This window comes from Actinophytocola sp. (assembly GCF_035942955.1).
Classification (GTDB): domain Bacteria; phylum Actinomycetota; class Actinomycetes; order Mycobacteriales; family Pseudonocardiaceae; genus DASYTH01.
The window spans coordinates 1-57,671 of the sequence record NZ_DASZCQ010000030.1 but is presented as its reverse complement, the minus strand read 5'-3'; the positions used below and the strand labels follow the sequence as shown (position 1 = coordinate 57,671).

Here is a 57,671-nt window from a genome sequence, read left to right as displayed (position 1 = left end):
TCGTAGACCCTGGCCACGCTGGGCGTTTCCTCAGTCATCGGTCCTCTCAGCCGCGAAGCGCGTGACGTTGCCGACCCATGGTTGGATCCTAGTACTCCAGGCGACTTCGTGGTTGGGTCGTCCGGCGGCGACCGCGAGGTAGACGTGGGTAATCATGACCGCCACTCGTCAGTTGTTCCGGTTGGTGCGCAACACAAGTAGTAGGCCCAGCCCGTACTCGCTTTGCTGTTGCGGATCAACGTGTAGGAGCATCTGGCCGGCCAGCACGGTCTTGGAAGGAAACTGGACCATCCTGGCGACTTGGTCGAGACCCCTTTCACCATGGAATACCCAACGCATGTATCCGTGACCGGCAGATCGTGCAGATTCGCTTGCCGGACGGCTGCTCATTCCATGGATAGACCTTGCCGACCAGTGTTCGTTCGCATAGCGAAGTTGTCCCGTTCCTACTCGCATGGAGTTCGCCGGCGGGGACGAGTTCGCCCCGAACTACCCGCTGGTAGAGGTGGCCGACGAACAGGGTGATAGGATAACCGTTGATGGCGTGGCCTCCTCACTGAAGGGTGGTCAGTAGCATCAGTGGCAAGGTCTTGCACCTTGACACGTACGGCCGAGGTCATCCGACGATGTGCCAGACCTCGCGCACAACTCGACTGACCCTCGCTGCCGACCGGATCATTGTTGGCCAAGCAATGAACTCAGTCGCCGGCGTCGTGGCGACCAGCAAGTGCGCTGCCTGAGACCGCAGGCCCGGGTCTTCCGGAGGGTGTTCCATGGTTGATCGGGTTACGCCTCGCGGGTCCTTGTCGCACAATATTAGTGGTTGGTGGTGAGTTCTAGTGGATGAGGCCGGCTCGTATGGCTTGGGCGACCATTTGTACGCGGTCGCTGAGACCTAGTTTTGCGCCGATGTGTGATAGGTGTGTTTTGACTGTTAGTGGGGATAGGTTCAGGGCGCGGCCGATCTCTTTGTTGGATTGGCCGTCGGCGACGAGTTGGAGTACCTGGAGTTGTCGGGCGGTCAGCTGGTGGGCGTTGTGGTAGGGGGTGGAGACTTGGGTGGCGATGGCGATGGCCGGCATGATGGTCCGATCGGCGTAGAGGTCGCCCTCGGACACGGGGCGGGGGTTGTCGATGGTGATCGGGAGGGATCCCGGTTTGAGTAGGTAGGCTTGCGCGCCTGCTTGCAGGGCCGCGTGCGCGGTGTCGGGGTCGTCGGTAGAGGTGAGCACGACGATCCGTGGCCAGCCGCGGCGGCGCAGTTCGGTGATGAGGCCGATGCCGTCGCCGTCGGGGAGTTCGAGGTCGAGAATCGCCAGGTCACGCGGACCGGTGGCCAGTGCGCGAGCTCTGGCCCCGGCCAGCGTGGCGACCTCGTGGATGGTGCGCGCTCCCAGCTGGATGAGCCGGGCAGCTATGGCCTGCCGCCAGCGGGGATGGTTGTCGATCAGTAGTACCGAGGCCAGGGCGTCCGGCAGTGGTGGTGACGGTGAGTCAATTCTGGCTACCAGTTCTTGGAGTCCGTCCCGGATGTCGAACCAATGGGGCTCGACCTGGGTGCCGTCGGGTGGTTTACCGCGGTCATCACGTGTGGGCGAGGCAGTGGATCGGCCCTGTCGGTGATGCAGGTCCGCGGCTGTCTGGGCAGCGAGGGTGACCACGGAGCGAGCGTTGTCCCGTTGGGGTCGCGACTGCCGATCAGGCCACTGCGTGAGCATGACGGCATAGGCGTCTTGGGTGGCGCGACGCGCAATCGTGGGCTCGTCGGTCTTCTGTATGGCGGTGGTCAATGTCCTGCGCACGGTCGCGGCGTAGAACACCTCGAACGAGTGAGGAATCCCGGCAGTGGTGTGCAGTTGTGGTGTATGCCCAGGGCGCACGATCTTGTTCACCTTCAATGCTCGTCCAGACTGTGCAGGAGGTGTTGTGGCCCCCGCCCCGCCGGGGAGGGCGGAACGGGGCGGGGGCCACAACGGGTTGACCGGCCTGAGGGGGGCTTAGCCGGTCAGGTCCAGGTGGATAGGGATCGGAGTCGGCCGGGATGCCTGGCCGGGGACTGTGTTACCGCCTGATCAATTTTTGCGGTGGTGACAGTGCATAGGTCGTCGAATTGGCAAGCGGGGCCAAACACCGCTGGTCCACCGTCTGGGGTAGGTTTGCTGCGCAGCCTCGCATTCGCCGTCACACGCACCTATCAGGACCGGCACCACGAATCCGACACTTACCGGTATCCCGAAGCGCCTACTTTTGTGCATCTCACATCGTTCCTGAACTGAGACTGTCGCAGAGCGAGGTATTCTATGCGCGCCACCGGCCCGTCCGAGAAGCAATGCGGATGGAATCGCGGTATCGGCGCCCGTGCCTCACCGAGGTGACCATATGTGTAACACGCGGCAACTCGGCGTCTCAAACTGGTGGAACCGCTCTCACGCGGCGGTTACCAGCGACGATCCAGTGTTTGCCCAGGTGACACGATCGGGCCAGCTTCACCTGAATAGGTGACACAGCCCGGCAGGTGCCCAACTTTCGGTGGCATGGCGGGATCCCGTCTCGAGCAGGAGACTCGCGCGGCGACAAGGGGATCAATCACCATCCCGCCGCCTCTATCGTGACCCCCGTCCGAGCGTACCGGTGGATGGTCGAACACTGCACCGCCTTTCGCATTGGTTCCAGCGCCTGGGGCGACCATGGGGTAGAACCGCAACGACGCCCATCACGCGGGCAGACGAACGGATCGGCGGGAGACCTATACGAGGGACTGCAATCTCGACCGCGTAACTGTCCAAAGTAGGGAGTAAATCGTGACTGACGAGGGACGGGCCCAGACGCGCCGGCGGAGCCGGTGGATGAGCGGGGGTCCGGGAGTTGGCCGGGTGGGTTCGGCCGAGGGCTTGCAGATGACCGGTGAGGGCGGGTTGGTAACCGACTACCAAGTGGGTGTTCGAGTCCGCGCTCGAGGGCGAGCTGGATGAGGCTACGGCAAGCACGACCCGGCCGAACGCAACGGCGGGAACTCCCGCAAACGGCAAGCGGGCCAAGACGGTGCTGACCGAGGTCGGGCCGGTCGAGCTGGAGGTGCCGCGGGACCGGGACGGTAGTTCACCCCGCAGCCGGTCGGCAAGCGGCAGCGCCGCTTGTCCGGGGTGGATGACATGGTGCTGTCGCTTTCGGCCAAAGGGCTCACGCAAGGCGAGATCAGCGCACACCTGGCCGAGGTGAACGGGGCGCAGGTGTCCAAGCTAGCATCAGCACGATCACCGATCAGGATGTGGTGCCGTATCATGAGGCCCATCCGGGAATTCGGATTCGCCTGAACGTGGAGTATTCACCGCGACGCGCCTACCGGTGGTCTGGCTACCATTGCTGAATGTCATCGGTAGAGTGCTCGGTGAGGACTGGCAGGGGCACAATAAGAACGCCGAGGGACAGGCAGTGATCGTGACCAGAGGGAAGACCGACCCCGTCACACATCCTTTTCGAGATGAGTGCGGTGTCCTTGCGCATCCGGGGTCATGTCCGCTGTCACCTCCCTCGACGGACGAAACGAGGGCACACTGTGGTAGGCATAGAATCGGCATCCACGATTCTCTCAGTCGATGACCCTGCGTGGCCAGCGTAGTCCAACGCCGACCAAGCCCGTTTAACTCGCTGCCGGGATGCGCCGGCGGGGGAGTGGAGACGGCGTAGTCGCGTGATCAGCTCAGGTGTCGGTATCTTGTATGGCCGCGGACTCAAGGCGGCTGCCTGCTGAATTTTAGCTGGTAGAAGATTGACCAGAAGTAGCTCTGGAAAGGGTTATTGAACAAGTTCGTCACAGAAAGCTGCCCGAATCAATACCGGCCGGCATCTGAGGCGGCCGGGCGTCAGTTGTGGTGGTCGTTGTCGGGGTGTGGCGATCTGGGGTGGCGGTGGGTGGCGGCGCGGTTCGGTGATCAGGTCGATCCCGCTGCCGTCGGGGAGTCGAGGTGAAGGATCGCCAGATCGCGGGGTGCCGGTGGCCAGCGCGTGTGCTCGGGCCTGGGTGATGGTGGCGGTCTGGTGGACTGTGTCACGCCCATCTGGACGAGTTGGAGAGCTATCAACCACCGCCATCGGGAATGGTTGTCGACCAGCAACACTGAGGACAGCGTGTCCGGTAGTGGTGGCGACGGTGAATCAGTCTTGATCATCAACTCGTGGAGGCCGTCGTCGAGGTCGAACCTGTATGGCTGGGCCGTGCTGTGGCGGGTTGTCGAGAGCGGGGAAGGCAGGACAGCCGCCTTATCGGTGACACGGGTGGGTGGCTCGTCTGCGCGGCCAGGGTGATGACGCAGCGGGCGTTGTTCTATTCGGTTCGGGTTTGCCGGCCGGGCCATTGGGTGAGCAGGACGGCGTAGGCGTGCGGGGTGGTGGGGCGGGCGCTTGAAGGCTCTTGGTGTTGTGTAGGGCAGTGGTCAGTGTCTGCCGGGCTGTCACGGCGAAACAGAGCACCTCGAACGAGTGTGGAATCTCGGCGGCGGTGTGCTGTTGTGGGCGATGTCTAGGGCGCACCATATGTTGTTCGCCTTCCATGCTCGCTGAGGCCAAGCGGGAGGTGTTGTGGCCCCCGTCCGACGGGGTGACCGGTGCGAGCGGGGGCCACAACGGGTGGACCGGCAGGAGTGCGGAGCCGGTCACGTCTCTGCTGGCCGAGTACCGGGGTGGGTCGGCGCAGCCTATGCAGGCAACGCTGGTATCGCTGTCGTCGCATGTGGGTATGAAGGTTGCTGGCCTTCGCCCCTACGGGATGGCGCCCGCACGGAGGCTGAGCGATAAGCGTGCCGCCTTATCATTCCAATTCTGGTACGGATGCTATCTGTCTTCGCGTGGATCATCCGATCGTCATCGTGCCGGTTGGATCGAACCAACTGTTGCTATTGTGACAGCTGGCATTGAGCATTCTCACAGGCGTCAGCAATCCGCTACAGGATTACCGTGGTGGAATCGGAGTATTGGCACCGCCTCTCGACGATGCGGTGGTATGTGTAACACGTGAGAACTCCGCGCCTCAACTCGGCTGAATGCCCTCTATGCCGTCGACCACCAGCACCGACACAGTGTTTGCCCAGGTAGCACGATCGAGTAAATTCACCTGATTAGGTGACGCAGCCTGACGACTTGCTACCGTCAGTGGCACAAAAAGATCATCTCTCGACCAGCAGCCCCGATCCGGGCGGGTCGCCTGCCAGCCTGATGGGACCATCGGTTTGCCATGAGCATGGGACCGGGTTGTATCCGGTCGCGGGCCGGGTGTTGATCGTGGCCGACGACCGGGCTGGTGGTCAATCCGGGTCGGTTGGCCGCGGCTGGCTTGCCGAGCCGTGGCTCCTGCCTCAGAGTCCTCGCTGCAGGTGAGCTGGACGCGCACCTGAGCTACGGCAAGCACGATCCGGTCGGCCGCGACGGCGGGAGCTGGCGTTCACCTACCGCCTGCTGGTCCGGAAGCACGCCCCACGTGCTCTTTGAACCGCCCGGGTTCGGTAGAGACTCGTTGCTGGGTCAGGCGACCAGACTGGTCAGGTCGCCGATGTGCGCCTACACGAGGACCACCGCAAGTCGATCTTCCTCCCGGCAGTGGGCCGTCCCCGCCACGCTCGCGGTCGGCCTGGCGATCGGCGGGGTCAACGCCGTGCTGACGGATCGTCGTATGGCGGTCCGCTTCGTTGCGAATGATGCTTAATCGTGTTGGCGCGTACTCTGTGATCCGCTCAGCTCACGTCAAGGCTCGCATTCCCGCTACGAAGGGGGCGGAGCATCATGAGGACCGCCCGACGGCTGCTCGCCACCACCATGATCGTCTGGCTGGCCGTGCTGGGACTGGTGCCCACCACGGCGCAGGCCGCGCCGGCAACCCGGTACGACGGGGTCCTGCCGAACGGCGCGACCTGGATCGCCGACGTGCCGGCGAACTGGAACGGCACGCTGCTGCTCTACAGCCATGGCTACAACCCCGGCCCGGCGAACCCGCCGGTCAACAGCCCGGATCCGGCCAATGCCGAGGCCCTGCTGGCTCGCGGCTACGCGCTGGCCGGCTCGTCGTACTCCCGCCCGGGGTGGGTCACCGACACCGCGGCCCGCGACCAGCTCGACACCCTGCAAGCGGTCACCGCGTTGATCGGCCGGCCCCGCCGCGCCGTCGCGCTCGGCACGTCGTTCGGCGGCATGATCACCGGGCAGCTCGCCGAACGCGGCGGCCGGCGGCTCGATGGCGCGGTCGCCACCTGCGGCCTGATGGGCGGCGGGATCGACCTGCACAACTACCAGCTGGACGGGTCGCACGCGCTCGCGCAACTGCTCCTGGCCGGGCAGCAGGTGAAACTGGTCCACTTCGCCGACCCCGCCGAGGCCTTCGCTACCGCGGGTCGGATGGTGGCCGCGCTCGATCAGGCGCAGGCCAGCCCGGAAGGCCGTGCTCGGATCGCGTTGATCACGGCCTTGTTCCAGGAGCCGGCGTGGGTCGCGGGGCAGCCGAAGCCGGCACCCGGCGACATCGAGGCGCAGCAGGTAGGCCGGTATCAGAACTTGCGCGCGATCCTGCCGTTCATCGTGCTCGGCCGCTTCGACATGGAGCAGAGCGCCGGCGGCAACCCCACCTGGAACACGGGCGTGAACTACCGGCGGCAACTGGCCGAGTCGGGGCTCCTTGCCCAGGTGGCGCAGCTGTACCACCGGGCAGGTGCCGATCTGCACGCGGACCTGAACCTGCTCACGCATACGGCGGACGTGACGGCCGACCCCGCGGCCTACCGCTGGATGCTCGACACCTCCACCCTGACCGGACGGTTGGACATGCCGGTCCTCACCCTGCACACCACCGACGACGGCCTTGTCCCGGTGCAGCACGAGGAGGAATACGCCGACGACGTTCACGCCAGCGGTTCCGGCGCGCTGCTGCGGCAGGCGTACGCCGACCACGCGGGACACTGCGCCTTCACGACCGCCGAGCTGGTCGCGGCGGTGGTCACCATGGACAGGCGCATCGACACCGGGCGCTGGGACGGACTGGCCGACCCGCACCGGATGCAAGCCCTCGCCGATTCGCTCGGCCTCGGCCCGGCCGCGTTCATCAGGTTCCACCCACCGGAGTTCCTCGGCGACCGCCCCGCACCGGTGCGATGAGGGACCCTTCATCCCAGGGGGCCGGGCTCGCTGTCCGCGATGGGCCTGAACTTCGGTGTGACCGGTGTGCTCTACAACAAGACGCTCGCCGAGCGGATCGGGATGACGGCTCCGCCGGCCACGCTTGCGGAGTTCGACGAGCTGCTCGCGAAGCCCAAGCAGGCCCGGCGCCACGATCGACACCCCGGCCCGGCCACCGTGCTCTCGAGGATTGGTTGCGCCGCAGCGGTTTCACCGACCTGGCCGACGACATCAGCAGCCGGTTCCGCGCTGTGGGCACACTCCGCTTCGCCGAGTACGTCGACGCGCCGCAGGACTGCGTCACCGCGCCGACACCTGGACCGCCAGCGCCAACGACCAGTCCAACGTTCTCGCCTGACGGGCATCGCGACGTGAGGAGGGTGCCGCTAGAGTACGGCCGACCGCTCGGTAGCGCCGCCGGTGGACTACCCACACAGCCGCCATGCGAATGCCTGTGGGTCCACAATGGACAGACTCGCACGGTGCGGCTGGTGCGCGCCGGCGGTTGAACGTACGCAGAAGCGCCCGTTGGCTCCGCCGGTGACGCCAAGATCATTTCCGGACATACGCCGGTCGCGACGGATCCAAGAAACCTTTCGGCGCAGGGAAGCCCCGAAAACGCTTTCGGGGCTTTGTGATCGGCATATCGCCGGAGGTCGAAAGGTCTTTCGGGAACAGCCGTCGAATCTGGAGCGCGGAGCGAGATCGCGGACCTCCTTCGCGGGTGTTGACCGTGACAACTCGCGTGGCTACCGTGAGGGGACGTCCGATCTGCCAAACGGTGTTCGGAATATCGAACCACTCTGGGAGCGCTCCCAGAAGGGTGGCTTCGACGTCGGGGGTTTGCGGTGTCTGGTCGTCACGTGCGGGGGGTCTGGGCGTCGGTCCTCAACTTCCGTCGCAGCAGCAGCACCCGCGTGGTGACCTGGCCGTGCAACGGCCGGAACAACCAGAGGTGGACCGCCAACTCCAACGGGTCGATCCGCAACGCCGGTTCAGGACTGTGCCTGGACGTCAATCAGGCGGGAACGGCGAACGGATCAACCGTGATCATCTGGGGCCTGCCACAGCCATCCAACCAGACGTGGGTCCGCGCCTGAACCGGAAGGACAACACGATGATCATCGGTCGACGATTGTTCGCCCTCGTGAGGTTCCCACTTCTGGCCGTTGGTCTGCTTGTGCTGGCACTGTTTCCGGCCGTAGCCAAGGCGGACAACCCGATCATTCAAACCATCTATACCGCCGATCCGGCGCCGCTGGTGGTCAACGGTCGGGTGTATCTCTATACGGGACATGACGAAGACGGCTCGACGTTCTTCACCATGCGGGAGTGGCGGGTGTGGTCGTCCGCCGACATGGTGAACTGGACCGACGATGGCTCCCCGCTGAACCTGGCCAGCTTCGCGTGGGCGGACGCCAACGCGTGGGCGGGCCACGTCGTCGCCAGGAACGGCCAGTTCTACTGGTACGTTCCGGTGCGGCAGCGGTCGACCGGCGCGATGGCCATCGGGGTCGCGGTGTCGAGCAGTCCCACCGGGCCCTTCCGCGACGCACTCGGCCGTCCGTTGGTGGCAAACGGTGAGATCGACCCCGCGGTCTTCATCGACGACAACGGGCAGGCCTATCTGTACTGGGGCAATCCGAACCTGTGGTTCGTGCGGTTGAACCCCGACATGATCTCCTTCTCCGGCGGCCCGACCCAGATCCCCCTCACCACCGCGGGGTTCGGCACCCGCACCGGGGATCCGAACCGTCCGACCCTCTACGAGGAGGGGCCCTGGGTCTACAAGCGCAACGGGTTGTACTACCTGGTGTTCGCGGCGAGGTGTTGCTCGGAGTTCATCGCCTATTCGACGGCCCCCGGCCCGACCGGACCATGGACCTTCCGGGGCACGATCATGCCAACGCAAGGCAGCAGCTTCACCAACCACCCGGGCGTGATCGACTTCAACGGCGGTTCCTACTTCTTCTACCACAATGGCGCGTTGCCGGGCGGCGGCGGCTTCACCCGCTCGGTCGCCGTGGAGCGGTTCACCTACAACGCCAACGGCACGTTCCCGACGATCAACATGACCACGGCCGGTCCGCCCCAGGTGGGCACCCTGAACCCGTACGTGCGCCAGGAGGCCGAAACGATCGCCTGGGCGTCCGGCGTCGAGACGGAACGTTCCAGCGAAGGCGGCATGAACGTCGGATGGATCGAGAACGGGGACTGGATCAAGGTCAAGGGGGCCGCGTTCGGCGCCGGCGCGGCGTCCTTCACCGCACGGGTGGCCTCGGCAACCAGTGGCGGAAGGATCGAGGTTCGGCTGGACAACGTCAACGGCCCGCTGGTGGGAACGTGCGCCGTCCCGGGTACCGGTGGTTGGCAGACCTGGACGACGGTCTCGTGCTCGGTGAACCGGCCAACGGGAACACACGACCTGTACCTCAGGTTCGCCGGCGGAACCGGCTTCCTACTCAATGTCAACTGGTGGCAATTCTCGGGAGTTGCGTGATGCTGAGGCATAAATCGTTCTTCGTGCCGGTCGCGGTCGCGGCCCTGCTTGTCCTGTCCACGGCTGGCCCGGCCAGCGGCAGTGGCGTCGGCACAACCCTGGGAACCCCGGATGCCCGTGCCGCCGCGGCGACTCCCGGATGCGGCAGGAGCCCGACACTGACCAGCGGTACGCACACGATTCAGAGCAGCGGCCGGAATCGGACCTTCATCCTGAGGATTCCCGACAACTACGACAACAACCGCCCGTACCGGTTGATCTTCGGGTTTCACTGGTTGAACGGCACCGCGGTCGATGTCGCCACGGGCCAGACCGTGCTGCGGGATGTGTGGGCCTATTACGGACTGCTGCGACTGTCCAACAACAGCACCATTTTCGTGGCGCCCCAGGGTCTCAACAACGGCTGGGCCAACACCGGCGGGGAGGACGTCACCTTCGTCGACGACATGCTCAGGCGGATCGAGACGGATCTCTGTGTCGACACGACCCAGCGTTTCGCCACGGGTTGGAGCTTCGGCGGCGCCATGTCCTACGCCCTCGCGTGTGCCCGGCCGACCGTTTTCCGTGCGGTCGCGGTCCTGTCCGGCGCACAGCTCAGCGGGTGCAGCGGCGGCACCACGCCCGTCCCCTACCTCGGGGTGCACGGCATCAGGGACTCGGTGCTCAATATCTCCTTGGGACGGTCGCTGCGCGACACGTTCGTCAGGAACAACGGCTGCACCGCCCAGAGCCCGCGCGAGCCGAGCCCGGGCAGCCTGACGCACATCGTGACGGCCTACTCCTGCCGAGCCGGTTTTCCGGTGGTGTGGGCGGCGTTCGATGAAGATCACAACCCCGCTCCGGCGGACGGGGTGCCCGGTATCAACGGCTCCCGGACCTGGGTCCCGGCAGAAACCTGGCGGTTCTTCACGCAGTTCGACACCACCCCGCCGCCACCACCGCCGGGGAACGGCACCTGCCGGGTCACCGACACCGTCGACGCCTGGAACACCGGCCTGACCTCGAACATCACCATCACCAACACCGGAACCACCGCGATCAGTGGCTGGTCGCTGGTCTTCACCCTGCCCGGCGGCCAGACCATCACCTCCGGCTGGAACGCCGGCTACGCCCCGACTTCCGGGCAGGTGACGGCCAGAAACGTGTCCTACAACGCCGACATCGCCCCCAACGCGTCGGTCAGCATCGGCTTCCAGGCCACCCACACCGGCAACACCGCCGAGCCCTCCTCGTTCACCCTCAACGGCGCGGCCTGCGCCACCGCCTGATCGGGATCAAGATGTCGGATCTTGACGCGACGACAAGTGATCAAGTATGGCGCAGGCAGGTGGCCCGCACGACGACAGCAACCCGCGGGGCGCGGGATCCCCGCCGGAGCTGCGGCGGCTGGTGTTCGCCGACCAGTGGGCGCAGGCGCGGAACCTGGCCAACCGATGCTCGGGAATCCGGCCGGCCCGTTGGCCTACCGGCCGGTCGGCGACCTGCGGCTCACGTTTCCGGTGCTTATCGTTGGCAGGTAACGGATGTGGGTGACTTGATGTCCGGTCGCCGTATGCAGACTCTGGCCGAATGGTACCGCCGCGGTGGTCTGCCCCGAAGACCGTGCGGATCTGCCGGCAGGTTCTGCCGTCACGGTCCTCTTGTCCTTCAGCCGTGCCGAGTCGTCAAGGGAGTACACACTTCATGTTCCCCACCGCACATCGCCTCCGTCCCAAGCTGTTGGCCGTGGCCGTCCTCCTCGGGCTGGTGCTGACGCTGTTCACCACACCCGCCGAGTCATCCCCCGGCCACCACTTGCCGGGCAGCTTCCAGTGGTCGTCCACCGGCCCGCTGATCGCGCCCAAGCCGGACGCCGGCCACGACATCGTCTCGGTCAAGGATCCCAGCGTGGTCCGGTACCACGACCGGTGGCTGGTGTTCATGACCACGGCCGACACCTCGGGGGACTGGAGCCTGGCCTACACCAGCTTCACCGACTGGTCGGCGGCCGCCGCCGCCCCGCAGGCCCACCTGGAGACCGTCTCCGCCATCGGCCCGGGCTATCGCGCCGCGCCGCACGCGTTCTACTTCGCCCCGCGCGACGAGTGGTACCTGGTCTACCAGACCGGTCTGCCCTCGTTCTCCACCACCACCGACCCCACCAACCCGCGGAGCTGGTCGGCCCCCCGCAACTTCATGGACCGGATGCCGAAGATCATCGAGGACAACATCGGCAACGGCTTCTGGCTGGACTTCTGGGTCGTCTGCGACGACCGCCGCTGCTACCTGTTCTCCGCCGACGACAACGGCCACCTCTACCGGGCCGAAACCACCGTGGCGGCCTTCCCCAACGGCTTCCACAACACCCAGATCGTGCTGCAGGACGACCGGTTCGACCTGTTCGAGGGCGAGGCCGTCTACCGCATCGCCGGCACCAACACCTACCTGCTGATCATGGAGGCCATCGGCAGCGACGGCCGGCGGTGGTACCGCTCCTTCACTGCGCAGGGCCTCACCGGCCAGTGGCGGCCATTGGCCGACACCGAGGCCAACCCCTTCGCCCGCAGCAACAACGTCACCTTCCCCGACGGCGCCTGGACCCAGGACATCAGCCACGGCGAGCTGATCCGCACCGGAATCGACCAGACCATGACCATCGACCCCTGCCACATCCAACTCCTCTACCAAGGGCTGGACCCCGCCGCCGGCGGCGAGTACTCCCAACTGCCCTGGCGCCTGGCCCTGGCCACCCACACCAACCCCGCCTGCTGAACGCGGGCTACCCGGTTCGCGGGACTCGGATCGTTTGGCCGGCGGCGCCCAGCGTCGCCCTGAACTTGCGCAGGCCGGTCCGGGCGAGGTCGTCCTGGGTCGGGGCGAGCGGCCGCCAGCTGGCGGCGGCGGCGATCGTGGCGTTGTCGCCGGTGAATGATTCGATGCTCGGTCTCGGCGCCCAGGTTGGCCCGCTTGTGGGTCTGCAGGTGCGCCGAGGCGGTGGTCAGACCGAGGTCTCCGGCGTCGTCGGCGACCTGTGGGGCCTGCGCGCCGCCGGGTGGGTCGTCGCCGCGATCACCGCAGCCTCCGGAATCGTCGTCGCCATCCGGATGTACCAAACCCACGCCCCGGCTCGGCGATAGCCCCTCTCATGCCGCCTCACCGCGTTGCCGGGCGCGGCGGATGCCGGGTAACCGGACGACCCGGCCGACCCGCAGCCAGGTCGGCCGGCGCGCGGTCGGCTCGTGGGGCTCGGCGGCTCGGCGCAGCGGGTGGCCGCGATCCACGACCATGCGCAGCCAGGCGCCGGCCATGAGCGAGGTGCACACGGCGAGCATGATCATGGAGGTGTACAGCTGCTCGTTCACGATTCCGCTGGACAGGGCCAGGCCGGCAAGGGCGATACCGGGCCCGCCCCGCGCGTTGAGTGCGATCGCCAGGTTGAGGGCCGGGCCACCGCGCTCACCACCGAGGCGGGCGCCCAGATAGACGCTGCTCACCTTCACCAGGCAGGCGATCGCGAGCAATGCGCAGGTGAACCCGAGCAGCAGGTTGCGGGACAGATCCAGGCCGAGCCCGACGGCGCCGAAGTAGACCGGCAGGAAGAACGCGAAGGAGAACGACCGGCAACCGTCGGTGAGGGAAACGCCGGACTCGGTGTCGACGTGGGCGAGCAGCACCCCGGCGAGGAACGCGCCGAACATGGGCTGCACGCCGAGGACGGCCGCGCCGGCGCCGCAGCCCAGTGTCAGCAGCACGCAGGTGATGGTGGAGCCGATGGGCGTGCCGACCTTCGGCAGCAGCCGGCGCGCGAACCGGCGGCCCACGGTGGGAGCGACCGCCAGCACGACCGCGAAGAGGGTGAGCGTCGTGAGCACGTAGTAGGCCGACAGCCACCCCGTCGAGGTGACGCCGAGCAGGTCGGGCAGCCCGGTCGCGGCGTGCCCCGGCACCTGGGCCAGGCCGAGCGCGACGGCGATCACCACGTAGAGCACGACGTCCTCGGCCACCGCCGTGGACAGCACGATCGCGGCGAACGAGGTATGGATGATGCCGAGGTCGATCATGATCCGTGAGATCACCGGAATGCTGGTGACCGCGATGGCGCTGGCGGTGACGAGCGTCAGGGCGGGCACGCTGTCGGCCGGACCGAGGAGCGCCCCCGCGCCGAGCAGGCGAACCACGAGCAGGCCGACGGCGAACGGGATCAGCAGGCCGGCCAGCACGATCCAGGTGACGACCCGCCGGTCGTCGCGCGGAAGCAGCCGGCGGACCTCGGCGCCGGCGAAGAACATCAACATCAGCAGACCGATGCCCTGCACGGCGCTCAACGTGTCGCCCACCGGCCCGCTGCCGGGAAACAGCGTCTCCTGCAGCCGGGGCGCCACGGCGCCGAGCACGGTCGGACCGAGCAGCAACCCGCCGACGAGCTCGCCTGCGACCCTGGGTTGGCGCAGCCGCACCGAAAGAGCGCCGACCAGGTGCACCGTGACGAGCAGCGTCGCCAGGGCGGTGAACAGGTGCAACAACTCGCCGTTGGTCACCGCCGCTCCCCGACTGTCTCCGCCGGCCGGGCCGAGGCCGGCACTCTTCGCTCCCACCCGAGCATGGCCAGGATGCTGAGGCAGTTGATCAGGCCGAGACCGACCCACGGCAGCGCGCGGTGGATCTCGAACAGGGTGGTGAAGTAGGCCGGCGCGATCACCTGGGCCAGCGCGAAGGAGTACTGGAACGTCGCAAGGTAGCGGCCCCGCACCGAGATCGGTGCGATCACGGCCACAAGGGCCATCGAGACCGGGGCGTGCATGACCTCGGCCACCGTGAACAGCACGGTCGCCGCGATCAGCACCGGGATGACCCAGATGTGCTCGCCGGGAAGGAGAACGGCGAACAGGAAGCTCCAGCCGGCCCACAGCGCCGCCGCGGCCATGATGACCCTGGTCCGCCGGTAGGGCGCAAGGCGTTTCACCACCGGGGTGGCCAGCACCGTGATCAACACGGTGTTTCCGACCAGCACGGCGGACGCCAGCCAGGCCGGTCCGTGCAAGCCGATCAGCACGAGCGTCGGGAGGCCGAGCGCGAGCATCATGCTGGTCATCGCGAACGCGGTGTTGATGCCGATCAGCATGAGGAAGGGGCGGTCGCGCAGCAGCGTCCGGTACCCGGCGCCGGGTTCGTCGGCGTCGGATACCGGACGCCGCGGCGCCCTGACGAACAGCGCGATCGCGGCGGCGGCCAGCCCGAAACAGCCCGCAACGCAGTACGCGATGGCGCGGTAGGCGGTGACCTCGCCGCCGGCGACGACGGCCCCGGTGATCAGCCCGCCGAGGGCGAGACCGCCGTTTCGGGCGGTGTTCGCCACGGCGAGCCAGGAATCCTTCGACATGCCCGAGGCGCTGCCGTCGGCGAAGTCGACGACCGCCGTGAAGACGGTGGACCAGAAGAACCGCATGCCGATGGTGACCAGGCAGGTGGCGAGAAAGATGCCGACCGGCTCGCCGACCCACGCGTAAGCCAGATAGCCGAGGGCTTGCATGAGTTGGGCCGCGACGACCACCGGGAATGCGCCGAAACGGTCGGCAAGAGCGCCGGCCCAAATCGGCATCGGAAACGCGACCGCGCCGGCAATGCTGATCAGGACGCCGAGCAGCCCGAGCCCGACGTCGGTGAGCCGGACGAAGTAGATCAGCGACAGGGGCAGGAACAGACCGGTGCCGACGGAATCAATGACGAGCGCGCCGACGAGAACGGCGCCGCCACTGCTGGCCTTGGCAGGCGTGGTCATTCGGGTCCCTCCAATTCGCCGACCATCATGCCACATGCCGCGCGTCATTCTGAATTTTTGACATCCACATCCGGTCGAAGACAATGTGGCTGCCACATCTCACCCGAAGGGGACACATGTTCACGAACCTGAATTCGGTATTCGTCGGCGGCCCGATGTACCAGCTTCTTGATCCGAGCACCGGCCTGATGTCCGACCGGGACAAGGCCCGCTTCACCACGCTGATCGAATACTTCGAACGGCACGGCGCCACCGTGTACAACGCGCACCGCCGCGAGGCCTGGGGAGCGCGCCTGCTGACCCCGCCGGAGGCCACCCGGCTCGACTTCACCGAGATCAGGCAGGCCGACCTGTTCGTCGCCCTGCCCGGGGTGCCGCCGTCACCGGGCACCCACGTGGAGATCGGCTGGGCCAGCGCCCTCGGCAAGCCGATGGTGCTGCTGCTCGAACACGACGCCAGCCACGCGTTTCTCGTCACCGGCCTGGAGACGGTCGCCAACGTGGAGCTCGTCTGGTTCACCGATCCGATGGACATCGTCGGCCAGCTCGAGGTCGCGGTGCCGCGGGTGCTCGCCCGGCGCGGCGGGGCCGTCAGCCCGGCCTCGGCGCACCGAGTCGCCGCCGCCGAACCGTGATCGCCAGGACCAGCAGGAGGATCAGCCCGGCCAGTGGGAAGACGGCCGCGGCCAGCTGCTGGAGCGGGTTGAGCCGCAGCTCGATCGCGGCGTCGACCGGTGCGAACCAGTGCAGCCACCGTGGGCCGAAGGCCGCGGCGAGGAGGACGACCAGGACGGCCGGGAACACCGAGCGATGGCGCACCGCCTGGGCGCCCAGCATGATCATGATGGGCAGCACCCACACCCAGTAGTGCTCCCACGAGACGGGCGAGACCAGCACGCTGGTCAGGCCGCAGGCGAGCACGGCCCACGTCCGTTCACCCGCCTGGTACAGCCGGACGGCGATCAGCAGGCCCGCCGCCACCACGAGCAGGGCCGTCACCAGCCACACCGGGCTGACCGGGCTGCCGGTGAGCCCCAACCGGGCGAGCACCCCGCGCAACGACTGGTCGAACGGAAGCTGGGGAAGGCCGATCCGGGGCAGGTTGAGCGCCGTGCCGCGGCCGAAGTACTCGACGGAGTCCCCTGGCAGGAACGCGAAACCGACGGCCACGGTGAGCAGGAACGTGCCGGCCGCGGTGATCGCCGCGCGGATCCGGCGGGTGAGCAACAGGTACAGAATGAAGATCAACGGAACGAGCTTGACTCCCGCGGCCAGGCCGATGCCCACGCCGTGCCAGCGACGACCGGCGCCGTACACGAAATCGGCCAGCACCAGCACCATCAGCATCAGGTGGGGTTGGCCGAGCCGCAGGTCGTAGTCGATCGGGTCGAGCAGGAGCGCGCCGAGCGTGATGCCGAGGGTCAGCCCGGCCCGACGGCCCGCCCGCCGAACGCCGACCACGCCGAGCATGATCCAGACGGCCAACTCGAGGAACAGCGCCTCGACCGCGTACCAGGCGATCCCGGCAAGGGTCGCCGGGACGAGGGCGAATGGGATGAACAGCAACGCCGCGAAGGGCGTGTGCGTGTAGAACAGCCCGGTTCTCGGTTCCGGCGCGTGGTACAGGGCGTCGCCGTGCAGCGCCGCGGCGGCGGCCATTCGCTGGACATCGAAGTCCTCCATCCAAAATGGCCAGGCCCCGTGTATCGCGCGCTCCACCAGCGCAATGGCGATCGCGCCGACGACGGCAAGCGGCAGCCAACGCAGTGCGCTCATCAGCGGCTTCTCCGCGGAGGTGCGCGCGATACCGTCGTCGACGTGCACCTTCGCCGATTGCTGCGGTCCTGCGGTCAATGTAGCTCTCCCGATCTTGGCCAGAAATTGATCTGAGCAATTGTATTGTGTGCCGGTCGTGCGTCGCTCGTGCCGGAGTAGGTGCGCCACGGTGTATAACCGTTTGTTCCGCACAGTTGAACACGCCGCGCGAGTATCGCCGACGTTGTCACGGCGGGGCGCGTGTGCCATTGTTGGGCGCCAGATGATCTGCGCGATACCTGTTATTGGAGCCGGCGTGGCTGTGCATCGCCTACCAGACTTGAGCCGCTCGTTGGAAACGGGCCGGCTTGTGCCGGACCCGGCTCCGCTCGCGCTGCGCGACGAGCAGGTAAAGTCCCTCGACCGGCTCGAGCGCGCATCAATTGTATCCGCGCTCGACATCTCGCGTAGCGAGCTTCTAGATCTCTTTCAGGTGGCGGCAAGCCTGCAGACGAATGTCCTCCGGGCGGGGGCGGCGCTGACCGGAAAGATCCTGCTGACCGTGTTCTTCGAGCCGAGCACACGCACCCGCCTGTCCTTCGAAAGTGCGGCGCACCGGCTCGGCGGATCGGTCGTCAGCGTCCCGGACGCCCACTTCACCGGTGTCCACAAGGGAGAGAGCCTCGCCGACACCGGCGTCATGTTCAGCTCCTACGCCGACGTCGTGGTATTGCGGCACAGCTCGGAGCGGTCCGTCGAGGAGATCCGGGCCGGCCTGGACGTGCCGTTGATCAACGGCGGCAACGGCTGCGACGAGCACCCCACCCAGGCGATGGCCGACTGGTACGCGCTGCTCAAGTGGCGCAACGAGCTCGGCGCCGCGAACCCGCGGCCGGACCGGCGGATCTCGCTGGCCATGCTCGGCACCCCGCGCCTCATGCGGTCCATGCGCAGCTTTCTGTTGCTGGGGACCGCATGCTTTCCCCACGCGGTTGGCGACCTGACGATCGTGTCGGATGCGCTCGAGCCCCTGGACGCCGGCCTGGTGGCGGCCATAGAGCGCGCCGGGTGGCCGTACCGGTGCACCCCGCTGTTCGCCGAGCACGTGTCCGATTTCGACGTCATCTACCAGAACGCGCTGGTGCCGGTCGGGCAGCGGTACGAGGTGGTGGGCTCGACGGTTCGCGTCGACCGCACGACACCGATGAAACCGGACACCGTCATCCTGCATCCGTTGGCCCGACATGACGAGCTGAGCCCGAGCCTCGACGACACCCCGCACAACCTGTATTTCGACCAGGCCAACGGAGCGGTGTTCGTGCGGCAGGCCTTGCTGCTTGCGCTCACCGGCCGGCTGCGGGGAGTCCTCCGTGGTGCGTCCCGGCTCGAGGACGCGCCGGACACGCGGAAAGCCGGATAGCGCGATGTGCGGCATGGCGGGTTTCCTGACCGGCGAACGGCTCGAGCCGGGCGCGGGTCGGCTGCTCGACCGGATGCTGAGCCGGCAGGCGCACCGCGGTCCGGACGGCCGGGGGCAGCTCGTCGACCCGGCGGCCGGTGTGGCGATGGGGCAGGTCCGGCTGGCGATCAACGATCTGAGCCCGACCGGCGCCCAACCGCTGAGCTCGGCGGACCGGCGCCAGGTGGTGACCGTCGTCGGCGAGATCTACGACTTCCAGCGCATGCGGGCGCGGCTGACCGCGCACGGCGAGCGCTTCGCGACGAAGTCGGACAGCGAGCTGGTGCTCGCGCTGTACCGGCGGCACGGGCTGGGGTTCGTCGAGCACCTGCGCGGCGAGTTCGCGATCGCGCTGTTCGACCGGACCACCAACCGGCTCGTCCTGGTGCGCGACCGGTTCGGGGTGCGCCCGCTGTACTACCACGCGACTCCCCGGCTGGTGGCCTGGGCCTCGGAGGCCAAGGCGCTGCTGTCGCATCCCGGCGTGCCGCGCCGGCTGTGCCGCCGGGCCGCGGTCAACCAGCTCGTGCAGGTGATGGTCCCCGGGACAAGCGCGTTCGAGACGGTCAACTCGGTGCCGGCCGGCCATGTCGTCGTGGTGGATCGCGGGCGGCGCGGGCTCGTCGCCCGCGGCCACCGGTATTGGGACATGCGCTTCCCGCCGGCCGATGGCCGCGGCCGCAGCGATCCGGACGAGTGCCGCGAGGCGATCCGGGACGTGGTCGTCGACGCGCTCGCCGTGCGCACCGCGGCCGACGTGCCGGTCGGGGTGTATCTGTCCGGCGGCATGGACAGCGGTGGGCTGCTCGGCCTCGCGGTGAGCCTGCGCCAGGACCGGCCCCGGGTGTTCACCCTCGGGTTCGCCGATCCCGCCTACGACGAGTCGGGAATCGCGAAGCGGGTGGCCGGGGACGCCGACGTCGAGCTGACGACGCGCCACATCACCGACGACGACCTGTACGGCGACAACTACGTCAAGGGTGTGTGGCACAGCGAACGAACCTTCTACAACACCCTGGGCATCGCGAAAATGCAGCTCAGCGCGTTCGCTCGGGCGCAGGGCACCCGGGCGGTCATCTCCGGCGAGGGGGCGGACGAGCTGTTCGCCGGATACCCCGCGTTCGCCATCGACCAGGGCTCGGCGGCCGTGCGCAACGCCGAGGCCGACAACCTGTTCGCCGGCGCGATCCTGCCCACCCGGGCCTACCGGCACCCCGCGTTCGAGCGGATCTGTGGCTTCACGCCGGGTTGGGTGCAGCCGTGGGTGTCCACTTGGGAGCGAGTGCGGCCGCTGCTGGCCGCCGGCCTGTCCGCCGAGCTCGGCGACTACGACCCGCTGGCGGCCGTCGCCGAGAGCCTGGACCGCACGATGATCGAGGGCCGGCAGCGCCTCGACGTCGCCCAGTACACCTGGATCAAGACCATGCTGGACGGCCAGATCCTGAGCTGGGGTGGCGACCGGGTCGACATGGCCAACGCGGTGGAGAGCCGGCCGGTCTTCCTTGATCACCGGGTCGCGGAGGTGGCGGCCCGGATTCCCCCGGAGTTGCGGATCCGGAACGGCCGGGAGAAATGGGTGCTGCGCGAGGCCCTTCGGTTCGTCCTGCCGGACTACCTCTACCGGCGGCGGAAGTTCGCGTTCATGGCGCCACCCGCGCACCGCACCGGCGACCGCAGCCGCGAGCTCATGCGCCTGGCCCGGCACTATCTGACGACCAGGCGCATCGAGGAGGCCGGCCTGGTCGATCCACAGCGGACACACGAGTTCCTGGACTCGGCCACACGTCCGCAGGACAACGCGAGCGGAAACGAGATCGACAAGGTGTGCAACCACCTGCTCGGTCTGCACATCCTGCACGATCTCTTCATTCGTTGAGGAAAGGGAACCAGCGACAATGGGCATGGTGGCACTTCGCGAGGCGCCCCGACTGCACGGACTTCCGTCCGCCGACGGCGCCGGGCACACCCCGGGATGGTGCGGATACGGTGGGCTGCCGCTGGTCATCGAGGGCGTGGCGAGCGAGTGGGCGGCGGTCGGCAGGTGGACCGCGGAGCACCTGGTCGAACGCTGCGGCGCCGAGCGGGTGACGGCGTTCGTCACCGACGAGTCGATGCAGGGGACCGTCCTGCAACAGGTCAACAAGTCGGTCACGGCCTCGTTCGCCGAGATCGTCCGCCATATCTTCGGAATCGAGCGGCGCGACCCCGACCTGGCCTACTACCTGCGAGTCGAGCCGGGCATGCCGGTGTACGAGGAGCTGTCGGCCGACTTCGAGATCCCCGACATCGGTCACGAGTTCAATCCACAGTGGAGCGGAATCTGGATGGGTCAGGCCGGCAACGCCACGCCGTTCCACAACGACCAGTGGCACGGGCTGCTGTTCCAGATATCCGGTCGCAAGCGGTACACGATGGTGCATCCCTTCGACGCCGTGCAGTTGCAGCGGAACTGGCGGCCGGCGGCGAAGTACGATCTCGCGCACGCCGAGGTCCTTGCCGAGGACGCGCCGGAGCTGGCCGGCCTCGAGCAGTGCTACCAGGGCATCCTGTCGCCCGGTGAGGTGCTGTACGTGCCACCGTTCTGGATGCACCAGGTGGTGACCATCGACGACGGCAACATATCGATGCCGATCCGCTTCAACACGACCCAGTCGCCGGACGTCTCGCTCTTCCAGTTCAGCCAGCGTTCGTGCCTGCGGGACCTGACCAACCAGCCCGTCTACGACACCGACACCATCGTGGAGTTCCTGCGGACGAACCGGGCGCATTTCGCGGCCAGGGAGCGGGAGTTCGTCGAGGCGTTGCTCGAGGTCCGCAAGCTCGACATCGCGCCGGCGACACTGCTCGCCGCGGTGGCGCAGTGACATGACGGCGCTGATCGACGAGTGCGTCGCCGCCGCCGGTCCGGCATGGACCCGCTACGAGCACCATCCGTGGTTCGACGCGCTGGAACGGGGAACGCTGCCGGTCGAGCGGTTCGTCAGGTTCCAGGTCGAGGACGGGCCGTTCATCCCGTACCTGCACCAGACGGTCGCGCTCGGTGTGGCCAAGGCTCCGGTCGGGTCGCCGTGGGCCAGGGCGGCCACCCGGCTGCTGTCCGACGTGTTCGTGGCCAAGGAGCTGGACACCAAACGGCAGATCATCGAGCAGCTGGGGATCCGCAACCCGCGGTTCGACCGGTGGGCCCTGTCCCCACGGCGCGAGGCCTACGCCAACCATCTACTTCGGACGGCGCTGGAAGGCACGACCGCCGAGATCGCGGCCGCGCTGTTGCCCTGCACGTTTTTCACGAAGGTGGTGGGCCGGCGGTTCGAGTCGGTCGACATCAAGGGCCCGGAGGCGTACCGGCAGTGGGCGCGGATCTACGCGGACAAGCAGATGTACAACATGTTCGAGGCGCACGTGGAGATGATGGAGTTCGCGGTCGGCCGGGAGCCCTCGACGCGGCCGCAGCTGATCCGGCTGTTCGTGCGGAGCACCCAGCACCAGGTCGCGGTGTTCGACGACGCCCTCGAACCGGGTCCGGCCTGGCGGCCGGTGGCCCACCCCGACTTCGCTCCGCAGGTGCTGACGCCGTGACCGTCCGGTACCACGCCGACGTTCAGCGCTGCCTTGCGCCCCGGTTCGGCGGGCCGGTCGAGCTCGAGCCGCCCCATGTCCAGTGGGACCGGCGGGCGGTCTGCCGGGCGACGCTGCCGGGCGGTCGCCGGGCGGTCATCAAGATCGACCAGGACCCGGCCCGGCACGCGCGGGAGGTCGCCGGACTGCGGGCGGCGTGGGAGGCCGGAGCGCCGGTGCCGCGGGTTCTGTGGAGTGGCCGGGGTGAGTACTGGGTTCTGGTGCTGGCCGAGGTGCCGACCCGGCGATCGCTGGCCGACGGCGGCCGGCTGTGGCGGGCGGCCGGCGCGGCCACCCGCCGGCTGCACTCGGCGAGAATTCCCGCGCGGCTGCCCATGTTCTGCGACGGCGGGCAGGACTGGGCCGAGCACATGGCGCACCGGGTGGAGGTCGAGGCCGGCCACGCGGTCGAGCGCGGCCTGCTCAACCGCGCCGAGGCGAACGCGACGATCCAGCACGCCGTGCGTGCCCTTGCCGCCGCCGGACCGGTGAACATGGTTCTGCTCCACGGGGATCTGCAGGCGCGGCACGTGCTCGTGCACGGGAACGCGGTGGTCCTCGTCGACTTCGGCGACGCCGGCTGGGGTGACCCGGCCCTCGACCTCGTCGTGCTCACCCACCTGGATCCGCACCGGCGCGCCGAGGTGCTCGACGGTTACGGCGCCGACCGATCGCTTCGGGACCGGATCGGCATTCTCGGCCCGACATACTCGTTGTGGCGCAACATGTTCGTGTCGAGGTGGTATTTCGAGAACTCCTTCGAGCAGCGGCGCAACACCGCGGTCGCCCGCCGGGTGCTGGAAACACAGGTGCTGGCGGGCCGGGAGAGCGGCGGCCGGCCGTGACGAACAGCCTGCGACGTCCGGTCATCGCGACCGACAGCGACACCGTGGCCGGCGCCCTCACGGCGTTGATCGGGGCGGGATCCTGGCCGCGGCCGCCGCTGGTGCGGCAGGTCGGCGCCGGGAGCCTCGCCGCACCGCCCGGCGAGGAGGCCATCCTCGCCGTCCCGACGACATCGGCGCTGCTGACCGCGCGCGCGGCACACGACCGGCTGTACGTCGTCGACGAGACCGGCGACACCGCCGGGAGCGTGCGCCGGTTGGTGGACCTGGTGACCAACGCGCGGCGGGTGACTCCGTCCCGGGCGGAGTACGGCATGCACGCGGCCTACGGCGCCGCGTTGCGGTCGGCGGCATGGCGGGGTGGCGTCGGCGCCGCCCTCACCGACGACCGCGGGGACGTGGTCGCGCTCGGCACCGCCGAGGTTCCGGCGTACGGCGGCGGTCAGTACTGGGAAGGGGATCCGGGCGATGCCCGCGACATCCGGCTCGCCGGCGATCCGGCGACGGCGGTCCGCCTCGCCACCGTCGAGACGCTGCTGGATCTGCTGGCCGCGGGCGGAGTCAGCCTGCCGGGGCCGGCCGCGACGGTGGCCGCCGACCTGCTGGCGGCCTTCGACAAGCAGCAGGGTTCGCACGGCGTCGGCCACGGCGGCGCGGCGGCGCAGACCTTCGAGTCACTTGGCCGGGTCGTGCACGCCGAGATGGCGGCCCTGCTCACCGCCGCGCGCAACCGGCTGGACATCGGCGGGTCCACGATGTACGTCACGGCCTCGTCGTGCCGGCAGTGCTTGCGGCATCTCGTGTGCGCCGGCCTGCGCCAGATCGTCTACTTCGGACCACGGCTCGACTCGGCCCCGCCGTTCCACGCCGACTCCGTCGACGTCCGCGCCGACGCGCCGGGCCGGCTGCGGCTGACGCCGTTCACCGGTGTCGGTCCGGGGGCGTACCAGGCGCTCTTCGGCGCCCAGATGCGGGAGTTCTCCGTCGCGAGGATATGAGTGAGACACGGTGAAAGATTCCACTGAGGTGACGCGCTCGGCGCCGACCCTGGACGACGTTCGGGCCGTGCTGGCCGAAGTGTGTGAAACGACGCGGGTCTACTCCGTCGCGCCGGGTCCGCGCAGCTACAGCAACCGCCTGTGGCTCGCCGAGACCGACGAGGGTCGGCTGCTGGTGCGCATTCCCGGCCGCACCGACGACGCCGAGGTCGTGCGCGCCTCGGTGGTCGCCACCCGGATGGCCGCCGAGGCGGGCATACCCACCGTGCGGTTCCGGGCGTTCGCGCCGCGGACCCTGCTCGGGCTTCCCGTCGTCGTTCAGGAGTTCCGTCCTGGCGGCAAGGCCTCCGATGCGCTGCGCCGGGGCGAGGTCGAGCTGGGGGAGCTGGCGGCCACCCTCGGCGACTGGGTCGGGCGCCTGCATCGCCTGCGGCGCACGCGGTTCGGCGCCGTCACCGATCCGCACGGCGATGAGACGTGGGCGGGCACCGTGCGTACGCGGGTCGGAACCGCGCTGGCCGGGCTCGGCGAACAGGCCCTGCCGGCGAGCCGGGCGCAGATCGAGTCGGCCTTCGACACCGCGCTGGCCGACCTGGTGGGCGCCGAGCCCGCCTCGCTCGTGCACGGCGACCTGTACCTGGACAACGTGCTCGTCGACCGCGGTCGCGCGGGTGCGTTGCTCGATTTCGAGCACGCGCACTTCTTCGATCGCTTCGCCGAGTTCGGCAAGCTGAACGAGCTGCTGTTCGAGTGGTGGCCCGGGTCCGAGCGGCCGTTCATGGAGGCGTACTCGCAGCACTTCCCGGACGCGTCCGTCGACGCACCGCGCTGGCGGGTCGGGGTCGGGATGTACGAGCTCTGGCAGCTGGCGTACTTCCAGCGGTGGCAGCCCGATCTGGTGCCGGTGTACCGGGAACGGCTGCGGCGCTGGCTCGCCGGCCGGTGTGCGGACGGGGGTGGCGACAACGGTGACTACCGCCACGTATGACACGTTCGAGGAGGCCTACCTGGCCCAGCTCGCCCGGGTCCGGCACGACCGGGAGTTCGTGAACTCGCCCCGCGGCTATCCGAGCCGGGAGATCCTCGGCGTGTCCTACCGCCTGCGGAACCCGCGCGAGCGCGTGATCCGGGCCCGGGAGCGGAAGAGCAACATCATCTTCAACTTCGCCGAGGCGCTGTGGTACCTGTCCGGAAGCAACGCGCTGGACCTGGTGCGCTTCTACGCGCCGTCGATGGAGAAGTACTCGGTCGACTCCAGGACACTGCGCGGGACGGCGTACGGGGAACGCATCTTCAACTTCGGCGGCGCCGGGTTCGACCAGTGGGAGAACGTGATCAGGACGCTGCGGGAGGATCCGGACTCCAAGCGGGCCGTGATCCAGATCTTCGCGCCGGAGGAGCTGCTGATCCGGGACAACATCGACGTGGCCTGCACGTTGGGCTTGCAGTACCTCATCAGGGACGGACGGCTGCACGCCCTGGCGTTCATGCGAGCCAACGACGCCTACCGCGGGACGGCAAGCGACGTCTTCTCGTTCACCTTCCTGCAGGAGCTGCTCGCCCACCAGCTCGGCCTCGGGCTCGGCTCCTACTTCCACGTCGCCGGTTCCTACCATCTCTACGAATCGGACCTGGCCAGCGCCGACCGGGTGCTGGCGCGCCATCCTCGTCCGGTCAACGACGATCCGTTCCCCGCGATGCCGGCCGGTGACAACTGGCCGGCGATCTACGAGATCCTCGCGCTCGAGCGGGAGATGCGGACCGGACGCCTTACGCTGAAACGGGACGACGTCGAGGGGCTCGGGCTGGCCCCGTACTGGGCGCAGGTCGTCGCGCTGCTCTCCCTCCACGCGCAGTGGCGGTTGTGCGACGGCACCGATCGCGAGCTCCTCGGCTACCTGTGGCCGCTGTACGCGAGCCTGGTCGAGAACCGTTGGCGGCGCAGGTATGCGACGCCGGCGTGAGCCGCCGGTCGGGCTGACCGTCGGGTCCTCGGACTCCGGTGGCGGGGCGGGCATCCAGGGTGACATCAAGGCGTTCGCCTCGGTCGGCTGTTTCGCGGCCACCGTCGTCGTCGGGGTCACCGCGCAGAACACGACCGGCGTGGCGAACCGGCTGACCGTGCCGGTGGGCTTCGTGCTCGAGCAGTTGGAGGCCGTGCTGTCCGATCTGCCCGTCGACGCGGTCAAGGTCGGCACGAGCTGGAGCGCGGCGCATGTCGTCGCCATCGCCGACCGCCTGTCGCGGGTCGACGTGCCGATCGTCGTGGACCCGGTGATGGTGACCGCCGCCGGCGCCGCGCTCGCCGATCCCGGGGTCGTCCCCGCCGTGGTCGAGCGCCTGTTCCCGGTGGCCGAGGTCGTCACGCCCAACCTCGCCGAGGCCCGGCTGCTGTGCGGCGCGGACGCCGGCTCACCGCGGGCGACCGCGGAGCGCCTTGTCGAGCTCGGCGCCCGGGCGGTGGTGGTGACCTGCGGGGGCGCCGGTGACCATGACTGGTTCGCCGACGCGGCCACCTCCGTGCCGATACCCCGCCCCCGGCACGACTCCGGCGCCGAGCACGGCGCGGGGTGTGCCCACTCCGCGCTGATCGCGGGATTTCGCGCCCGGGGAATTCCGCTGCGCACCAGCATCGAGCTGGCGACGGAGAAAGCGGCCAGAGCCGTGCGGAAAGGGTTGGTGTCCATTGGGCACGGAACGCATCCCGTGGACGTGATCGGTCTGGCGGAGTGGGTGGTACCTTCCGGCGCCGCGTGGTAATTTGGCTGGCCATAGGGAGTTGCTCATGTCATTTATTTTTACCGGCTTGGATTCGGCCGCTGAGGCCGCCGTGATCACCGGTGATCCGGAGCGCGTGGAATACCTGGTGAAAGCGGCCGGCTCGGTGACGAACATGTGGCGGTTGCCTCGTGGGTATGTGTGCGCCGAGGTCGTCGAAAACGATGTGCCCGTGCTGATGTGTTCCCACGGAATAGGCGGTCCGTCCGCGGCGATCGTGGTCGAGGAGCTGAGCCGGTGCGGAATATCCCGGATCGTCCGGGTGGGCACCTGCGGTTCGATGCAGCCCGCGGTGCGCTCCGGCGACCTGGTGATCTCGACCGGCTGCATACGGGACGAGGGAACCAGCCACCAGTATCTCCCCGCGGAGTTCCCGGCCGTTCCGGACTTCTCGGTGCTTGCCGCGCTCATCGCCGCGGCCGAGGAGGAAGGCATTCCGGCGCACGTGGGAATGACCCACTGCAAGGACGCCTACTACGCGGAGAAGCCGGAGGGATTTCCCCTTGCCGACACGTGGCAGAGCCGGTGGGCGGCGTACCGCGCCGCCGGTGTGCTGGCCACGGAAATGGAGGCCGCCACGTTGTTCGCGGTCGCGTCCGTCCGCCGGATCCGGGCCGGCGCGGTATTCGTTCCCGTCGACGACGTGCGTACTCCCGATCGCATGCTGGGCGCCCTGCAGGGCGCCGCCCGGGTCGCCCTGCACGCGGTGCGCTCGCTCGGATGAAACAATCGAACGAAGTGGAGAAACAGGTGTCGACCAATTCTCACCGGCCTATCATCGCGTTCATGAGCGACCTGGGCACCACGGACGATTCGGTCGCCCAGTGCAAGGGTCTGATGCTCAGCATCTGTCCCGACGTCACCATCGTCGACGTGTGCCACACGATGGAGCCGTTCAACGTGCGGGAAGGGGCCCGGTACATCGTCGACCTGCCGCGGTTCTTCCCCGAGGGGACGGTATTCGCGACGACGACCTATCCGGCCACGGGCACCGCGACCCGGTCGGTCGCGTTGCGGATCAAGCATGCCGCCAAGGGTGGCGCCCGCGGGCAGTGGGCCGGTTCGGGGAAGGGCTTCGAACGCAAGGACGAGTCGTACATCTACATCGCTCCCAACAACGGCCTGCTCACCGCCGTGATCGAGGAGCACGGCTACGTCGAGGCCTACGAGGTCAGCTCCACCGACGTGATCCCGGAGGACCCGGAGCCGACCTTCTACAGCCGGGAGATGGTGGCAATCCCGTCGGCCCACCTCGCCGCCGGCTACCCGCTCGACAAGGTCGGCCGGCGACTCGCGGACTCCGAGATCGTCCGGTTCGAACGTCCCCGCCCGGTGCTGACCGAGCGTGGGCTCCTCGAGGGCGTCGTGACGGCCATCGACCATCCCTTCGGGAACGTGTGGACCAACATCCACCGCACGGACGTCGAGCACGCGGGTATCCAGTACGGCACCAAGCTGAGGATCGTGCTGGACGGCGTGCTGCCGTTCGAGCTGTCGCTGAGCCAGACCTTCGCCGAGGCCGGCGCGATCGGCAATCCGGTCGCCTACCTGAACAGCCGCGGCTACCTGTCCCTTGCCCGCAACGCCGCCAGCCTCGCCTATCCCTACAACCTCCGAGAAGGGATCTCGGTCACGGTGGAGCGCCGGTAGTCGGCGACCGTCGCAAGCGAACGGTCGGCGAAGTCCTCGGCCACGCCGACCGCCGCCGCCGCGACGGCGGCCAGGCCGAGCGCCACGGTTGCCGCGGGGCGTGATCGCACGGCGAGCACCCGGGCCAGGATCGTGCCGAGCAGCGCGCCGGTTACGCCCAGCCGGCTCAGCACCCCGGTGAGCGCCAACGATCCGAGCGCCTCCTCGACATGACCGCGCAGCCCCAACCGCGAGACGTCGCGGTAGCTCCTGCGCTTGACGTAGGGCACCGCGCTCATCCGCAGACCGAGCGCGGCCATCACGGCGCCGACGTTGCCCTTGGTGAAGGCCAGACCGCCCAGCCGTCCGGCCACATCCCGGCGGGTCACGAAGAACGAGCCCGCCCCACGCGGGATGGGCCGGCGGCTGAGCCGGGACTGCAGAAAGTAGAACACCGCCTGGCCGACGAGAAGTCGCAGCGGGTCGTCGCGCTCGGCGGTCGACGTGACCCCGAACACGGCGGCCACCTCGGGTCCGCACCGCTCGAGCTCGGCCACGATGCGGGGCACCACCTCGGGTGGCGTCTGCAGATCGGCGTCCAGCACGACGATCAACTCGCCGCGGGCATGCCGCAGCCCCGCCTTGCACGCGGCGGGCTTGCCGCGGTTGGGGTGCAGCCGCACGCAGCGCAGGTTCGGCCGCGCCGCCCGCAGGTCCGCCAGGATCTCCGGTGTGGCGTCGACGCTGCCGTCGTCGACCGCGAGCACCTCGAACGGCCGTCCCATGCCGATCCCGACCTCGGTCACCCTGGCGATCGCCGTGCGGACGATGGCTTCCTCGTTGTACATCGGGATCACGAAGCTCAGCGCGACCGAACCGCGTGCGGTAGACATGTCCGCTCCCTCGAGTCACCTGAAGACGACGACCCTGCGCAGGATGAAGTTCCACATCATGGCGACGGCGACGGCCACCACCTTCGCGGCCATGAGCCCGACGCCGACGCGTGCGTAGAGCAGCCAGACGACTCCCTCGTGGGTCAGCAACCCGACCCCGCTGACGGCGAGGAACTCGGGAATCACCCGGTGGTGGCCGCGGTTGAGCTCGAAGATCCACCGGACGCAGCCCGCGTAGTTGACGGCGCTGCCGACGACGAAGGCGATCCCGACGGCCGGCAGGTAGTGGACGTCGAGCCGGTAGGCGAGCAGGTAGACCAGGCCGGTGTCCACGATCGCCGCGATCCCGCCAACGTACAGGTAGCGGACCAGCTGAACGCCGAAACTGTTGGTGCGCCGGCGAAACAGCGTGTCCAGAAAGCCCGCCATGCGAACTCCCCGGCTACCGGGCGTCGGTGCACGTCCGGCCGAGCGCCGAATACCGCCAGCCGGCGGCCCGCCAGCGCTCCGGATCCAACGCGTTGCGGCCGTCGATCACGTTGCGCCGGGCAACCACCTCGCCGAGCGGTTCCGGGTCCAGGGCCCCGAACTGGGGCCACTCGGTCAGCAGCAGCAGGGCATCCGCGCCGCGCGCCGCGTCGTCGACCGTGTCGCGGTAGCCGAGCTCGGGGTGCGCCGCGCGGGCGTTGTCGAGCGCGATCGGGTCGTAGACCGTGACCCGGCCGCCCTGCGCGTGGATCGCCGCGGCCACGGCCAGCGCCGGTGAGTCCCGCACGTCGTCGGAGTTCGGCTTGAACGCCGCGCCGAGCACGCCGACCGCCCGGCCCCGCAACGACCCGCCGAGGACGGTCCTGGCCACGGCCACCAGGCGCGCGCGTTGCCGGGTGTTGATCGCATCGACCTCACGCAGGAACGTCACCGCACGACCGACGCCGAGCTCCTCGGCCCTCGCCAGGAACGCCCGAATGTCCTTGGGCAGGCAGCTCCCGCCGAACCCGATGCCCGGACCCAGGTAGGCGGCGCCGATCCGGCCATCAAGGGCCAGCGCCGCGGCGAGCAGCTCGACGTCGGCGTTCGCCGCCTCGCAGACCTCGGACATCGCGTTGATGAACGAGATCTTGGTGGCCAGAAACGAGTTCGCCGCGATCTTCACCAGCTCCGCGGTCTGGTAGTCCGTCACGAGGAACGGCACCCCGTCGGCGATCAGCGGAGCGTAGATCTCGCGCAGCGTCTTCTCCGCCCGTTCGGAGCGCACGCCGGCCACCAGCCGGTCGGGGCACAGCGTGTCCTCGACGGCGAATCCCTCCCGGAGGAACTCGGGATTCCAGGCCAGCTCCGCGTCCTCGCCCACGGGCGCCAGCGCGGCCACCCGGCGCGCCAACCGGTCCGCCGTGCCCACCGGAACCGTCGACTTCCCGACGACGAGGCAACTTCGCCGCAGGCGCGGCGCGAGGGCCTCGATGGCGCCGTCGACCGCACTGAGGTCGGCCGCATGACCGCCGGCCTGCTGCGGCGTGCCGACGCACAGGAAATGAACGTCGCCGAGCTCGGCGGCCGCGTCGTAGCTGGTGGTGAACTCCAGCCGGCCGTTGGCCACATTGCGGCGTAATCGCTGCTCCAGGTCCGGCTCGTACATCCACAGCTGGCCGGCGGACAGCCGGGCGATCTTCTCGGCGTCGATGTCGACGCCGAGCACCCGGAAGCCCAGCTCGGCCATGCACACCGCGTGGGTCGTGCCGAGGTAGCCGGTGCCGATGACGGTCAGGATGGCGCGATCGCCGGCGGCGTCAAGCATTCTTCACCAGCCCCGTCTGGGTGATCAGCGAGGACTCCTGGTAGTCGTAGTCGCTGTTGATGTTCCAGAGATCCTGCTTGGGGGCGCCGTCGATGATGTTGTTGGCCGCCAGGATGCCCATGAGAATGCTGTGGTCCTGGTTGTTGTACTTGAAGGCGCCATAGCGGCCGATGACCTGAAGATTGTCGTAGCCCCGCAGGAAATCCTCGACGATGGCCAGGTCCTGCCGGTAATCGCGACGGTAGACCGGGTAGCAGCGGGGGACGCGGACGACCGCACCGTCCTTGATCTGCGCCGCCTCGACCAGCCCGGTCTTCACGATCTCCAACTTGGCCAGCTCGATATGGCGCTCGTCGGCCCAGTGCCAGCAGTCGTCGCCGTCGAAACTCCAGTACTCCATCGCCAGGATGGTTTCCTTGCGGCCCCGGTTGATGGTCGGCACCCAGTTGCGGAAGTTGGTGATCCGCCCGGTCCGCAGCTCGGTGCTGTGCACGTAGATCCAGTTGTCCGGGAATATCCGGTCCGCGTCGACCAGGAGGTAGACCAGCAGCGTGTTGCGGAACTCCAGCGACCGGCCGGCGGCGGCCACCTCAGGTGGCACGTCGGCGAAGCGGTCGACGAGCAGCGTCAGCGGCATCGAGGAGATGACCTCGTCGTATTCACAGACCTCGCCGGAGGCGAGCCTGACTCCGGTCACCGTCGTGCCGGACGTGACGAGGGAATGGACCGGAGTCCGCAGGTGCACGGTGCCGCCCTGCGCCTCGACGTGGTCGCGCATCCGCTCGTAGATCTGCCCGCTGCCGTGACTGGGGTAGGCGAACTGGTCGACCAGGGTCTTGTGGTCGTGCCGGGTCCCTGGCAGGACGGCGTGCTTGACCGCTTCCCACAGCGAAAGGCCGCCGATCCGCTGGGCCGCGAACTCCGACGACAGCTCCGATCCGGGTATGCCCCACAGCTTTTCGGTGTACGTCTTGAAGAAATGCCCGTACAGCCGCTTCCCGAAACGGGCCGTCACCCAGGACTCGAAGGTGTCGCCCAAGTCGCGACCGCCGGGCTTCAGCCGCCACCAGACGTAGCTGGCGACGCACAGCGCCGACTCGGCGACCCCGAGGTTCCGGAGGACGTTCCCGACCTGGATCGGGTATCGGTAGAACTTGTTTCGGAAGAATATCCGGGTCAGCCGGTCCACCATCTCGTAGTCTTTGCCGGCGAGCTCGAGCCACAACGCGTTCACTCTGGCGTCGCCGGTGAAGAACCGGTGCGGCCCGATATCGACGATCTGGCCCCACAGCTCAATCGACCGGGCCATGCCGCCGACCTGCGCCGACGCCTCGTAGAGGTGTACCGGGACGCCATTCTTTGCCAGTACGTACGACGCCGTCATCCCGGCCGGACCCGCGCCGATAACCGCAACTTCCGTCATATCTTGTCCCCACCCCGAGATCGATGATGCAGGTTAACTTGCGGGTCCGGATGTCGACAACACCGGCCACCTTGCGTGCGAGTCGAACGGCGCCGCATGATTGACGTATGGCAATTCCGTCGCGCTCGTTTCGCCGTGCCGTGGTGACCGGTGGCGCCGGGTTCCTCGGCTCACATCTGTGTGCGCGCCTGCTGGCCGGCGGGGTCGACGTGGTCTGTGTGGACAATCTGGTGACCGGCTCGACGGCCAACGTGCGACGGCTCGCGGAGCACTCGGGCTTTCAATTGGTCGACCAGGATGTCGTCGCTTCCATCGATATCGAAGGACCGGTCGACCTGGTCCTCCACTTCGCCTCACCGGCGTCTCCACCGGATTACCTGCGACACCCCATCGACACTCTGCTGGTCGGAAGCCAGGGCACGGTGAACGCGCTGACCCTCGCCCGGGAGAAGGCCGCCAGGTTCGTTCTGGCGTCCACGTCCGAGGTGTACGGAGATCCGCTCGAGCATCCGCAACGGGAGACCTACTGGGGAAACGTGAATCCCGTCGGTCCGCGGAGCGTCTACGACGAGGCCAAGCGCTTCGCCGAGGCGCTCACCGTCGCCAACCGGAAAACCTACGGCGTGGACACGGCCATCGTCCGGATCTTCAACACGTACGGCCCGTGGATGCGGACCGACGACGGCCGGGCGGTTCCCACGTTCATCCGCCAGGCCCTGCGCGGCGAACCGATCACGGTGACCGGCGACGGCCGGCATACCCGGTCCCTCTGCTACGTCGACGACACGGTGGCCGGCATTCTCGCCCTTGCCGAGAGCCCGCATCCGGGACCGGTGAACATCGGCAGCCCGGACGAGCTGTCCATTCTCGACCTGGCCAGCAGAATTCGCGACCTGACCGGGTCGTCGTCCGGCATCGAGTTCGTCGACCGGCCCGTCGACGATCCGAACGTGCGCCGGCCGGACATTTCCCTGGCCCATTCACTGCTGGGCTGGAAACCGGAGACGAGCCTGACCCAGGGCCTAGAGCGCACCATTTCGTGGTTCGCCGAGCGGTTGTTCAACCGTTCGAGCTGACGGGTTGCACGTTCCCGGTTCGCACGCGATCCTTCACTTTCGCGGCGAACTGCAGCCACGCCTCCCCGCATGCGCCGGCCAGATCCGCCACCACGTGCGCGCAGTGCGGGGGGATCGCGTCGAGGAAGCTCTCGCAGGCGTCCGGGCTGAGCGTGTGCAGATCGAGGCGGCGCAGCAAGGAGCGGCCCGCCTCGGTGAACCGCAGCGACGGGTCCCGCTGCAGGGTTCGCAGGGCGGACAGCCGGTCCGCGGGCGCGAGTTGCCGGTTCCGCGGGTCGGCCGGGCCTTCGGTGGGTTGCGGTCGCGGCGCCTGGCCATCCGCCTGGCGCGGCGCCACGCTGTCCGGGATCGGGCTCTGCCCGCGGCGCATCCGCTCGCGGACGTCCCGGGCGGTGCCCACCGAGATCCCGGCCGCCCTGGCCACCTCACGGAGCGAGGCGTCGGGACGTTCGGCGATCACCTCGCTGGCCCGCCGCCGCCCCTCGGCGCCGTTGAGCGGCCGGACCTTGCCGTCCTTGCCCACCCGGATGGTCGACAGCGCCAGCTGCTGCGGATGGCGCCGGCGGAGGGCGCCGATCGTGGTCGCGGCCAGACCGACGATCTCGGCGATGACCCGGTCGGCCCACTCGGGATGGACGGTGGCGATACGGATCGCGGCCGCCTCCCGATCGGCGAGCGACAGCGGCAACCCGTGCGTGGTGTTCGCCCGGACCGCCAGCAGGAACGCGTCGTGCTCGCTCCCCTCGAAATACTGCACCTCGATATCGCGGGCGCCGCGCAGGATCGCGGCCTCCAGCCGGTGCATCCCGTCGATGACGCGCATGGTCTCGCGGTGCACAAGAATGGGCGGCAGCCCGATCGCTATTTGCGCGAGCAACCCGACATGGGTGGTGTCCTGCCCGGCCAAACGGGGAGAATCGGCGGGCAGCAGCCGATCGACGGGCACTGTTTCCCGTGTTCGTACCTCATGAACCATGCTCTTCAGTCCCCCTGCTGTCGCGACCGGTACGGTGTGATCCAGGACTAATGAAGGCCGTCCGAACCGCATAATCGGACTTCTGGCATGGTTGCTCTCCCCAGACGTACGCGACCCCGGATCGCCGACAAACCGGATTCAAGGGCGCACTTTCCTGCCTAGCCGACGCAGCCTATCGCGTAAACCATCGGCGCCGCCGGCAGCTCCGGCGCATAATTGACCATTCATCGGCCAGCCCCCGACCCAACCTCGAGCGGCAGGTTTGGTCCGCATGCCCCATCATCAACCCTGTACCCCACTACAGCGTCAACAACCAGGCGCGGCATGGGGGCTTTCCGGTCAGGTGGGGTAGGTGGTGATCTCGGTGGCCTTGACGGTTGCCCACAGCGGGGTGCCGGGGACCAGGTGCAGTTCGGCGATCACGGCGGGGGTGACGTCGGCGAGGACGGGTGGGGTGCCGTCGAGGCGGACCCGGACGGTGTGGGCGTGCTGCTCGACGTGGGCGACGGTGACCGGCCAGCTGTTGCGCGGGCTGCCGGCGGGTTGCTCGGGGTGCAGGCTGACCGCGGTCGGCGGGAAGGCCAGGTAGACCGGGCCGGTGGCGGGTTCGGCGATGGTGAGCCCGCCACCGTCGCGCAGGGCGACCGCGGTGCCGGTGGCGGTGCCGCGGTAGAGGTTGAGGCCGACGAGCTGGGCGACGTAGTCGGTGCGTGGCTGCCGGGCCACCGCGGCCGGTGGTCCTTTTTGGACGATCGTGCCGTGCTCGATGATCACGAGTTGGTCGGCGAGGACCATGGCGTCGAGCGGGTCGTGGGTGACCAGCACGGTGTGGCCGGGGTAGTCGTCGAGGTGGCGGCCGAGCTCGGAGCGGATCTGCACGCGGGTGCTGGCGTCAAGGGCGGCCAGCGGCTCGTCGAGCAGCAGCGCGTCGGGATCGGTGGCCAGCGCCCTGGCCAGCGCGACGCGTTGGGCCTGGCCGCCGGACAGCGCCCCGGGTCGGGTCTGGGTGTGCTCGGCGAGGCCGACCTTGTCCAGCCACTGCCGCGCTGCGGCCCGGGCGGCCTTTCGGTCGACGCCGCGGGCCCGCAGTCCAAATGCGACATTCTCCAAGGCGGACATGTGTTGGAACAGCAGGTAGTCCTGGAACATCACGCCGGCGCTGCGGGCCTGAGCCGGCACGAACACGCCCGGCGGTTCGTCCCAGACCAGCTCGTCGAGCCGAATGTGCCCACCGGACAACGGAAGCAGCCCGGCCAGCGCACGCAGCGCCGTGGTCTTGCCGGCGCCGTTCGGGCCGAGCAGCGCGACCACCTCGCCGGGCGAGACCGACAGGTCCAACTCCACCCGGAACCCGGAGTCCCGGGCGATCATCAGCTCGGCCTTGAGGGTCATGCCGCGCCGCCGATCCACCGGTCCCGCAGGCTCACGAGCACCACGATGGACAGGATCAGCAGGACGATGGACAGCACGATCGCCGCTCCCGGATCGGTTTCCAGCGCCAGGTAGACCGCCAGCGGCATCGTGGTCGTCCTGCCCGGGAAGTTGCCGGCGAAGGTGATCGTCGCGCCGAACTCGCCGAGCGCGCGGGCCCAGCACAGCACCGTGCCGGCCACCACCCCCGGCGCGATGGCCGGCAACGTCACCCGCCGGAAGATCAACCACCGCGACGCCCCCAGCGTCGCGGCGGCCTCTTCGAACCGCGGATCGGCCCCGCGCAACGCCCCCTCCACCGCGATCACCAGAAACGGCATCGCCACGAAGGCTTCCGCCACCACCACACCCGCGGTGGTGAACGGCAGCGAGATGCCGAACCAGGCGTCGAGGTACTGCCCGACCAGGCCGCGCCGGCCCAGCACCAGCAGCAGGGCGACGCCGCCGACCACCGGCGGCAACACCAGCGGCACGGTCACCAGCGCGCGCAGCACCCCGCGGCCGGGCAGGTCGCCGCGGGCCAGCTGCCAGGCCAGCGGAACACCGAGCACCAGGCAGATCACCGTGGCCAGGCTGGCGCACACCAACGACAACGTCAGCGCCTGCCCGACCTCCTCGCTGAACAGCTGACCGAGCAGCGTGGTCCATGGGGCGCGGACCAGCAGCCCGGCCAGCGGCACCACCAGGAACGCCAACCCGAGCACCGCGGGCAACACCAGGACCACCGGCGGCCGGCCGCGTGCCCGCGTCGTGCGGCGCCGGGTCGCGGCCCGGGTCACGGACCGTCGAAGCCGGCCGCGCCGAGCACCGCACGTCCCTTGTCGGACAGCACGAAGTCGACGAACGCCTTGGCGCCGGCGGCGTTCGGGGCCTTGGCCAAGGTGGCGATCGGGTAGTCGTTGACCGCCTGGTCGGCCTCCGGGAACGCGATGCCCTCGACCTTGCCGCCGGCGGCCTTGACATCGGTGCGATACACCAGCGCGGCGTCGACCTCGCCGAGGGAAACCTTGGTCAGCACGGCCTTGACGTCCTGCTCCAAGGTGTCCGGCGCGGCGGTGACCCCGGCGGCCTGCAGCGCCTTCCTGGCCGCCGCGCCGCACGGGACCTGCTCGGCGCACAGCGCGATCTTGAGGTCCTGCTTGGCGAGGTCGGCCAGCCCGGTCACCTTGCCGGGGTTGCCCGCGGGGACGGCGATCTGCAGCTTGTTCCGCACGAACGTCTTCGGGCTGCCGGACACGCCGCCGGCGTCGCTGACCTGCTTCATGTTGGCCGGCGCGGCCGAGGCGAACACGTCGGCCGGGGCTCCGGAGTTGATCTGCTGGGCCAGCGCCGAGCTGCCACCGAAGTTGAACGTGACCTTGGCGCCCGGGTTGGCCGCCTCGAAGTCCTTGCCCAGCCGGGTGAACGTCTCGGTCAGCGACGACGCGGCAAACACGGTGATGTCGCCGGTGACCGCCGCCGGGCCGCCCGGTGTGCCGGTCCGCGAGGCTGCCGGGGCGTCGTTCGACCCGCAGGCCACCAGGGTCAGGGCAGCCGCGGCGGCCAGCGCGGACGAACGGCTCGAGCGGGACATTCACGCCTCCGGTATCTCGACGACGACGTTGGTGGACTTGATCGAGGCGACCGCGACACTGCCCACCTCCAGGCCGAGCTCATCGGCCGCCTCCCGGCTCATCAGCGACACGATCCGAAACGGCCCGGCCTGCATCTCGACCTGGGCCATCACCCGATCCTTGACCACACCGGTGACGATCCCCCGGAACCGATTGCGCGCCGAGGCGGCCACCGTGGTGCCCCGCTCCGGTGCGTCGGCCATCCGCCGGACGAACGCGGCCAGCTCGTGTCCCTCGATCGCCTTGCGCCCGTGGTCCCCCGGCACCACCGGCAGCCGTCCCTGATCGACCCATCGCCGCAGCGTGTCGTCGCTGACCCCGAGCAGCGCGGCCGCCTCGCTGATCCGCAGCTTCGGCATGACAGGCAGTCTAGCCACGCAAACACGGATCTCAATCGCCAACCGCGATCACGTGTCCAATCGTGACCCTCAACCGTAGACGAGGGATGAGATCCGGATTCGGAGGAGAGTTCGCGGATATCCGATCGCACCGTCCGTCAGCGGCTGTTGCGGCTGTGCCGCGACGGCACGCCACCGTCCGGCCCTAGGCGTCCCGGTATCGGTCGCGGACCTCGGGGAGTTGCTGGAAGCCGGCCGACGTGTAGGTGGCGACGGCGCCGGCATTGCGGCTCGGGGTGCAGACGATCGCGCTCGACGAGCCCAGCTGCTGGAGTGCGGCCGCCGCGGCGAGGGTGATCGCCGTGCCGTGGCCGTGACCGCGATGGTCGCGGTGGACGCCCATCGGCTCGAGCAACCCGGGCCTTCCCGGACCGGCCGACCACACCGTCACCGCCGCCACCGCGGTGCCCGCCTCGTCGTAGGCGACCAGGCACCGGGCGTCGGCGTAGGGCACTCCGGCCGCCATCGCCTGCCAGCGCTCGTCGGTGAACGTCGAGGAGTCGAACGATGCCCGCTGCACCGCGGTCCGCACCTGCGCCTGCCGCGGCCCGATCACCTCGATCCGCACGCCCGGGTCCGGCACCGGCTGCGTGAGGTCGCGGCGCAGCGGCGTCCACGGCTCGTCGGGTTTCCAGCCGACCTCCGACAGCAGGGTCTGGACCAGCGCGCCCTGTGGCGCCTCGACGGACACCTTCCCCGCGGGCAGTACGCCGCGCGCCGGCTCGGTCACGTCGTCGACCAGCCGCCGCGCCAGCTCCTCGTCCCGCACGGCGTCCGGCGCGATCGTCAGCCGCAACAGCTCGGGTTCATCCAGCAGCCCGACGGCCAGAATCCGCCCGCCCCGGCGCCAGGTCCGCACCGCCGCGGCCGTCGCCTGCGCACCGAACCGCCAGAACCAGCCCAGGTCCCCCGGATGCAGTTGCATCGGCGCCCCGTCGTACTGCCACTCCCGCAGCACGGCCACGGCTTCGCTCAGCCCGCCGACACCCGGCGTGTCCAACACGACCGCCATACCCCCGATCACACACCACCGCGCGGTCAGGTGGGTGGGTCGGGGTGGGGGTATTCGTGGATGAGGGCGCGGATGTCGTCGACGGGTTCGTCGGTCGCGGCCCACTTGGCGCGGATTCGGTCGAGGTAGGAGCGGACGGTGGGGATGGCGATGCCGAGGCGGCGGGCGGTGGCGGCCAGGGTGCTGCCGGTGCCGTAGAGGTAGAGGACGTGCAGCTCCTGGGGGGACAGTTCGGGTGGGTCGTCGTTGATGAGGGTCATGAGCTCGGTGGTCAGCGCCAGGTGTCCGGAGTGGACGGTGCCGATGGCGCCGGCGAGCTTGTCGGCGTCGTCGTCCTTGATGAGGTAGCCGGAGGCGCCGGCGCGGATGGTGGCGCGGACGTGGCGGCGGTCGCCGTGCACCGAGATGACCAGGACGGCGGCGCCGGTGGCGCGCAGGGCGGCGACGTTGGCGGCCGGGTGGGTGCCGTCCTCCAACCGCAGGTCGAGCAGGACGACATCGGCGGCGGGGCCGGCGGCCTGCGCGGCGAGGTAGTCGGTGACGGTGGTGGCGGTGTGGAGGAGGGTGATGTCGGTGGTACCGGCGAGCAGGGCGCGCAGGCCGGCCGGGACGAGCTTGTCGTTGTCGATGACGGCGACGCGGATCATGCCGGCCATCGCAGGTCGATGCGGGTGCCCTCGCCCGGGTGACTGTCCACTGTGGCCGCTCCGCCGATCTCGGTCATCCGCTCGATGATCGAGTGCCGGATGCCGTAGCCGAGCTCGGTGGTGGCCGGGTCGAATCCCTTGCCCTGGTCGACGATCGCCACGGTCACCGCCGTGCCACCGTCCCCACTGGTCATGGCGGTGAGCCGGGCGCGGGAGGTGCCGGCGTGCGCGGCGACGTTGCTCAACGCTTCGGCGCTGGCCCGGCACAGGGCCGTGACGACCTCGGCGGGCAGATCGTCTGGCAGGTTGGCGAAGTGGTACTCCACGCGCAACCCCAGGGCGGCGCTTTCACCGCCGGCTTCCATCAACGCCAGGGACAGATCGGTGAGGGTGCCACCGGTTTCGTCGGGCGCGGCGCCACGCAGGATGTTGACGCTGACCGCGCAGTGCCGGCGTACCACCGGGTCGGGGTGGGCGGCGGGGCCAGGACCGGCGATCACGGTCAGGATGCGCAGGGGGCCGTCGTGCAGGTCGCGGTAGCGGCGGACCTGCTCGCGGAAGTGCCGGGTGCGTTCCTCGGTGTGCGCGCGTTGGGCGGCGAGCCGTTCCCGGGCCGTGATCACCTGCGCGGTGGCGACGTCCACCTGGTGAGCCGCCCGCCGTAGTCGCTGGATGAACACCAGGCTGCAGGTGGCGGTGCCGACCTGCCAGCCGATCGTGCTGACCAGCGAGGCGATGTCCGCGCCGCCGTCGGACAGCGGCGCCTGCGCGATGACGTAGGCGACGGCCAGCGCGCTGCAGCCGGCCGCGGTGGCCCGGGCCGAACCGCTGATCAGCGCCACGGCCACCGCGACGCTGACCGTGATCGGCTCCAGGTACGAATTGGAGACATTCGACAAAATCGGGTTGGACACCGCAAGCGGCAGCACGATCATCGTGCCGGCGGTGACGATGACGTCGGCGACCAGTACCCCAGCGGGCACCGCCGGGTGGCGCAGCACCAGGGTGATCAGCACCGCGCTCCAGCCGACCAGCACCGCGTACACGGCGCCGGCCAACGGAATCCGGGTGTAGGCGTGACTGTGCACGGCGCCGACGACGCTCACCGCGACCATGGCCAAAGTAGCCAGCCGGGACAGCACCACCACCGCGGCCACGATCCCGCGTACCTGCCGATGCAGGCCCGCCGTGGCTTCAGGGACGGCTGATTCGTCGGCCGCACGCCTCGGCATCTCCCGGTCCTGCTCGAACTGCGTGCGCACCCGGTCCAGCTTGGCACCAACCCCACCAACGCGTCCATGTCGCACCTGTGCGGCATGGACCGGCCGGGACCGGTCGCGCCACGATCGAGGCGGAAGCGTCAGCCGCAACCCGGCGTCGGCCGGATCATGCGGGTCAGGCCGGGGGTTCCTGCCCGGCGCGGCGATCACCCGGTGATCCGCGGCCCTGCTCGCCTGCTGGCCGCACGAGGTCGGGGATTCCAGTGAGAGGAACATCGATGTACCTTCCCTCGCCCAGAAAGCGTGCTCCTGCCCCGGCATGTCACCGGCCTCCTCGGCTGCTGTCCGCCATGACGGTCGGCGTCGTGGCCGCGGGCGCGGCACTGGGGTTGGTGCCGTCGGCAGCGGCCGACCCGCAGGCGGGTCCGGGCACGACGCTGGTGGTCGACGTCGTCGGCGACTCGTACATGGCCGGTGCCGACATCTCCGACGCCTACTTCGACCCCGCCGATCGACGGCACCGCTCCCGGCTCGCCCCGGCGTTGCAGGCGCTCTCGCGGGTTGCGAGCGAGAAACCCGGCCTGCGGGTGGACGCCAACGTCGTGGCCGCGGCCGGCGCGGTGACCGCGGACTTCTTTACGCGCAGAAGGGTCCGGACGGGCAGGGCGGCGAGACGATCCTCAATTCCGCCCAGCACGACCAGATCCGGCGCAACGCCCAGATCGTCATCGTCGGTTTCGGCGGCAACGACGCCGACCTCGGCCGGGTGCTCACGGTCGCCAAACCGTCCAACACCACCAAGCCCGGCGATCTTGACACCGCGATCGCGAAGTTGGGCGGCCTGCTGGACGTCAACGCGCCCGACCAGGTATTCCTCGACCAGGCAACGACATCGGAGTTCGGCCGGGCGCCGACGCTGGTCGCGCGGATCCTGCAGGTGCTGGCCGGGATCGCCGAGCGGGCGCCCGGCGCGCGGATCGTCGTCACGAGCTATCCGGTGTCGATCGACGTGCGAAACCCGCACACCGCGGCCCTGATCAACCAGCGGGATCTCGCCACCCTGCAGAAGTTCCTGCTCGACCTGAACGAGGCGATCAGCCGGGCCGTGCGGATCTGCCGGTGCGCAAACCTGGTGGACATGTCCAAGGCCGTCGCCGGACACGAGGCGTACACCAGCGACTCGGTCTTCAACGAGCAGGCCACCGACAAGCCGCAGCGCGACCCGCTCCAGCCCAACCACAAGGGCGCGGCTCTGCTGGCCAACCCGATCGCGGATGATCTCGCCAAGCTGCTCGGAATCCGGCCGCCCGCGGCGAGCGACGGCACGGTCACGATTCCCCGGAACATCAACGCCCGTCCCGGGGTGACGGACCGGGATGGTGACCTCGTGCCCGACGTTCAGGACGCGGCACCCACCGACCCGACCCGCTCCGGGGAAGCGGCCAGGCAGGGCGACCCACCGAAGCCCGGAGGGGCGAAGAGCGATCACGGCAAGCACGGCCATGCCAAACCCCACCGGACGCACAAGCCCGCGGTGAGACACAAGGCATCCGGACCCACCGTGCTGGACGCGGTGGCCGCGCTCGTGCCGGCACTCCCGCCAGCCCACGAGGAGAATTCGGCACCGGCCGACGCCAAGCAGAAGCAGGGTGACCAGCAGCAGGATCACCCGAAACCGCAGGATGATCAGCAGTCGCCGCCGCCGGCTCCGAGCCCGGCCAACGAGAAGACGCCGGTTGAGGTGGGCGACGAGTCCACTGTGGATTCGGAGGGCGCCACGGAGCTGCCGTCCCGCCCGTGGCGCGGGCGGGTCTTCCGGGCGAAGGCGCCGGCGGGGGAGAAGCAACGGCCGGGCGGTGACACGCCGGTGGAGTTCATCCCGCCGCCCGCCTCGGCGCCGAAGCGGGAAGCCGGCTTCGAGCGGGCACCGGTGGACAAGAAGGTCGCCGATGCGGACGCGGCGGAACGGAAACCCGAACCCAGCGCCGATCGGAAGGTCGGGTTCGCCGAGTTCACCAAGCCCGGCCCGGCTCCCGCACCCGGTGCGGACGGTGCGGACGGTGCGGGCGGAGAACCGGAGCACGAGCTGTTCTGCATGGCGACCTACTCGCCGCCTCATGGTTGTGGCATCACCGGACAGGGAGGGAGTTCCGAATGAGTGCCGACGACAAGCCCGCCGGCAGCCCCACGAGGGTTCTGCTGACAGCGGTGCGGGACGCCATCAGGGCGTGGCGTCAGGAGGTCCGGCCGAGCCGCCGCGCTCGCCGTTCCGTTCGGCGGGGCGCGACCGCGGCGGCGGCCGTGACGCTGGCCGCGGGAATGGCGACTCCGGCCGGCGCCGCCGTCGGCCCACCCACCGACGACGAGCCGGCCGGTCCGGCACCGCAGGGAGTCCAGGTCGCCCAGGCCGGGCCGTTCCAGCCCGTGACCCCGCCGGGCCCGGGTCCGTTCCCCGGGCCGGCGCGCCCACCCCTCGACCAGGACGTCTTCAGGTCACACAGCTGGTCAAAGGTGCGGGACAGGTACGAGCAGTACCTCCGCGACCAAAACGCGTTGCGGCAGCCGGATCTCCCACCGCTCACCCCGGTGCCACCGGATCTCCCCACGCTCGATCTCTACGGACCGGTGCTCTCCGAGCGGCCGCTGTCCAAGGAGCAGCTCGACGCGCTCGACAATGCGGAGCCCCGGGGCTATGTCAACCAGTACCCGTCATGGCAGCCGGCGAACCCGGCCATCGACCTGGCGCTGGACAAGGCCAGGGTCGACGATGAGCTGGCGCGCAGCTTCCTCGGCTCCCTTGAAGACCAGGCCGCCAAGGACCGTGTGGCGACGTTCAGGGCAATGCTCCACGACGCGCTCGACGCCATCAACAACGCCAAGACGAAGCAGGAGCGCGATTTCGCCATCGGGCTGTTCAACCAGCGCGCGGATGAGTTCAACCGGGCCGAGCTCGCCGAACGGGACGCATTCGGCGGCCACCCGGTCGACGACCGCGGGCGGGTCATCTCCCGGATCGTTCCGCGGGCCATGCAGGACGAGCCCGAACCCGCTCCGCAGATGGACAGTCCCCGCAGCAAGGCCCAGCACGACCCGAACTACGACGAACCCGCGCCGGGAAACGACGATCAACAGCCAACCAGGCCCGGCCCGGTGGACCAGGGCCTGCCGCCGGAGAAGAGTCCCGGCAGCCCCCGCAGCAAGGCGCAGTTCGATCCGACCTACGATGAGCCGTCGGTTGCGCCGCAGATGGATAGCCCGCGTAGTAGGGCGCAGTTCGATCCGACCTACGATGAGCCGTCGGTTGCGCCGCAGATGGATAGTCCGCGTAGTAGGGCGCAGTTCGACCCGACCTACGATGAGCCGTCGGTTGCGCCGCAGATGGACAGCCCGCGCAGCAGGGCGCAGGACAATCCGGACTACGACGAACCGACGTCCCTCGACCCGGACCAGCCTGGCGAACCCGGACTGTCCGACGAACCGGCATCGGACGAACCCGGCCAGGATGGCAACACCGAGTCCGAGTCCGAGACACCCGAGAGCTTCGACGGGGACGGCACCGGCTCCGAGCCCGCAACCGACGACTCCATGGGTTCGGACGGCGCCGGTGGATTCGGCGACTCCGACAACGGCGGTTTCGAAGGCACGATCGGCCCGGGAGACGCCGACAGTTCCGACGGCTTCACCAGTTCCGGCTACTCGGACGGCCTCGGCGACGCCGAGGGCGCAACGGGTTTCGGTGACAGCGAAAGCGACAGCTCCGGTTTCGGGGACGGCGACGGGTCCGGTTTCGGTTCGGATAGCTCCGGTTTCGGCGGGGACGGTTCGGACAGTTCCGGTTTCGGCGGGGACGGTTCGGACAGTTCCGGCTTCGGCGGGGACGGTTCCGACAGCTCCGGCTTCGGCGGTGGGGACGGTTCGGACAGCTCCGGCTTCGGTGGCGGGGACAGCTCAAGTGGTTTCGGGGGCGGCGACAGTTCCAGCTTCGGTGGTTCGAGCGGCAGCTTCGGCAGTAGCGACAGCTCCGGCAGCGACGGCGGATCCACGGGAAGCGGGGACAGCGGCGGTTTCTGACACATGATCCGAGATTGTCCGGGGCCAGTCGAGCTGCCGGCCGCGACCAGCGGCGCCGCACCGGCAGGAGGAGATCCCGGTCAGCGGCGGCCCAGCCGCGGCGACCTGGGATGAGCCGCCTCGCTGGCACCGGACAATCCGGTCAGGTCGAGTGGCGCACGGCAGGACGTGGGAGAGTCCGGCACAAGAGACCATGGCGACACCGCGCCGCCCCCGGGGTCGGCGCGGGTCAACGGCTCGGGTATCCGCCGAGACCTGGACCATGAGCATTTCTGGACGCCCGTGACCTGGGACGATGTGGGGCATGCGAGGATCCCTCGTTCAGGTCAGAGCCGACGCGCCCGTATACCCTGAATCGACGCCCCCAAACACGCATTCAGGAATTCATTGACCAAGGATCATTCACGCGAATTGAGATCATTTTTGGATTAATGCGGCCAACTGGGGGATGTCGGCCAGAGGGAATGTGAGTAGTTTGGACCCATGAGGCGGTTGGGGCGACACATGATCGCGGATGTCAGCGGAGTAGATCGATCGCTCGAGGAGGCCGAGGCAACACTGTTGCTCACCGACATGGCGCAGGCTTGCGGGGCAACTGTGATCAAAATTGACACACATCAGTTCGGGGAAGGCCATGGTCTGACCGCCATTGCCGTACTGGCCGAGTCGCACATCAGTTTACATGAGTGGCCTGAGTACCAATTCGTTGCGTTCGACATTTTCGTCTGCGGCGCAGCCAATCCGGAGCGGGCGGTCGGACTGATCAGGTCCCGATTTCCGAGCGCGCATGTCGAGACCCGGTTCCTCGATCGTGAAAGCCGATGATCGGACTTCCAGCCGGGTAGACCGCCGGTCTCAGTTCAACAGCCGATCTTGTGGCACTATCTCCCGCCCGACCCACGACGGCGATCGTTTCCCGGCATCATTGGACGGATCGTGATGGACGAAAAGAGTATCTCGGTTGTCAAAGAATCGCGTGATGGCGACCTGCGGGTGATTGCGTTGCCGAGTGAAGTCGCGTCTTTTGCGGCGCACGGCTACGCCGTCTATGTCGAGAGCGGGGCCGGGGATGGCCAACACGTCTCCGATGACGATTACCGAGACGCCGGTGCGAAGGTCGTCGACACCGAAGAAGCTTGGACCGTGAGCGATATCGTCTTCAAATGTCGCTGCCCGTCGCCTCTTGAGTATCGCTATTTTCGGCCCGGATTACACCTCTGCGCGACATTCTACCTCGGCGACAAGCCGGAACTGGCGGCCGTGCTCACCAGCCAACGTGTCTCCGCTTACTCGTACGAGATGTTCGAGGATGACGACGGGTCCTTTCCCCTTATGACGACGGACTCCGAGGTGGCCGGACACATGGCGGTCATCTACGCCGCCTACCACTTGCAAGATCAGTTGGGTGGTTGTGGAAAGATGTTGGGTCGGCTGCCCGGTGTCGATGCGCCGCGCGTCCTCGTCATCGGTCACGGGAATGCCGGAGGCGCCGCCGCTCGAGCCGCAGCGGCGCTGGGCGCCGACGTCACCGTGGTGGGAAAGTCGCGAATGCGGCTTCGTCGATTCGCCGCCACCATGCCGCCGAACGTCTCCTGCGAGCTCAACACGCCCGAGCTTCTTGCCGAGCTCGTTCCGCAGTGCGACGTCATCATTGGCGCGATCCGCGTTTCCAACTATGGGACCGAACCGATCGTGACGGACAACATGGTGGCCGAGATGCGACCTGGCTCGGTCATCGTCGACGTAACCTGTGGTTACGGCGCCGGATACCTGCCGACCGCGGACCAGCGCACCCGCGAGCTCACCGAGGCGTACCAGCGTCACGGCGTGATTCACATCAAGAACGACTGCATGCCCAAGCTCGTCTACCTGACGGCAACGGCGGCGATGACCCAAACGGCTTTTCCTTATCTGCTCGCACTCGCTGAGTCGGTCTACACCGGGGCGCCGGATCGCATCTCCCAACGCGGCCTGGTCACCAAGGACGGCGTCGTCGTCCACCCCCACATACAACAAGAACTCCAACTCCGTGACGGCGCACTCCGATGAGCGCGCCGGTGGAATACTGGTGGGATTCGGCCCCAGAGCTCGTCGAGCCACAGTGGCAGACGGTCACCACGGCATCCAGACTCGGTCCGTTCAGCGGTGTCACGACCAATCCGATGCTTCTCCGCGAGGCCTACAAGCGACATCCACTGGCCGGCCGGAGCAGGTCAGGGTGGGATCTCTACCTGGCTTGCGGCGCTCGTTCGGCCGACTATCTGGCGTCCCGTCGACTTTCGATTCCCATCTGCATTCAACTCGATCCCCGGTCGGCGTTCGACGCACCAGCCATGCTCCGCCAGGCGGCCGAAATCCGTGATCGGATGCCGAACGCCACAATAAAGGTGCCGCTGACCCGCGCGGGAATCGACATCATTCAAGCTCTCGTGGCGGCCCGGGTCTCCGTCAACGCCACCTGGGGCTTCACGGTCGCCCAGCTCGCCACCGCGGCACGCACCATCGCCGATGCCACCGACCCGCAGCTCGAGGGCCCGCCTTCCGCGGCTCGACCACGACACGTCCTGACCCTAATGGCGGGCCGCATCGGCGAGCTGGGTCTTCGCCCACACGTCGGTCATGAGCCACGGCTGCTCCGCGGAGCGGAGTGCGTCGTGTTCGAAGCCGCCTACCATTCGCTCCGCCGCTACCGAACGGCGACCACACTCCTGGCCTCTTCTCTTCGTGGCGGCCCCGGTGCGGATTGCTGGCACTATGGGGCAATGATGGATCGCGAGGTGATCGTCACACTGCCGCCGTCATTCCTTGGCCAGCAGGGATTGCCCGCCTTGGACGTGCATTACGGTCGGATCGACAACGAAACCCGGGAACGGGTGACAAGCAACGGCGTTGTCCGGCGATACGTGGCCGAAGACGGTTACGAGCCACCCGAGTTCGACCGGCTGGCGCCGCTTGTCTCGACCCGTGACGAAGCAATCCACGCCATGGAGGACTTCGAGAACCTGGCATCCCATGGGTAGCTTCGAAGATCTGGCCAGCTTCTACGATGTCGATTACCCCGACACTTCGGATCACGTTTTTCTCCGGCGGCTCGTCTCGGCCCTCGACCCGCACCACCTGCTGGAGATTCCGTGTGGATCCGGTCGGAACATCGTGCCACTGCTTGCGGCTACTTCGCGGTACGTGACGTTCGCGGACATCGCCGAGGGAATGGTGGAAGAAGCCCGAAGACGGATTCCGGAACCCGAGCGCGGGCGTGCGCGGGCCGTCGCCGGTGATATACGGTCGTGTCACGAGATCGGCGTATTCGATCTGGTGATCTGCCCGCGAGAAGCATTTCAGTTGCTGGACCGTTCCGCTGCGGCACGGGCACTCGAATCGATGGCGGCGGCTATCTCAAGCGACGGATTCATCGTCATCGACATCTTCGGCTTCGTTCGGGAGACGGCCGCTCCGTCAGACGCGAAACCAGACTATTTTTCGCCGAATGCGCAAGACGATTGGGTCGTGGACTGGACCCGGGCGGCCGCCGATCGCGATCTCACCGTCACCCGCCACCGGCGTCAGCGTTTTACGGCCACCGGCGTCAGCTTCGAGATGCGCTACGAAATACGAAATCCAGCGGAAGTAAAGCCGCGAACCGCGCGGGTCGAGTTTGATGTGACAAACTACTCGCGCGATGAGTTCCGCCGGCTGGCCGGTGACAGCGGCCTTGATGTGCTGATGACCTTCGCCGGATATACCGCTGCCACCACCGTGGCCAACTCACTGCGTACGGTGTTCGTCCTCGGCACCGACCGCTCCGAGGAGGCGGGCAAGCGCCTGGAACGAATTCGCGACGATGTCACCGCCGATAGTCGGATCTCCGAACCCCGCGGACCGGATGCCCGCTGACCTGGCTGCCATCACGTCGGCCGGCGAATCGCCGATCATCCACGCACCGCGCGGGGACGCGTTCAACAGTCGGAGAGCCAGCAGGATCGGCTCCGGACTCGGCTTCAGGTAAGTAGTGTCCTCGCTGCCGACTACTACCGAGAAGTGATGATTCAGGCCGTGCCGCCGGAGGTACGGAACCACCAATCGCTCCCGGTACGAAGATGTGACTATCGCCTTCGGGATGTCGGAAAACTGCTCGACAAAATGCTCAAAGCCGCGCGTCGGCGGACATTCGAGGTACGCCGAGTGAATTGAACCGACCAGCTCGTTCTCGAGGGCGACCGCATCGGCATCGGACAAGGCGGGCAGGACCTCTCGCCATTCACTCACCAGAACACGGCTCAGCGTGCGGTCATCGAGCTCGAACCCCCGGGCGGCGAAGCACCGCCGGGTCACCTGACGCCAGATTTGCGCCGTGTCGGCGATGGTTCCGTCGAAGTCGAACAGTAGACCGGTTACAGCTTCTCGAACGCCCACAACACAACACCGCCGTATGTGTCGTGACCGCGAACGGCGACCTCTTCGAGATGCCGTACCAGCAGCCCCATACCGGAACCGATCGCCCGAAGGGTTTGTTCGGTCACGAACGAGTAGTCACGTTTCTGCAGGTCCGGGTGCCGGATCCAGTCAGCTCCGATGACCCGACCGCCGGCCCGGACGGCCGACGCGGCGTTCCGGAAGCAGTCCCGGTAGCCGGACTCCGAGCCGGCGATGGCAAAACAGCCGAAGGCAGTCACCAGATCGTAGTCCGAGCGGGTCAGGGTGCTCGGCCAGGGCTTGAGTGCGTCGAACACGAGGTACGAATCGATGGACCTCCGCAACCGCTCCACTCTCGTCGGTGGAACTCCGAACAAGCCGGCTGCCTGGTAGTAACACTCCGGGAGTGGTTGAGGCGCGGAGAGAAATTCTCTGAGAACGACAAGGGCCTCCGGTTCCACATCGGCGGCGGTCGTGCGAATGGTCCCACCCGTGCCGAGTATCCAGAACAAGGAGGCGGTTCCGCCACCGACATCGAGGCGACGTCCCCGACCGGAATATTTGCGTACCATGTCGAGTATTTCATAGGATCCCATGCCGTGGATGAATGGGCCTGAATACTCCCGCGCGAGGTATTGCCGGAACACGGCGATCCTGTCCTGATCAAGGACTTGCACCGAATCGAGAGCACGGCAACCCGGATCAAGATCGTCACGCCATTCGATGATCATTCGACACCAATCGGGTGCGGCAATGCTAATCGCGCCGTTGCCATTGATTCCATACTACCCGGCCGTGCGCGGCACCGCAGCCCGACACCGTACAGCGACTCGTCAAGGCCGGTTGGCACGCCGCGCCGCCGCGCCGACGATCAAGGAACGTGGAGAGATACACTCGGAAAAGAACGAGCACAGCAGCGTGCCACAAGCGAATTTCAAGACCCCTGGGTCGAGATCTTCAGGTGGCGGTTCGTGGGCATGTTCATCGGGCCGTTCGACCAGCTTGCCGCTGAACAGTCGGCGCCGGCCCGGGACCGGCAGGGAAAGCCTGAACGGAGAACACCATGCCGTGGATCCTGTTGTTCGGCGCGATCACCGCCGAGGTCGTCGCCACCTCCGCGCTCAAGCTGAGCAACGGACTCAGCCGGCTCGCCCCCACCGTCGTCGTCGCGATCGGCTACCTGCTCGCTTTCGTCCTGCTTGCCTTCGCGGTACGGCAGCTGCAGGTCAGCATCGCCTACGCGATCTGGTCCGGCGTCGGCACCGCAGCCATCTGCGTGATCGGAATGGTCGCCCTCAACGAGCCGCTGACCGCGGCCAAGGCACTCGGGGTCCTGATGATCATCGGCGGCGTGGTGACCCTGAACCTCGCCGGTGCGGAGTGAGGCTCCGACCTGGGCGACCATCAGATGTCCACATCGCACAGCGCCCACGGCCGGGTCCGGGTGTGACCGGAAGGGTGACCAGGCGGCCGGTCACACCAGCCGGGCGCGTAGGTCGCGTTTGAGGATTTTGCCGGCGGCGGAGATGGGGAGGTGGTCGACGAAGTGGATTTCGCGTAGCCGTTTGTAGGGGGGTACCTGGTCGTTGACGGCGGTGATGAGCTCGTCGGCGGTGAGGGTCGGGTGGGCTGGGACCACGAAGGCGACGGGCAGCTCGCCGACGGCGGGGTCGGGTCGGCCGACCACGGCGGCGGCGAGCACGCCGTCGTGGGCGGCGAGCAACTCTTCCAGCTCGCGAGGGTAGACGTTGTATCCCTTGTAGAGGAGCATGTCTTTCTTGCGGTCCACTATGGACAGGTAGCCGTCGTCGTCGAGGATGCCGATGTCGCCGGTGCGTAGCCAGCCGTCGACGAGCACCTCGGCGGTGTCGTGGGGGCGGTTGTGGTAGCCGGCCATGACCTGGGGGCCGCGGATGCAGACCTCGCCTCGCTCGCCGGGCGGCAGGGGCGCGCCGGGGCCGTCCGGCATGATCCGGACCTCGGTGTCGAAGATCGGCACCCCGACGGTGCCGATCTTGCGCAGCCCGCTGCGGTGGGTCGGGCCGCCGGTGGCTCCCATCGTCACCTCGGTGAGCCCGTAGCCCTCGCTGATCACCGCATGGGGCGCCAGCTCGTGCAGCCGCCTGGTCATCTCCACCGGCATCGGCGCCGCGCCCGAGCCGATGCCGCGCACCGACGTCAGGTCTCGCTTGCCGATGTCCGGGCAGGCCAGCAGCGCCGCGAACAGCGCGGGAGCGCCGCCCATCGAGGTGACCCGCAGCCGCTCGGCGTCGGCAAGGTAGGCGGCCGGGTCGAGGTGGTCGTGCAGCACCAGGGTGGTGCCGGTGAGCACGGTCGCGTTCAGCCCGGCGATCGTGCCCATGGCGTGGAACCACGGGGTGAGGTTGATGGCGATTCCGGTGCCCAGCCGGACCGGCCACTCGTCCGGCGGGCCGACCTGGTCGAGCATCAGCCCGCCGCCGGAGTCCAGCGCGGGCACCGAGCCGGTCGCCCAGCAGGCGTACTGCAGGGTGTTCACCACGACGTTGCGGTGCGGCAGCCGCACGCCCTTGGACACCCCGGTGGTGCCGCCGGTGTAGGCCAGGTGGGCGAGGTCGGTGTGGACGTCCACATCCACGCCGGGCGGGGTGTCCGGCTGGCCCTCGCACAGCGCCGGCACGTCGGCCGCGCTCAGGGTGCGCACGCAGCCGGCGTCGGCGATCTGCGCGGCCGCGGCCGGTTCCGGCAACCACGGGTTCACCGGCACGAACACCGCGCCGGCCAGCAGCACGCCGTAGTAGGCGACCGGGTACTCCAGGCAGTTGGGCATGCGCAGGGCCACCCGGTCCCCCGGCCGGACCCGGTGCGCCAGCAGCCCGTTGGCCAGCCGGGCGGCGCGGGCGGCCAGCTCGGCGAAGCTCAGTTCCACGCCGTGGTGGGCAAAGGCGGTCCGGTCGGCGAACCGGCGCGCCGAGCCGGCCAGGATGGCCCAGGCAGGCACCTCGGGGTAGGAAAGCGATCCGGTGAACCCGGGCGGCCAGTTCCGTGCGCTCCGCTGCATCGACGCTCCCAGGTGGACGGTTGACCCCCCGGCCGGGTACCTGCCAGTCGATGGAACACCATGGGGATCTGTTTCACAAGCGGGCCGGCGATTGTGCCGATTGCGGCGGATGATAAGCCGGCATCGCTCATGCCCGCGCCGAACCGCACCGTTTTATTGCGCTGGTCGCGCGGACGGTATATTAGCCGACCTGCGCAATTGCGGCCTGAGGTCGGTAGTCGGAGGAGCAGGAACCCCGGTGGGAGTCGTCGGTACGGGTACGTCCATAGTCGATCTCGTTGGCCGCCATGAGGAGTTGGCTCGGTTGCTCCGGCTGGTCGAGTCCGCGGCCGGTGGTCACGGGGCGGCGGCGTTGGTGGGTGGGGAGCCGGGGATCGGAAAGACGTCGCTGCTGGATGCGGCCGCGGCGGAGTGCCGGCGGCGGGGAATGCGGGTGTTGCGGGGAACGGCGGAGGAGCTCGAGGAGCGTCTCCCGTTCGCCGCAATCGGCTCGTGTCTCGGGATCAGCGAGGCGTCACCCGATGCGGCGGTACGGCGGATCACCGAGTTGATGCGGGGCGATGCCGCGTTGGGGGTGACGGCGCGGTCCGGCGCGGCCAGCCAGGAGTACCTGATCATCGAGGCGATCCTCGGTCTGGTCGACGAGTGGTGCGCCGACGGTGCGGTGGGGCTGTTCCTCGACGACCTGCAGTGGGCCGACGCGGCGAGCTTGCGCGTGCTCAACCGGCTGGGGCGGGTGATCGGCCAGTTGCCGCTGTTCATCGGGGCGAGCTGCCTGCCGCTGCCGCGCAGCGAGGAGCTCGCGGGTCTGCTGCGCGGCTTGGACGCCCGCGGGGCGCTGTCCGTCGCACTGGGGCCGTTGCCCGACCCCGCGGTGGAACAGCTGGTTGAACGGCTCGTTGGCGCCCGGCCGAGTGCCGAGCTGCTTGCCATGGTGCGGGACGCCGCCGGCAACCCGTTGTACATCACCGAGCTGGTGACGGCATTGTCGCGGCAGCACCGGATTCGCGTCGTCGACGGCACCGCGACGTCGACCTCGCGGGACGGCTCGGTGGTGCCGGCGTCGTTGGCCGACATGATCCGCCACCACACGGGTTTGCTGTCGCCGCGGGCCCAGCAGGTCCTCCCGGTCGCGGCGGTGCTGGGGTCCGGGTTCAGCGTGACCGAGTTGTCGATGGTGCTCAACGAGCCGCTGTCGGCGCTGCTGGACATCGTCCGGGAGGCCATCCAGGGCGGGCTGCTCGTCGACGCCAGCGATCGGCCCGACCTGATCTTCCGGCACGACCTGATTCGGCGGGTGCTTGCCGACAGCCTGCCCGAGTCGGCCCACGTCGCGATCCATGCCCGCGCCGGGCACGCACTGGCCGCGGCGCATGCACCCGCCGAGCGGGTCGCCGAGCACCTGCTGCAGGGTGGCGTCGTCGACGGGGCGGCGCTGGACTGGCTCGCCGGATCGGCCGAAGCGCTCGCGGTACGGGCCCCGACGTTGGCGGTGGATCTGCTCCGCCACGCGGTGTCGGTGTCCGACCCCCGGGACGGGCGCAGGGAGGTGTTGCGGTTCCACCTGTGCCGCGCGCTGCAGTGGGCGGGACGACCCGTCGAGGCCGAGGAGGCGATCGGTGAGGCGCTGGCCCACGACCCCGACCCGGCCAAGGAGAGCATCCTGCGCTGGCTGCTCGCCCTCGCCTGGTTCGCCCAGGGCAGGCTGGACGACACCGTCGGGGAGTGTGCGTCGGTGCTGGCCACGGGCCGGCTCACGGCGGCCGAGACGACCCGCTTCCAGGGACTCATCTCGCAGTGCCATTTCCTCTGCAGCCGATTCGACGAGACGACGGCCATGATCGAGCAGGCAAGGCGGACCGCGGCTGCCGGCGGGGTGGAATGGGCCGCGGTCAACGCGATCGACGTGCTGTCCGCGGTGTACAGCTCGCAGCAGCGAAGCGAGCAGGCCCTGGCGGCCGCCGAGGAAGAGCTGTCGATCCTGGCGGCATTCGAAGGGAAGTATCCCGACCTTCCGTTCGGTGTCGCGCCGCACATGATGAAGGGGTGGAGCCTGGCCGAGCTCGACCGGCTCATCGAGGCCGACGAGGCGTTCGAGGCCGGGATGCGTTCCTGCGAGCGCACCGGCAGCCCGCTCCTTGCGATGTATCACGCTTCCCGGGCGACACTTCGTTTTCTCGACGGCCGGTGGGACGACGCGCTGGCCGAGATCCGCGCGGGGCTGGACATTCCCGATCCCATGATGGTGGCCGCGGTACCGTTGAACAGCCTTGCCGCGTTGATCGGCATTCACCGCAACGATCGCGCGGTCATCTCCGCCACGGCCGCCTGGCCGCAGGACGTCCCCCCGGCAATGGCGTTCACCGTGTTCTGGCACAAATGGGCATTCGCGCTCGCGCTGGAGGCCGAAGGCGACCTCGTGCGGGCCTTCGACCTGTTGTTCACCTATTGGGACCGGGGCTCTCCGTTGCCAAGGGCACACATGCATCACCTCTGCCCGGACCTCGCCAGGCTGGCCATCGCGCTCGACCGGCCGGACGTGGCCAGCCGGGTGGCCGAGGAGCTGGCCGCCCTTGCCGCCCGGGAGACGAAATCGGCGGCCATCCAGGGCACGGCCGCCCTGTGCCGAGGCCTGGCCGACGGTAACGTCGATCGGCTCACGGCCGCCGTCGCCGCCTACCGTCGGGCGGGCCGCCCGCTCTACCAGGCGCACGCGTATGAGAACGCCGCCGTTCTGCTTGCCAAGGGTCGGCGCAGAAGCCAGGCGCGCGCCGCGCTCGACACCGCCGTCGACCTCTACGCCGGGCTCGACGCCGCATGGGACGCGGGCCGGGCCGGGCAGCGAATCCGGCAGGCGGGTGTCCGCGGCGGTGTCGGTGGTCCTCGCCGCCGGCCCAAGACCGGTTGGGAAGCGCTCACCCCGACCGAACGCAGGGTTGCCGCGCTGGTCGCCGAGGGGCAATCCAATCCCGCCATCGCCACCCACATGTTCCTGTCCCGGCGCACGGTGCAATCCCACGTGTCGAGCATTCTCGGCAAGCTCGGTTTGACCTCCCGAGTCGAGCTGGCCGTCTTCGCCACCGCGCGGGACAGCGCCGAAGGCTAAAGCGTCTTCACCGCGCACAACGCGACGCCGGTCGATTCCACGCGGGACCGTCCGGTGCCCGTGGTGTCCTCGATCAGGCACAGCACTCCGACGACGTCCGCCGACTCGTCACGGAGCGCCGAAATGAAGCTGGCCAGGGTATATCCGTGGATCACCTCGTCGTCGACGATGAGCACCCGTTTGCCCTGCAGCTGGCCGGAGGCCAGGACCTCACCACGACCGAGCGGCCACGCCAGGTGATACGGCAGGCCGGCCGCAATTGCGACGGCGATCGTGGGAATGATGCCGCTGGCGCCCAGCCCGATGAGGACCTCCGGAACGACACCGGGGCGGTAGTCGAGCCAGGCTCCCCACAGCGTGCTTCCGGCGACCAGAAGTTGATGTGGCGCAACGGGCCGGTCGATTCCGTCGAGCTCGTGCGCGATTCGCTTGGCCGGCCGTTCCGGCGGGAGATCCACGTGCAGGATCCGACACGCCAGCATGTCGATTTCCCTCGGTGTCGCGGCCTCGTTCACGCAGGTCACCATCCGACTTCTGTCCAGCAAGCAGCCAAGCAAAGGTCAAACTCTCAGCACGCGGCCCGAGAAACATCCGCCATCTGACCCATGTTTCGCCGGCGACGAGCCGGAAGGCTGGACGCGTGGCTCGCGATTGCAGCCGGGCGTCGTCGGACGCCGCGGACACGTCTCATCGCCTCCCCCTCCACCGCATCGCCGTACCGGCCGTGGGGCCGCCGCGGCCGCTGACGCTGCCCGCCGGTGCGCGGGCCTGGCAGGTGACCCGCTACCAGGAGGTACGGCGGGTGCTCACCGACCCGCGGTTCACCCGGGTCGGCATCTTCGGCGCCGGGGCCGCGGAGGACGTCATCGAGGCGCCGAACGTGATGACCGAGGAACGCAGCATCCTCAACGTCGGCACGGCGGATCATCATCGAATCCGGCGCCTGGTGCAGCGGGCGTTCACCCCGCGGCACATCGCCACGTGGCGGCCATGGGTGGCCTCGGTGATCGACGATCTGGTCGACGCGCTGATCAGCGCCGGTCCGCCGGCCGACCTCGTGCCCGCCTTCACCGCGGCGCTGCCGATGCGGGTGATCTGCCGGCTGATCGGCGTGCCCGCGGCGGATCAACCCCGGCTGCAGGCCTGGGGCAGTCGCGCGATGTCGCTCTCGGCCTTCTCGGCCGAGGAGGTCCGCTCTGCCATGACCGAGTTCGCCGACTACGTCGGCGACCTGGTCGCCGCCCGGCGCGCCCAGCCGGGTGACGATCTGCTCACCAGCCTGATCACCGCACGCGACCACGGCGACGCCCTCACCGACGGCGAGCTCGTCAGCCTGGTCCGTGACCTGATCGTCGGCGGTCACGAGACCACCATGACCGCACTGGGCAACTCGCTGATCGCTCTGCTTGACGATGACCGCCGACACTGGCAACAACTCGTGGCCCGACCCGACCTGGCCGCCACCGCCGTGGAGGAGCTGCTGCGGCGCGTGCCGCTCGGCGACGGAATCACCGAAGCCGGGCTGCTCCGCCGGACCACCGAGGACGTCGAGCTCGGCGGCGTGCACCTGCCGGCCGGCTCGATGGTGGCCGCGGGCACCGTCTGCGCCAACCTCGATCCGGCGGTCTACCCGGAGCCGGACGAGCTCGACATCACCCGGCGGCCCACCACGCCGATCATGACCTTCGGGGCCGGCCCGCACAACTGCCTCGGCGCCTGGCTCGCCCGGCTGGAGCTGGAGCTGAGCCTGCGGCACCTGGCGAGGCGCCTGCCGAGCCTTCGGCTCGAGCTCGCCGTGGACCGGTTGCCCTTCACCACCGGCCTGATGACCCGCGGACCCGCCACCCTGCCGGTCACCTGGTCCCGGCCAGGCAATGGAGCAACGGCATGAGGCTGCGGTCCCTGCTGTCCGGGGTGCTCGCCGTGGTGCTGGCCGCCGGGTTGGTGGGGTGTGGCGGCCGTTCCTGGTCGGGTGGCGTGCCCGGCAGGGTGACTTTGACCTGGTGGGACTACTTTGGTTATGCGCCGGCCGCCGACCGGGCGATCACCGCGTTGCTCG

50 protein-coding genes and 2 pseudogenes (1 of these 52 running past the window's edge) are annotated in these 57,671 nt (G+C 68.7%); 30 read left to right on the top strand and 22 right to left on the bottom strand.

Annotation, left to right across the window (positions count from 1 at the left end; translation table 11 throughout):
* Both VGX25_RS02495 and VGX25_RS02490 read right to left on the bottom strand, forming a co-directional pair.
* On the bottom strand, positions 1-38 hold the 5' portion of the coding sequence (locus VGX25_RS02495) for an SAM-dependent methyltransferase (protein ID WP_326915896.1). It extends 790 nt beyond the left edge of the window; 38 of the gene's 828 nt are visible here — the first part of the coding sequence; it begins with the start codon at positions 36-38; its stop codon lies beyond the left edge, outside the window.
* Between the two features lie 798 nt (positions 39-836).
* Positions 837-1,397 carry a response regulator transcription factor gene (locus VGX25_RS02490; RefSeq protein ID WP_326915914.1) on the bottom strand — a complete coding sequence of 187 codons (561 nt, stop codon included), beginning with the start codon at positions 1,395-1,397 and terminating at the stop codon, positions 837-839.
* Between the two features lie 1,540 nt (positions 1,398-2,937).
* On the opposite strand from VGX25_RS02490, the pseudogene VGX25_RS02485 reads away from it, so the two are divergent.
* From VGX25_RS02485 to VGX25_RS02450, 8 genes and pseudogenes are all read left to right on the top strand, one after another.
* Positions 2,938-3,314: pseudogene (locus tag VGX25_RS02485) on the top strand (transposase).
* A 2,461-nt stretch (positions 3,315-5,775) separates the two neighbouring features.
* The gene (locus VGX25_RS02480) at positions 5,776-7,137 is read left to right on the top strand and encodes an alpha/beta hydrolase (protein ID WP_326915894.1); all 1,362 of its coding nucleotides are present in this window, start codon (positions 5,776-5,778) and stop codon (positions 7,135-7,137) included.
* Between the two features lie 39 nt (positions 7,138-7,176).
* Positions 7,177-7,533, top strand: a complete 357-nt coding sequence (locus VGX25_RS02475) for a hypothetical protein (RefSeq protein WP_326915893.1) — start codon at positions 7,177-7,179, stop codon at positions 7,531-7,533.
* A gap of 473 nt (positions 7,534-8,006) precedes the next feature.
* The gene (locus tag VGX25_RS02470; RefSeq protein WP_326915892.1) at positions 8,007-8,258 is read left to right on the top strand and encodes a ricin-type beta-trefoil lectin domain protein; all 252 of its coding nucleotides are present in this window, start codon (positions 8,007-8,009) and stop codon (positions 8,256-8,258) included.
* A 17-nt stretch (positions 8,259-8,275) separates the two neighbouring features.
* Complete coding sequence (locus VGX25_RS02465) at positions 8,276-9,658, top strand: glycoside hydrolase family 43 protein (RefSeq protein WP_326915891.1); 1,383 nt, start codon at positions 8,276-8,278, stop codon at positions 9,656-9,658.
* Positions 9,658-10,926 (top strand): cellulose binding domain-containing protein, encoded by a 1,269-nt coding sequence (locus VGX25_RS02460; protein WP_326915889.1) that lies wholly within the window; start codon positions 9,658-9,660, stop codon positions 10,924-10,926. The genes VGX25_RS02465 and VGX25_RS02460 overlap by 1 nt, the downstream gene beginning before the upstream one ends.
* A 457-nt stretch (positions 10,927-11,383) precedes the next feature.
* Complete coding sequence (locus tag VGX25_RS02455) at positions 11,384-12,409, top strand: non-reducing end alpha-L-arabinofuranosidase family hydrolase (protein ID WP_326915888.1); 1,026 nt, start codon at positions 11,384-11,386, stop codon at positions 12,407-12,409.
* A gap of 65 nt (positions 12,410-12,474) precedes the next feature.
* Entirely contained in the window at positions 12,475-12,774 is a 300-nt protein-coding gene (locus VGX25_RS02450; protein ID WP_326915886.1) for a hypothetical protein, read from the top strand.
* A 6-nt stretch (positions 12,775-12,780) separates the two neighbouring features.
* Here VGX25_RS02450 and VGX25_RS02445 read toward each other — a convergent pair whose 3' ends face one another.
* Both VGX25_RS02445 and VGX25_RS02440 read right to left on the bottom strand, forming a co-directional pair.
* Positions 12,781-14,175 carry a cation:proton antiporter gene (locus tag VGX25_RS02445; RefSeq protein WP_326915885.1) on the bottom strand — a complete coding sequence of 465 codons (1,395 nt, stop codon included), beginning with the start codon at positions 14,173-14,175 and terminating at the stop codon, positions 12,781-12,783.
* Positions 14,172-15,416 carry an MFS transporter gene (locus VGX25_RS02440; RefSeq protein WP_326915883.1) on the bottom strand — a complete coding sequence of 415 codons (1,245 nt, stop codon included), beginning with the start codon at positions 15,414-15,416 and terminating at the stop codon, positions 14,172-14,174. Before VGX25_RS02440 ends, VGX25_RS02445 begins: the two co-directional genes overlap by 4 nt.
* Before the next feature lie 116 nt (positions 15,417-15,532).
* On the opposite strand from VGX25_RS02440, the gene VGX25_RS02435 reads away from it, so the two are divergent.
* Complete coding sequence (locus tag VGX25_RS02435; RefSeq protein WP_326915881.1) at positions 15,533-16,051, top strand: nucleoside 2-deoxyribosyltransferase; 519 nt, start codon at positions 15,533-15,535, stop codon at positions 16,049-16,051.
* Here VGX25_RS02435 and VGX25_RS02430 read toward each other — a convergent pair.
* Positions 16,008-17,270 (bottom strand): glycosyltransferase 87 family protein, encoded by a 1,263-nt coding sequence (locus VGX25_RS02430; protein WP_326915880.1) that lies wholly within the window; start codon positions 17,268-17,270, stop codon positions 16,008-16,010. The genes VGX25_RS02435 and VGX25_RS02430 overlap by 44 nt on opposite strands.
* Positions 17,271-17,511: 241 nt before the next feature.
* On the opposite strand from VGX25_RS02430, the gene VGX25_RS02425 reads away from it, so the two are divergent.
* The 11 genes from VGX25_RS02425 to VGX25_RS02375 all read left to right on the top strand — a co-directional run bounded on the left by VGX25_RS02425 (position 17,512) and on the right by VGX25_RS02375 (position 28,519).
* A complete protein-coding gene (locus VGX25_RS02425) occupies positions 17,512-18,591 on the top strand; it encodes a hypothetical protein (RefSeq protein WP_326915879.1) in 1,080 nt (359 codons plus the stop codon).
* A gap of 13 nt (positions 18,592-18,604) precedes the next feature.
* A complete protein-coding gene (asnB, locus tag VGX25_RS02420) occupies positions 18,605-20,506 on the top strand; it encodes an asparagine synthase (glutamine-hydrolyzing) (RefSeq protein WP_326915878.1) in 1,902 nt (633 codons plus the stop codon).
* Between the two features lie 25 nt (positions 20,507-20,531).
* Complete coding sequence (locus VGX25_RS02415; RefSeq protein WP_326915877.1) at positions 20,532-21,494, top strand: cupin-like domain-containing protein; 963 nt, start codon at positions 20,532-20,534, stop codon at positions 21,492-21,494.
* 1 nt (position 21,495) lies between these two features.
* A complete protein-coding gene (locus VGX25_RS02410; protein WP_326915876.1) occupies positions 21,496-22,209 on the top strand; it encodes a hypothetical protein in 714 nt (237 codons plus the stop codon).
* Entirely contained in the window at positions 22,206-23,093 is an 888-nt protein-coding gene (locus VGX25_RS02405; RefSeq protein ID WP_326915875.1) for an aminoglycoside phosphotransferase family protein, read from the top strand. Before VGX25_RS02410 ends, VGX25_RS02405 begins: the two co-directional genes overlap by 4 nt.
* On the top strand, positions 23,090-24,091 hold the full coding sequence (locus VGX25_RS02400) for a deaminase (RefSeq protein ID WP_326915874.1): 1,002 nt from the start codon (positions 23,090-23,092) through the stop codon (positions 24,089-24,091). The genes VGX25_RS02405 and VGX25_RS02400 overlap by 4 nt, the downstream gene beginning before the upstream one ends.
* Before the next feature lie 10 nt (positions 24,092-24,101).
* On the top strand, positions 24,102-25,079 hold the full coding sequence (locus tag VGX25_RS02395) for an aminoglycoside phosphotransferase family protein (RefSeq protein WP_326915873.1): 978 nt from the start codon (positions 24,102-24,104) through the stop codon (positions 25,077-25,079).
* Positions 25,060-26,055, top strand: coding sequence for a thymidylate synthase (locus VGX25_RS02390; protein ID WP_326915872.1), 996 nt, complete (start codon positions 25,060-25,062; stop codon positions 26,053-26,055). Before VGX25_RS02395 ends, VGX25_RS02390 begins: the two co-directional genes overlap by 20 nt.
* Positions 26,039-26,851 (top strand): bifunctional hydroxymethylpyrimidine kinase/phosphomethylpyrimidine kinase, encoded by an 813-nt coding sequence (thiD, locus tag VGX25_RS02385; RefSeq protein WP_326915870.1) that lies wholly within the window; start codon positions 26,039-26,041, stop codon positions 26,849-26,851. Before VGX25_RS02390 ends, thiD begins: the two co-directional genes overlap by 17 nt.
* A 25-nt stretch (positions 26,852-26,876) precedes the next feature.
* A complete protein-coding gene (locus VGX25_RS02380) occupies positions 26,877-27,593 on the top strand; it encodes a nucleoside phosphorylase (protein WP_326915869.1) in 717 nt (238 codons plus the stop codon).
* Between the two features lie 62 nt (positions 27,594-27,655).
* Entirely contained in the window at positions 27,656-28,519 is an 864-nt protein-coding gene (locus tag VGX25_RS02375) for an adenosyl-fluoride synthase (RefSeq protein WP_326915868.1), read from the top strand.
* Here the strand turns inward: VGX25_RS02375 and VGX25_RS02370 are convergent.
* Genes VGX25_RS02370 through VGX25_RS02355 form a run of 4 tightly spaced genes read right to left on the bottom strand, consistent with a single transcriptional unit; the run spans position 28,474 to position 32,609 of the window.
* A complete protein-coding gene (locus tag VGX25_RS02370) occupies positions 28,474-29,391 on the bottom strand; it encodes a glycosyltransferase (protein WP_326915867.1) in 918 nt (305 codons plus the stop codon). The genes VGX25_RS02375 and VGX25_RS02370 overlap by 46 nt on opposite strands.
* Positions 29,392-29,406: 15 nt before the next feature.
* Complete coding sequence (locus VGX25_RS02365; protein WP_326915866.1) at positions 29,407-29,820, bottom strand: GtrA family protein; 414 nt, start codon at positions 29,818-29,820, stop codon at positions 29,407-29,409.
* A gap of 13 nt (positions 29,821-29,833) precedes the next feature.
* Complete coding sequence (locus VGX25_RS02360; RefSeq protein WP_326915865.1) at positions 29,834-31,186, bottom strand: UDP-glucose/GDP-mannose dehydrogenase family protein; 1,353 nt, start codon at positions 31,184-31,186, stop codon at positions 29,834-29,836.
* Positions 31,179-32,609, bottom strand: a complete 1,431-nt coding sequence (locus VGX25_RS02355) for an FAD-dependent oxidoreductase (protein WP_326915863.1) — start codon at positions 32,607-32,609, stop codon at positions 31,179-31,181. The genes VGX25_RS02360 and VGX25_RS02355 overlap by 8 nt, the downstream gene beginning before the upstream one ends.
* A gap of 107 nt (positions 32,610-32,716) precedes the next feature.
* On the opposite strand from VGX25_RS02355, the gene VGX25_RS02350 reads away from it, so the two are divergent.
* The gene (locus VGX25_RS02350; RefSeq protein WP_326915862.1) at positions 32,717-33,685 is read left to right on the top strand and encodes a UDP-glucuronic acid decarboxylase family protein; all 969 of its coding nucleotides are present in this window, start codon (positions 32,717-32,719) and stop codon (positions 33,683-33,685) included.
* Here VGX25_RS02350 and VGX25_RS02345 read toward each other — a convergent pair.
* The 9 genes from VGX25_RS02345 to VGX25_RS02305 form a co-directional block, all read right to left on the bottom strand.
* A complete protein-coding gene (locus VGX25_RS02345) occupies positions 33,669-34,592 on the bottom strand; it encodes a ParB/RepB/Spo0J family partition protein (RefSeq protein ID WP_326915861.1) in 924 nt (307 codons plus the stop codon). The two genes, VGX25_RS02350 and VGX25_RS02345, sit on opposite strands and share 17 nt — an antisense overlap.
* Positions 34,593-35,000: 408 nt before the next feature.
* Positions 35,001-36,053 carry an ABC transporter ATP-binding protein gene (locus tag VGX25_RS02340; protein WP_326915860.1) on the bottom strand — a complete coding sequence of 351 codons (1,053 nt, stop codon included), beginning with the start codon at positions 36,051-36,053 and terminating at the stop codon, positions 35,001-35,003.
* Entirely contained in the window at positions 36,050-36,871 is an 822-nt protein-coding gene (gene modB / locus VGX25_RS02335; protein WP_326915859.1) for a molybdate ABC transporter permease subunit, read from the bottom strand. Before modB ends, VGX25_RS02340 begins: the two co-directional genes overlap by 4 nt.
* The gene (gene modA, locus VGX25_RS02330) at positions 36,868-37,665 is read right to left on the bottom strand and encodes a molybdate ABC transporter substrate-binding protein (RefSeq protein WP_326915857.1); all 798 of its coding nucleotides are present in this window, start codon (positions 37,663-37,665) and stop codon (positions 36,868-36,870) included. Before modA ends, modB begins: the two co-directional genes overlap by 4 nt.
* Positions 37,666-38,064: a TOBE domain-containing protein gene (locus VGX25_RS02325; protein WP_326915855.1), complete on the bottom strand. Its 399-nt coding sequence runs from the start codon at positions 38,062-38,064 to the stop codon at positions 37,666-37,668.
* Positions 38,065-38,248: 184 nt separating this feature from the next.
* Positions 38,249-39,115 carry a GNAT family N-acetyltransferase gene (locus tag VGX25_RS02320; RefSeq protein WP_326915853.1) on the bottom strand — a complete coding sequence of 289 codons (867 nt, stop codon included), beginning with the start codon at positions 39,113-39,115 and terminating at the stop codon, positions 38,249-38,251.
* A gap of 26 nt (positions 39,116-39,141) precedes the next feature.
* Positions 39,142-39,762 (bottom strand): response regulator transcription factor, encoded by a 621-nt coding sequence (locus tag VGX25_RS02315; protein ID WP_326915851.1) that lies wholly within the window; start codon positions 39,760-39,762, stop codon positions 39,142-39,144.
* Complete coding sequence (locus tag VGX25_RS02310) at positions 39,759-41,024, bottom strand: sensor histidine kinase (protein WP_326915849.1); 1,266 nt, start codon at positions 41,022-41,024, stop codon at positions 39,759-39,761. The genes VGX25_RS02315 and VGX25_RS02310 overlap by 4 nt, the downstream gene beginning before the upstream one ends.
* 280 nt (positions 41,025-41,304) lie before the next feature.
* Positions 41,305-41,466: a hypothetical protein gene (locus VGX25_RS02305; RefSeq protein WP_326915848.1), complete on the bottom strand. Its 162-nt coding sequence runs from the start codon at positions 41,464-41,466 to the stop codon at positions 41,305-41,307.
* Positions 41,467-41,748: 282 nt separating this feature from the next.
* On the opposite strand from VGX25_RS02305, the gene VGX25_RS02300 reads away from it, so the two are divergent.
* From VGX25_RS02300 to VGX25_RS02275, 6 genes and pseudogenes are all read left to right on the top strand, one after another.
* Positions 41,749-43,140 carry a hypothetical protein gene (locus VGX25_RS02300; RefSeq protein WP_326915847.1) on the top strand — a complete coding sequence of 464 codons (1,392 nt, stop codon included), beginning with the start codon at positions 41,749-41,751 and terminating at the stop codon, positions 43,138-43,140.
* A 428-nt stretch (positions 43,141-43,568) separates the two neighbouring features.
* Positions 43,569-45,053: a hypothetical protein gene (locus tag VGX25_RS02295; RefSeq protein WP_326915846.1), complete on the top strand. Its 1,485-nt coding sequence runs from the start codon at positions 43,569-43,571 to the stop codon at positions 45,051-45,053.
* 504 nt (positions 45,054-45,557) lie between these two features.
* Positions 45,558-45,878, top strand: coding sequence for an adenosylmethionine decarboxylase (speD, locus tag VGX25_RS02290; RefSeq protein WP_326915844.1), 321 nt, complete (start codon positions 45,558-45,560; stop codon positions 45,876-45,878).
* Between the two features lie 114 nt (positions 45,879-45,992).
* Positions 45,993-47,102, top strand: coding sequence for an NAD(P)-dependent oxidoreductase (locus tag VGX25_RS02285; protein WP_326915913.1), 1,110 nt, complete (start codon positions 45,993-45,995; stop codon positions 47,100-47,102).
* A complete protein-coding gene (locus tag VGX25_RS02280; RefSeq protein WP_326915843.1) occupies positions 47,099-48,073 on the top strand; it encodes a transaldolase family protein in 975 nt (324 codons plus the stop codon). The genes VGX25_RS02285 and VGX25_RS02280 overlap by 4 nt, the downstream gene beginning before the upstream one ends.
* A pseudogene (locus VGX25_RS02275) lies at positions 48,066-48,461 on the top strand (class I SAM-dependent methyltransferase); the annotation flags it as partial. The gene VGX25_RS02280 and the pseudogene VGX25_RS02275, both read left to right, overlap by 8 nt.
* 357 nt (positions 48,462-48,818) lie before the next feature.
* On the opposite strand, the gene VGX25_RS02270 reads toward VGX25_RS02275, so the two are convergent.
* Together VGX25_RS02270 and VGX25_RS02265 are read right to left on the bottom strand one after the other, a co-directional pair.
* The gene (locus tag VGX25_RS02270; protein WP_326915842.1) at positions 48,819-49,466 is read right to left on the bottom strand and encodes an HAD-IA family hydrolase; all 648 of its coding nucleotides are present in this window, start codon (positions 49,464-49,466) and stop codon (positions 48,819-48,821) included.
* Positions 49,445-50,197: a hypothetical protein gene (locus VGX25_RS02265; RefSeq protein WP_326915840.1), complete on the bottom strand. Its 753-nt coding sequence runs from the start codon at positions 50,195-50,197 to the stop codon at positions 49,445-49,447. Before VGX25_RS02265 ends, VGX25_RS02270 begins: the two co-directional genes overlap by 22 nt.
* A gap of 332 nt (positions 50,198-50,529) precedes the next feature.
* Between VGX25_RS02265 and VGX25_RS02260 the strand changes: the two genes are divergently transcribed.
* Positions 50,530-50,850, top strand: coding sequence for a multidrug efflux SMR transporter (locus tag VGX25_RS02260; protein WP_326915839.1), 321 nt, complete (start codon positions 50,530-50,532; stop codon positions 50,848-50,850).
* Between the two features lie 90 nt (positions 50,851-50,940).
* On the opposite strand, the gene VGX25_RS02255 is transcribed toward VGX25_RS02260, so the two are convergent.
* Positions 50,941-52,506, bottom strand: a complete 1,566-nt coding sequence (locus tag VGX25_RS02255; protein ID WP_326915837.1) for a class I adenylate-forming enzyme family protein — start codon at positions 52,504-52,506, stop codon at positions 50,941-50,943.
* Between the two features lie 109 nt (positions 52,507-52,615).
* Between VGX25_RS02255 and VGX25_RS02250 the strand changes: the two genes are divergently transcribed.
* Positions 52,616-55,612 (top strand): helix-turn-helix transcriptional regulator, encoded by a 2,997-nt coding sequence (locus tag VGX25_RS02250; RefSeq protein ID WP_326915835.1) that lies wholly within the window; start codon positions 52,616-52,618, stop codon positions 55,610-55,612.
* On the opposite strand, the gene VGX25_RS02245 is transcribed toward VGX25_RS02250, so the two are convergent.
* The gene (locus VGX25_RS02245; protein ID WP_326915834.1) at positions 55,609-56,094 is read right to left on the bottom strand and encodes a phosphoribosyltransferase family protein; all 486 of its coding nucleotides are present in this window, start codon (positions 56,092-56,094) and stop codon (positions 55,609-55,611) included. The genes VGX25_RS02250 and VGX25_RS02245 overlap by 4 nt on opposite strands.
* 158 nt (positions 56,095-56,252) lie before the next feature.
* On the opposite strand from VGX25_RS02245, the gene VGX25_RS02240 reads away from it, so the two are divergent.
* Complete coding sequence (locus VGX25_RS02240; protein ID WP_326915832.1) at positions 56,253-57,503, top strand: cytochrome P450; 1,251 nt, start codon at positions 56,253-56,255, stop codon at positions 57,501-57,503.
* The last annotated feature ends 168 nt before the right edge of the window (positions 57,504-57,671 follow it).

Bases quoted from the DNA above. Each gene is read 5' to 3' on its own strand.
- VGX25_RS02480 (WP_326915894.1), top strand. From the start codon at position 5,776: ATGAGGACCGCCCGACGGCTGCTCGCCACCACCATGATCGTCTGGCTG.
- VGX25_RS02475 (WP_326915893.1), top strand. From the start codon at position 7,177: ATGGGCCTGAACTTCGGTGTGACCGGTGTGCTCTACAACAAGACGCTC.
- VGX25_RS02465 (WP_326915891.1), top strand. From the start codon at position 8,276: ATGATCATCGGTCGACGATTGTTCGCCCTCGTGAGGTTCCCACTTCTG.
- VGX25_RS02460 (WP_326915889.1), top strand. From the start codon at position 9,658: ATGCTGAGGCATAAATCGTTCTTCGTGCCGGTCGCGGTCGCGGCCCTG.
- VGX25_RS02440 (WP_326915883.1), bottom strand. From the start codon at position 15,416: ATGACCACGCCTGCCAAGGCCAGCAGTGGCGGCGCCGTTCTCGTCGGC.
- VGX25_RS02435 (WP_326915881.1), top strand. From the start codon at position 15,533: ATGTTCACGAACCTGAATTCGGTATTCGTCGGCGGCCCGATGTACCAG.
- asnB (WP_326915878.1), top strand. From the start codon at position 18,605: ATGGCGGGTTTCCTGACCGGCGAACGGCTCGAGCCGGGCGCGGGTCGG.
- VGX25_RS02415 (WP_326915877.1), top strand. From the start codon at position 20,532: ATGGTGGCACTTCGCGAGGCGCCCCGACTGCACGGACTTCCGTCCGCC.
- VGX25_RS02410 (WP_326915876.1), top strand. From the start codon at position 21,496: ATGACGGCGCTGATCGACGAGTGCGTCGCCGCCGCCGGTCCGGCATGG.
- thiD (WP_326915870.1), top strand. From the start codon at position 26,039: ATGCGACGCCGGCGTGAGCCGCCGGTCGGGCTGACCGTCGGGTCCTCG.
- VGX25_RS02380 (WP_326915869.1), top strand. From the start codon at position 26,877: ATGTCATTTATTTTTACCGGCTTGGATTCGGCCGCTGAGGCCGCCGTG.
- VGX25_RS02375 (WP_326915868.1), top strand. From the start codon at position 27,656: ATGAGCGACCTGGGCACCACGGACGATTCGGTCGCCCAGTGCAAGGGT.
- VGX25_RS02370 (WP_326915867.1), bottom strand. From the start codon at position 29,391: ATGTCTACCGCACGCGGTTCGGTCGCGCTGAGCTTCGTGATCCCGATG.
- VGX25_RS02365 (WP_326915866.1), bottom strand. From the start codon at position 29,820: ATGGCGGGCTTTCTGGACACGCTGTTTCGCCGGCGCACCAACAGTTTC.
- VGX25_RS02360 (WP_326915865.1), bottom strand. From the start codon at position 31,186: ATGCTTGACGCCGCCGGCGATCGCGCCATCCTGACCGTCATCGGCACC.
- VGX25_RS02355 (WP_326915863.1), bottom strand. From the start codon at position 32,609: ATGACGGAAGTTGCGGTTATCGGCGCGGGTCCGGCCGGGATGACGGCG.
- VGX25_RS02350 (WP_326915862.1), top strand. From the start codon at position 32,717: ATGGCAATTCCGTCGCGCTCGTTTCGCCGTGCCGTGGTGACCGGTGGC.
- VGX25_RS02340 (WP_326915860.1), bottom strand. From the start codon at position 36,053: ATGACCCTCAAGGCCGAGCTGATGATCGCCCGGGACTCCGGGTTCCGG.
- modA (WP_326915857.1), bottom strand. From the start codon at position 37,665: ATGTCCCGCTCGAGCCGTTCGTCCGCGCTGGCCGCCGCGGCTGCCCTG.
- VGX25_RS02325 (WP_326915855.1), bottom strand. From the start codon at position 38,064: ATGCCGAAGCTGCGGATCAGCGAGGCGGCCGCGCTGCTCGGGGTCAGC.
- VGX25_RS02320 (WP_326915853.1), bottom strand. From the start codon at position 39,115: ATGGCGGTCGTGTTGGACACGCCGGGTGTCGGCGGGCTGAGCGAAGCC.
- VGX25_RS02315 (WP_326915851.1), bottom strand. From the start codon at position 39,762: ATGATCCGCGTCGCCGTCATCGACAACGACAAGCTCGTCCCGGCCGGC.
- VGX25_RS02305 (WP_326915848.1), bottom strand. From the start codon at position 41,466: ATGTCGGCACCGGCCATGTACGAGTCGCCGACGACGTCGACCACCAGC.
- speD (WP_326915844.1), top strand. From the start codon at position 45,558: ATGATCGCGGATGTCAGCGGAGTAGATCGATCGCTCGAGGAGGCCGAG.
- VGX25_RS02285 (WP_326915913.1), top strand. From the start codon at position 45,993: ATGGACGAAAAGAGTATCTCGGTTGTCAAAGAATCGCGTGATGGCGAC.
- VGX25_RS02280 (WP_326915843.1), top strand. From the start codon at position 47,099: ATGAGCGCGCCGGTGGAATACTGGTGGGATTCGGCCCCAGAGCTCGTC.
- VGX25_RS02265 (WP_326915840.1), bottom strand. From the start codon at position 50,197: ATGATCATCGAATGGCGTGACGATCTTGATCCGGGTTGCCGTGCTCTC.
- VGX25_RS02260 (WP_326915839.1), top strand. From the start codon at position 50,530: ATGCCGTGGATCCTGTTGTTCGGCGCGATCACCGCCGAGGTCGTCGCC.
- VGX25_RS02255 (WP_326915837.1), bottom strand. From the start codon at position 52,506: ATGCAGCGGAGCGCACGGAACTGGCCGCCCGGGTTCACCGGATCGCTT.
- VGX25_RS02250 (WP_326915835.1), top strand. From the start codon at position 52,616: ATGATAAGCCGGCATCGCTCATGCCCGCGCCGAACCGCACCGTTTTAT.
- VGX25_RS02245 (WP_326915834.1), bottom strand. From the start codon at position 56,094: ATGCTGGCGTGTCGGATCCTGCACGTGGATCTCCCGCCGGAACGGCCG.